Below are 43,765 nucleotides of genomic sequence, written 5' to 3'. Positions count from 1 at the left end.
CGGCTGTGGGTTCTTGCGGTAGATCAGGGCTTTCTTGCCGATGGTCTGCACCAGCTCGGCACGGCCGGCCTTGCACAGTTCTGCAATGGTTTCGGCACGTTCTTCGCGGTCTTCCGAGCGAATTTCGACCTTGATCAGCTCATGGTCGACCAGCGCGCGCTCCAATTCGGCGATGACGCCTTCATTCAAACCGTTGCCAGCAACGATCAGGACCGGCTTCAGGTCATGACCAATGGACTTGTATTGCTTCTTCTGCTCGTTATTGAGCGGCATAATCTGACCCTTTCCGTCTGATTCTGTAAAATTGACCGGCATTTTACCCGAGGGCCACCGGCTCCGCCCAGTCAATCACGACGCATATCATCGAGGTGCCCCGTGGTACAACGTTCCAAAAGCAGCGCCAACTGGCTGCGAGAGCATTTTAACGACCCTTTTGTGAAGCAGGCGCAGAAGGATGGCTACCGCTCGCGTGCGAGCTACAAACTGCTGGAGATCCAGGAGAAGGACCGTCTGATCCGCCCTGGCATGAGTGTGATCGACCTCGGCGCCGCGCCTGGTGGCTGGTCCCAGGTGACCAGTCGTCTGATTGGTGGCCAGGGTCGCCTGATCGCTTCCGACATTCTGGAAATGGACTCGATCGCTGATGTGACCTTCATTCAGGGTGACTTCACCCACGATGAAGTGCTGCAGCGCATTCTCGAGGCGGTCGGCGATTCGCACGTAGACCTTGTGATTTCCGACATGGCCCCCAATATGAGTGGTACGCCCGCGGTGGACATACCGCGTGCCATGTTCCTCTGTGAGCTGGCCCTCGATCTGGCGACCCGCGTACTCAAGCCCGGCGGCGACTTCCTGATCAAGATTTTCCAGGGCGAAGGTTTTGACGTGTACCTGAAGGACGTGCGCAGCAAGTTCGACAAAGTGCAAATGCGCAAGCCATCTTCGTCGCGGGATCGCTCCCGTGAGCAATACCTGTTGGGCAGAGGCTTCAAAGGGGCATGAAAGGTGTGAAGCGGGGTGGCCGATAGTTAATTCCAATCGGCCACTGCGTCAGGATCGTCCGAACTTCGTGTAGTCTAGCTTTCACAAAGGGTTACAGACGGTGCCTGCGGCTGCGTAGGTAATGTAGTAAGTTAGGGCGATGAATATCATGCGAGGCACGGCTGCGTCGTGCGCCGGCCTCAGAGGGTAGCGAATTGAACGACATGGCAAAGAATCTGATCCTGTGGTTGATCATCGCAGCTGTCCTGGTGACAGTGATGAACAACTTCTCCAGCCCTAACGAGCCGCAGACCCTCAACTACTCCGACTTCATCCAGCAGGTCAAGGATGGCAAGGTCGAGCGTGTGACCGTAGACGGCTACATCATTACCGGCAAGCGCGCCGACGGCGACAGCTTCAAGACCGTGCGTCCGGCCATTACCGACAATGGCCTGATCGGCGACCTGGTCGACAACCATGTGGTTGTCGAAGGCAAGCAGCCTGAGCAGCAGAGCATCTGGACGCAGCTGTTGGTGGCGAGCTTCCCGATCCTGGTGATCATTGCCGTGTTCATGTTCTTCATGCGCCAGATGCAAGGCGGCGCAGGCGGAAAGGGCGGGCCGATGAGCTTTGGCAAGAGCAAGGCGCGCCTGCTGTCCGAAGACCAGGTCAAGACCACGCTGGCCGACGTTGCCGGCTGCGACGAAGCCAAGGAAGAGGTTGGCGAGCTGGTCGAGTTCCTGCGCGATCCAGGCAAGTTCCAGCGCCTGGGTGGCCGCATTCCACGTGGTGTGCTGATGGTTGGCCCGCCCGGTACCGGTAAGACCTTGCTGGCCAAGGCCATTGCTGGCGAAGCGAAAGTGCCGTTCTTCACCATTTCCGGTTCGGACTTCGTGGAGATGTTCGTCGGTGTCGGTGCCAGCCGTGTGCGCGACATGTTCGAGCAGGCCAAGAAGCACGCCCCGTGCATCATCTTCATCGACGAGATCGACGCCGTTGGTCGCCACCGTGGCGCCGGCATGGGCGGCGGTCACGACGAACGTGAGCAAACCCTCAACCAGTTGCTGGTGGAGATGGACGGCTTCGAGATGAACGATGGCATCATCGTTATCGCTGCTACCAACCGTCCGGACGTACTCGACCCTGCGCTGCTGCGTCCGGGGCGCTTCGACCGCCAGGTGGTGGTCGGCCTGCCGGATATCCGTGGTCGCGAACAGATCCTCAAGGTGCACATGCGCAAAGTACCGGTTGGCGAGAACGTCAACCCGGCGGTCATTGCCCGTGGTACCCCAGGCTTCTCCGGTGCCGACCTGGCCAACCTGGTCAACGAGGCTTCGCTGTTTGCCGCACGCTCCAACAAGCGCCTGGTCGAAATGAAAGAGTTCGAGCTGGCCAAGGACAAGATCATGATGGGCGCCGAGCGCAAGACCATGGTCATGTCCGAGAAAGAAAAACGTAACACTGCCTACCACGAGGCTGGCCATGCCATCGTTGGTCGCCTGGTGCCAGAGCACGACCCGGTCTACAAGGTTTCGATCATTCCGCGCGGTCGTGCCTTGGGCGTGACCATGTTCCTGCCGGAAGAAGACCGTTACAGCCTGTCCAAGCGCGCGCTCATCAGCCAGATCTGTTCGCTGTACGGTGGTCGTATCGCCGAAGAAATGACCCTGGGCTTCGATGGCGTGACTACCGGTGCGTCCAACGACATCATGCGTGCCAGCCAGATCGCCCGAAACATGGTGACCAAGTGGGGCTTGTCGGAAAAACTCGGCCCGCTGATGTACGCAGAAGAAGAGGGTGAGGTATTCCTCGGTCGTAGCGCCGGCAGCCAGCACGCCAGTGTGTCCGGCGAGACTGCCAAGCTGATCGACTCCGAAGTGCGCAGCATCATCGATCAGTGCTACGCCACTGCCAAGCAGCTGCTGATCGAGAATCGAGACAAGCTTGAAGCGATGACCGAAGCGTTGATGAAGTACGAAACCATCGATGCCGATCAGATCGACGACATCATGGCTGGGCGTACGCCACGCGAGCCGCGTGACTGGGACGATGACAAGGACTCGGGTACGCCTGCGGCCCAGAATGATCGTCCGGAATCGCCAATCGGCGGCCCAGCAGCTCAACACTAAGGGCATCTATGAGCTCAGTGCAGTACCCGATCCGGTTGCCTTGCGGCAACCGGGTTCTTGATTTGTCACGTACCCATGTCATGGGTATTCTCAATATCACCCCCGATTCCTTCTCCGATGGCGGGCGCTTCAGTCAGCGTGACGAGGCCCTGCGCCATGCCGAGGCAATGGTTGCCGCCGGCGCTACGCTGATCGACATCGGCGGCGAGTCCACGCGGCCGGGCGCACGCGCAGTATCGGTGACCGAAGAGCTGGAGCGGGTGGCGCCAATGGTTGAGGCGATCAATAGTCGCCTTGACGTGGTCATCTCGGTCGATACCTCGACGCCTGCCGTCATCCGCGAGTCCGCGCGTCTAGGCGCCGGGCTGATCAATGACGTGCGCGCCCTGGAGCGCGATGGCGCTCTGGACGCCGCGGCCGATACTGGCCTGCCGGTGTGCCTCATGCACATGCGTGGCGAGCCGGGTAACATGCAGGATGACCCGCATTACGAAGATGTGACCGCCGACGTTGCGCGTTATCTTGAGCAGCGGATGGCCGCCTGTTCGGCGGCGGGCATCGATTCAAACAGAATCATTCTTGATCCGGGCTTTGGTTTCGCCAAGACACTGGCGCACAACCTGAGCCTGTTCAAGCACATGGAAGCGCTCTATCGCCTTGGGCGCCCACTGCTGGTGGGTGTTTCACGAAAGAGCATGATCGGCCTGACGCTGGAACGTCCGGTCGGCGAGCGCTTGTACGGCAGCCTTGCGCTGGCGGCGTTGGCCATGACCAAGGGGGCGAGCATACTTCGTGTCCATGATGTGGCCGAAACTGTCGATGTAGTGCGCATGATCGCTGCGGTGCAAAACGCCGAATAAGAACATTGGAGTCCCTATGAGCAGAAAATACTTTGGTACCGACGGCATTCGTGGCCGCGTCGGCGAATACCCGATCACGCCTGACTTCATGCTGAAGCTTGGCTGGGCGGCTGGCATGGCGTTCCGCAAGCAGGGCCATTGCCGGGTGCTGGTGGGCAAGGACACGCGTATCTCCGGTTACATGTTCGAGTCCGCGCTCGAAGCCGGCCTGGCCGCCGCGGGTGCCGATGTCATGCTGCTGGGGCCAATGCCTACACCGGCCATCGCCTACCTGACGCGCACATTCCATGCCCAGGCGGGCATTGTCATCAGTGCCTCGCACAACCCGCACGAAGACAACGGCATCAAGTTCTTCTCCGGTCAGGGCACCAAGCTGCCTGACGAAGTCGAGCTGATGATCGAGGAACTGCTCGACCAGCCGATGACGGTTGTCGATTCGAGCAAGCTGGGCAAGGTGTCGCGCATCAACGACGCGGCGGGCCGCTACATCGAATTCTGCAAGAGCAGCGTGCCGAGCAGCACCAGCTTCGATGGCCTCAAGCTGGTGGTCGATTGCGCCCACGGCGCCACCTACAAGGTCGCGCCAAGCGTGTTCCGCGAGTTGGGTGCCGATGTGACCGTGCTGCATGCGCAACCAGACGGCCTGAACATCAACGAAGGCTGCGGCTCGACCCACATCGAATCGCTGCAGGCTGCCGTGCTGGTGGGCCATGCCGACCTTGGCATTGCCTTCGATGGCGACGGTGATCGGGTGCTGATGGTCGACCACACCGGCGCCATCGTCGACGGTGACGAACTGCTGTTCATCATTGCTCGCGACTTGCACGATCGTGGCAAGCTGCAAGGTGGGGTAGTCGGTACGCTGATGAGCAACCTGGGCCTGGAGCTTGCACTGAAAGACCTGGATATCCCGTTCGTGCGGGCCAAGGTCGGCGACCGTTATGTCATGGCTGAGCTGCTGGAGCGCGAGTGGCTGGTTGGTGGCGAAAACTCCGGCCATGTCGTGTGCTGCAACCACACCACCACCGGTGACGCGATCATTGCCGCTTTGCAGGTGCTGATGGCGCTCAAGCGCCGTGGCGAAACCTTGGCGCAGGCCCGTCAGGCGCTGCGCAAGTGCCCGCAGGTGTTGATCAACGTGCGCTTCGGCGCCAGCAAGGTCGACCCGCTGGAGCACCCGGCCGTCAAGGAAGCCAGTGCCAAGGTCACTGAAGCGTTGGCCGGTCGCGGTCGTGTGCTGTTGCGCAAGTCTGGTACCGAGCCGCTGGTGCGGGTCATGGTCGAAGGCGAAGACGAAACCCAGGTGCGTGGCCATGCTGAAGCACTGGCCAAACTGGTTGGCGAAGTTTGTGTCTGATGGCGCTTGCCAGCGCAGATCTGGTTGGGTAAGATCTGCGCCCACTTTGACCGACGAGGTAAAGCATGCGTCGCCCTATGGTAGCTGGTAACTGGAAGATGCACGGTACCCGCGCTAGCGTCGCTGAGCTGACCGAAGGCTTGAGCAATCTCGCCTTGCCGAGCGGAGTGGAAGTCGCGGTATTTCCACCAGCCCTGTTCATCAATCAAGTGATCGATGGCTTGGCGGGTAAAGAAATTACTGTCGGCGCACAGAATTCTGCTGTACAACCCGAACAGGGTGCGCTGACCGGGGAAGTTGCTCCGGAGCAGCTGGTTGAAGCAGGTTGCAAGTTGGTGTTGATTGGTCACTCGGAGCGTCGCCAAGTCATTGGTGAAACCGACGAAGTGCTCAATCGCAAGTTTGCAGCGGCCCAGGCCAAAGGTTTGAAGCCAGTGCTTTGCATCGGGGAAACCCTTGAAGAGCGCGAGGCTGGCAAAACGCTTGAAGTTGTCGGGCGTCAACTAAGCAGTATCATCGAAGCATTCGGTGTTAAGGCTTTTGCCAATGCAGTAATCGCCTATGAGCCTGTATGGGCCATCGGCACTGGCCTTACGGCCACGCCACAGCAGGCCCAGGATGTGCACGCCGCCATCCGCGGCCAGTTGGCGGCAGAAGATGCTGAAGTAGCTGCGAAGGTGCAGTTGCTCTACGGCGGCAGCGTGAAGGCGGCCAATGCGGCCGAACTGTTCGGCATGCCGGATATCGATGGGGGTCTCATTGGTGGGGCTTCCCTGAACGCAGACGAATTCGGTGCAATTTGTCGCGCCGCAGGAAACTGAACAAATGCTGGAAACAGTCATCGTTGTTTTTCATCTGTTGGCAGCGCTGTCGCTTGTAGTGCTGGTTCTGTTGCAACAGGGTAAAGGTGCTGAAGCAGGTGCATCTTTCGGCGCGGGTGCCTCAAACACCGTGTTCGGGAGCCAAGGCTCTGCAACGTTCCTAAGTAAATTAACTGCTATACTCGCTGCCACTTTCTTTTTGACAGCACTTGGGTTAGGATACTTCGCGAAGCAACAAGCTCACCAGCTTAGCCAAGCAGGTCTTCCAGATCCAGCAGTGCTAGAAGTGAAAGAGCCGCAAAAACCGGCAGTTAATGATGATGTACCGGTGCTCCAACAGCAGAAGAGCGAAACCACCAATAACACGGGTGATGTACCTCCTCCGGCAGAAGAGCAGAAGTAACGGGTTTCAAGTAGTAGTATTGCCGAGGTGGTGGAATTGGTAGACACGCAACCTTGAGGTGGTTGTGCCCATAGGGTGTAGGGGTTCGAGTCCCCTTCTCGGTACCAATTAAAGCTTGAGAGCCCGCTTTAGCGGGCTTTCTTGTAGGTGAATGTTTGGATTTGACCCTCAGTAGGGTTCGGTCTTATACTTTTGCCCCAGCTTTGTCGCGGGGTGGAGCAGCTTGGTAGCTCGTCGGGCTCATAACCCGAAGGTCGTTGGTTCAAATCCAGTCCCCGCAACCAGCTTCAGCGGAGCCCCTTTTCAGGGGCTTTTTGCTAACCGAACAGTTTTCGGCGTCGTTGTCCAACGGCGCTTTCAGGGATGGGCGCTTCGCCCATTTTTTATTTGCACAGCATGCACGAGGGGGTTCAGGTGTCGAGCAAGCTAGAACAGTTGCAGGCCTTGTTGGCCCCGGTTGTCGAGGGTCTGGGCTATCAGTGCTGGGGGATCGAATACGTTTCCCAGGGTAAGCATTCGGTACTGCGCATCTACATCGACAAGGAAGGCGGCATTCTGGTGGAGGACTGCGAAGCGGTCAGTCGTCAGGCCAGCGCAATCCTCGATGTGGAAGATCCAATCAGCAGTGAGTACACCCTCGAGGTGTCTTCTCCAGGCATGGATCGCCCACTGTTCACTCTGGAACAGTTTGCCTCGCATGCCGGCGAACAAGTGAAGATCAAGCTGCGCTCACCCTTCGAGGGTCGTCGTAACTTCCAGGGCCTTCTCCGTGGTGTGGAGGAGCAGGATGTGGTGGTCCAGGTGGACAACCAAGAGTTCCTGTTACCGATCGACTCGATCGACAAGGCCAATATTATTCCCAGTTTTGACTGAGACGTGCCGGGCCCGGCGGACTATCCGGGCCCAATGGCTTGCGCAAGGCGAGGCGTACGATGAGCAAAGAAGTACTGCTGGTTGTTGAATCGGTATCCAACGAAAAAGGTGTACCGCCCGGCGTCATTTTCGAAGCGCTGGAAGTGGCCCTGGCCACTGCAACCAAAAAACGTTTTGAAGACGAAGTCGACCTGCGTGTGGAAATCAATCGCCACACCGGTAGCTACGAGACTTTCCGTCGTTGGACCGTGGTCGACGAAGCCGATCTTGATGATCCGGCAATCGAGACCTGGCTGGACAAGATCAAGGACACCCACCCTGAAGCCAAGGTCGGTGACGTGATCGAGGAGAAGATCGAGTCCATCGAGTTCGGTCGTATCGCCGCCCAGACCGCCAAGCAGGTCATCGTGCAGAAGGTCCGTGAGGCCGAGCGCGCCCAGGTGGTCGATGCCTACCGCGAACGCGTGGGCGAGATCATCTCCGGTACCGTTAAAAAGGTTACCCGCGACAACGTCATCGTTGACCTGGGCAACAATGCCGAGGCCTTGCTGGCTCGCGAAGACATCATTCCGCGCGAAACCTTCCGTGTTGGCGTGCGCCTGCGTGCGCTGCTCAAGGAAATTCGCACTGAAAACCGTGGCCCACAGCTGATTCTGTCGCGCACCGCGCCGCAGATGCTGATCGAGCTTTTCCGCATTGAAGTGCCGGAAATCGCCGAGGGCCTCATCGAAGTCATGGCTGCTTCCCGTGATCCGGGTTCGCGAGCCAAGATCGCCGTCCGCTCCAAGGACAAGCGTATCGACCCGCAAGGTGCCTGCATCGGCATGCGTGGTTCGCGCGTCCAGGCCGTATCCGGGGAGCTGGGTGGTGAGCGTGTGGATATCGTCCTGTGGGACGATAACCCGGCGCAGTTCGTCATCAACGCCATGTCGCCGGCCGAAGTCGCGGCGATCATCGTTGATGAAGATGCCCATGCCATGGACATCGCCGTCGCCGAGGACAACCTGGCCCAGGCCATTGGCCGTGGCGGTCAGAACGTTCGCCTGGCCAGTCAGTTGACCGGCTGGACCCTGAACGTGATGACCGAGAAGGACATCCAGGCCAAGCAACAGGCCGAAACCGGTGACATCCTGCGCAATTTCATCGATGAACTGGAAGTCGACGAGGAGCTGGCCCAAGTGCTGGTCGACGAAGGCTTCACCAGCCTCGAAGAAATTGCCTACGTACCGTTGGAAGAAATGCTCAACATCGATGGCTTTGACGAAGATATCGTCAATGAGCTCCGCGCTCGAGCCAAGGACCGTTTGTTGACCAAGGCCATCGCTACCGAAGAAAAACTGGCAGACGCCCACCCGGCCGAAGACCTGCTCTCCCTCGAGGGCATGGACAAGGACCTGGCGGCTGAACTGGCGGTGCGCGGCGTGGTTAACCGCGAAGACCTGGCCGAGCAGTCGATCGACGATCTGCTCGACATCGACGGCATCGACGAAGAGCGTGCCGGCAAGTTGATCATGGCCGCCCGAGCCCACTGGTTCGAGTAATTAGGCGCGGCCTGAGGAGAGAAGTGCATGACGCAAGTCACGGTGAAAGAACTGGCCCAAGAGGTCGAGGCACCGGTAGAGCGCCTGCTGCAGCAGATGCGTGAGGCAGGTCTGCCGCACACCGACGCCGGTCAGGTAGTGACCGACAATGAGAAGCAGACCCTGCTGACTCATTTGAAAAGCAGCCACAAGAGCAAGGCGGAAGAGCCGCGCAAGATTACCTTGCAGCGCAAAACCACCAGCACCCTGCGTGTCGCCGGTAGCAAGAGCATCAGCGTAGAAGTACGCAAGAAGAAAGTTTTCGTGCAGCGCAGCCCGGAAGAAATCCAGGCTGAGCAGAAGCGTGAGCTGGATGAGCGCCGCGCGGCTGAAAATGCCGCTCGCGACAAGGTCGAGGCCGAAGTTCGCCAGCGCAACGAAGAGCAAGCCCGTCGTCAGGCGGCCGACTCCGCTGTAGCCGCCCCTGCGCCTGCCGCCAAGCCAGAGCCGGCTCCTGCCGCTGCCCCGGCCCCGGTAGTCGCCGACGCTCCGGCCTCCGAAGACGCTGCAGCCCGTGCTGCCGAGCGCAAGAAGGACGAGACCCGTCGCAACGAAAGCCGTACTCGCGATGACGACCGTCGTCGTGGCGAGGCGCCTCGTGTGTCGATCAAGGTCAAGGTCAAGGAGAAGGAAAAGGCGCCGACTCCGCGTGCTGCTCCGCGCACTACCGACGAAGAGAGCGATGGCGCTCGTCGTGGTCGTGGCGGCAAGGGCAAGCTGAAAAAGCGTAATCAGCACGGCTTCCAGAACCCGACTGGCCCCGTCATCCGTGACGTGACCATCGGCGAGACCATCACGGTCTCCGAGCTGGCCAACCAGATGTCCGTCAAGGGCGCTGAAGTGGTCAAGTTCATGTTCAAGATGGGTACTCCGGTCACCATCAACCAGGTGCTCGACCAGGAAACCGCTCAGCTGATCGCAGAAGAGCTGGGCCACAAGGTCACCCTGGTCAGCGACACCGCGCTGGAAGACTCCCTGGCCGAATCGCTGAAATTCGAAGGCCAGACCGAGTCGCGTGCACCGGTGGTTACTGTCATGGGTCACGTTGACCATGGTAAGACCTCGCTGCTCGACTACATCCGTCGTGCCAAGGTTGCCGCTGGCGAAGCCGGTGGTATCACCCAGCACATCGGTGCCTACCACGTGGAAACCGACCGCGGTATGGTCACCTTCCTCGACACCCCGGGCCACGCAGCTTTCACCCAGATGCGTGCACGCGGTGCCAAGGCGACCGACATCGTCATCCTGGTGGTGGCAGCGGACGACGGCGTGATGCCTCAAACCCGCGAAGCCGTTCAGCATGCCAAGGCAGCTGGCGTTCCGCTGGTGGTTGCGGTGAACAAGATCGACAAGCCAGGTGCTGACCTCGATCGCATCCGCAACGAACTGTCCGTCGAAGGCGTAACCTCCGAGGACTGGGGTGGTGACACTCCGTTCGTCAAGGTTTCGGCGAAGATGGGTACCGGCGTCGACGAACTGCTCGAAGCTGTCCTGCTGCAGGCCGAGATTCTCGAACTGACTGCAACCCCGACCGCTCCAGGTCGTGGCGTGGTCGTCGAATCGCGCCTGGACAAGGGCCGTGGCCCAGTGGCGACCATCCTGGTTCAGGACGGTACCCTGCGTCAGGGCGACATGGTTCTGTGCGGTTCCAACTATGGCCGCGTGCGTGCCATGCTCGACGAGAACGGCAAGCCTGTGAAGGAAGCCGGCCCGTCGATCCCGGTCGAAATCCTCGGCCTGGACGGTACCCCGGAAGCCGGTGACGAGCTGTCCGTGGTTGCCGACGAGAAGAAAGCCCGTGAAGTTGCCCTGTTCCGTCAAGGCAAGTACCGCGAGGTCAAGCTGGCCCGTGCTCACGCCGGCAAGCTGGAAAACATCTTCGAGACCATGGGTCAGGAAGAGAAGAAAACCCTCAACATCGTTCTCAAGACCGATGTGCGTGGTTCTCTGGAAGCACTGCAGGGCTCGCTTGGCGGCCTGGGCAACGACGAAGTGCAGGTGCGTGTGATTGGTGGTGGCGTCGGTGGTATCACCGAAAGCGACGCCAACCTGGCACTGGCTTCGAACGCAGTACTGTTCGGCTTCAACGTGCGTGCCGATGCCGGTGCGCGCAAGATCGTCGAGCAAGAAGGTCTGGATATGCGTTACTACAACGTGATCTACGACATCATCGAAGACGTCAAGAAGGCCCTGACCGGCATGCTCGGCAGCGATGTTCGCGAGAACATCCTGGGTGTCGCCGAAGTGCGTGACGTGTTCCGTTCGCCGAAGTTCGGCGCCATCGCTGGCTGTATGGTCATCGAGGGTACCGTTTACCGCAACCGTCCGATCCGCGTACTGCGCGACGACGTTGTGATCTTCGAAGGCGAGCTGGAATCGCTGCGTCGCTTCAAGGACGACGCCTCCGAAGTGCGTTCGGGCATGGAGTGCGGTATTGGCGTCAAGAGCTACAACGACGTCAAGGTCGGCGACAAGATCGAAGTCTTCGAGAAAGTCCAGGTGGCTCGTACCCTTTAAGGGCGAGCGAGCCGCAAGCGCCCGCTACAGGGCGGCTTGCGGTACCTCTTCAGGTAGCGCCCGGTCAGGCATTCGTCTGTCCGGGCGTTTGCCGCTTTAAGTTACAGGTAGCAAGAATGGCCAAAGAATATAGCCGTACCCAACGTATTGGCGATCAGATGCAGCGCGAGCTGGCCGAACTGATCCGTCGCGAAGTCAAGGACCCACGCGTCGGTCTGGTGACCATCACCGCCGTGGACGTCAGCCGTGACCTGGGCCATGCCAAGGTGTTCATCACCGTCATGGGCGAGGAAACCCCGGACGCCGTGCAGCAGTCGCTCAAGGCATTGAACAGCGCTGCCAGCTTCCTGCGTCTGCACCTGGGGCGTTCGATGCAACTGCGCAGCGTGCCGCAGCTGCACTTCCACTTCGATGAAAGTGTCAGCCGTGGTGTGCACCTGTCGGCGCTGATCGAGCGTGCAGTGGCCGAAGACCGCCTGCACAAGGATGCCGACGAGTCGGGCACCAAGGAGTAAGTGGTGGCCCAGGTCAAACGTATCCGCCGCAATGTCAGCGGCATCATCCTGCTCGACAAGCCGCTGGGCTTCACGTCCAACGCCGCCCTGCAAAAGGTGCGCTGGCTGCTCAATGCGGAAAAGGCCGGCCACACCGGTAGCCTCGATCCGTTGGCAACCGGCGTGCTGCCGCTGTGCTTCGGCGAGGCGACCAAGTTTTCGCAGTACTTGCTCGATTCCGACAAGGGCTACGAAACCGTCATGCAGATGGGGCAGACTACCAACACCGGCGATGCCGAGGGCGAGGTACTGCAGACCCGCGACGTGACCGTTGGTCGCGCCGATATCGAGGCGCTGCTGCCACGTTTTCGTGGCCCCATCAGCCAGATACCGCCCATGTACTCGGCGCTCAAGCGTGATGGCCAGCCGCTGTACAAACTGGCGCGTGCAGGAGAGGTAGTGGAGCGCGAGGCGCGTTCTGTTACTATTAACCGCTTGGAGTTGCTCGAGTGCGAAGGCACCCGTGCACGGTTGAGCGTAGGATGCAGCAAAGGCACCTATATCCGCACCCTGGTGGAGGATATCGGTGAAGCCCTAGGCTGCGGCGCTTATGTCGCCGAGCTGCGCAGGACCCAGGCCGGGCCCTTCGCGCTGGCACAGACGGTTACCCTCGAGGAACTCGAACAGGCCCATGCCGACGGTGGCAACGAAGCGCTCGACCGCTTCCTGATGCCATCTGACAGCGGGCTGCAGGACTGGCCGATGGTCAGCCTGTCGGAACACAGTGCGTTCTACTGGCTGCATGGGCAGGCGGTACGCGCGCCGGACGCGCCACAATTTGGCATGGTCCGGGTACAGGATCATAATGCGCGCTTCATCGGTATCGGTGAAGTGAGCGAAGACGGGCGCATTGCGCCGCGTCGGCTGATTCGGTCGGAATGACCGAAACCGCGGGGCCAGGCTGTTGCCGGGTCTCACGGAATCAAGGGTGGCTGTCAGTAGGCACGGTCACACCTTTTTTATTAATACAGGGATTTGTCCCTGGCCTATTGGACCCCGCATGCGGGATCCGTTATCAGGAGAAGCCAAATGGCCCTCAGCGTTGAAGAAAAAGCTCAAATCGTTACCGACTTCCAGCAAGCCGCTGGCGACACTGGTAGCCCAGAAGTTCAGGTTGCTCTGCTGACCGCGAACATCAACAAGCTGCAAGGCCACTTCAAGGCCAACGGTAAAGACCACCACTCGCGTCGTGGCCTGATCCGTATGGTAAACCAGCGTCGTAAGCTGCTGGACTACCTGAAGGGCAAAGACACCACTCGTTACAGCGCCCTGATCGGTCGCCTGGGCCTGCGTCGCTAATAGCGGCCTGGTCAGTGGTGTGCATGGCGTGTCTCATGCATTGGCAACGCTGCCTGGCAGCGTTGTCTATGAGCATGTCATGCGTATCTCCGAGGTTGGCAGCCTGGTGAAGTTGAGCGGTTTTCCGCTCTTCAGCCAGGCTCCCAACCTCGTGTTGTATCTGGACGGTCAATGGGGCCGATTCCCCGTTCTGCCCAAGAATTCGCAAGAAACCAGTTCCCCCAAGAGCCACTGAAAAAGGTAGGAAACCGTGAACCCGGTAATCAAGACTTTCCAGTTCGGTCAATCGACCGTTACTCTCGAAACGGGCCGTATCGCCCGTCAGGCAACCGGCGCCGTGCTGGTTACCGTCGACAACGACGTCACCGTGCTGGTGACTGTGGTAGGCGCCAAACAGGCTGATCCAGGCAAGGGCTTCTTCCCGCTGTCGGTTCACTACCAGGAAAAGACCTACGCCGCCGGCAAGATCCCGGGTGGCTTCTTCAAGCGTGAAGGCCGTCCTTCCGAGAAAGAGACGCTGACCTCGCGCCTGATCGACCGTCCGATCCGTCCGCTGTTCCCGGAAGGCTTCATGAACGAAGTGCAGGTTGTCTGCACCGTGGTTTCCACCAGCAAGAAGACCGACCCGGACATCGCTGCGATGATCGGTACCTCGGCTGCCCTGGCCATTTCCGGCATCCCGTTCGAAGGCCCGATCGGCGCCGCTCGCGTTGCTTTCCACGAAAGCACCGGCTACCTGCTGAACCCGACCTACGAGCAACTGGCTGCCTCGAGCCTGGACATGGTCGTTGCCGGTACCGCCGACGCCGTACTGATGGTTGAATCGGAAGCTCAAGAGCTGACCGAAGACCAGATGCTGGGCGCTGTACTGTTCGCCCACGACGAATTCCAGGCTGTGATCCAGGCTGTCAAAGAGCTGGCCGCCGAAGCTGCCAAGCCGACCTGGGACTGGAAACCTGCAGTTGCCAACACCGAGCTGTTCAACGCTATCCGCGCCGAGTTCGGCGAAGCGGTTTCGCAGGGCTACACCATCACCGTCAAGGCCGACCGCTATGCGCGTCTGGGCGAGCTGCGCGATCAGGCGATCGCCAAGTTCTCCGGTGAAGAAGGCCAGCCTTCGGCTTCCGAAGTGAAAGAAATCTTCGGCGAAATCGAATACCGCACCGTTCGCGAAAACATCGTAAACGGCAAGCCACGTATCGACGGTCGCGACACCAAGACCGTTCGCCCGCTGAACATCGAAGTCGGCGTGCTGCCGAAGACTCACGGTTCGGCGCTGTTCACCCGTGGCGAAACCCAGGCCCTGGTCGTTGCGACCCTGGGTACTGCCCGTGACGCCCAGCTGCTGGACACCCTCGAAGGCGAGAAGAAAGACCCCTTCATGCTGCACTACAACTTCCCGCCGTTCTCGGTAGGTGAGTGTGGCCGTATGGGCGGTGCTGGCCGTCGCGAAATCGGCCACGGCCGTCTGGCTCGTCGTTCGGTTCAGGCCATGCTGCCTGCCGCTGACGTGTTCCCGTACACCATTCGCGTGGTTTCGGAAATCACCGAATCCAACGGCTCCAGCTCCATGGCTTCGGTCTGTGGTGCTTCCCTGGCGCTGATGGACGCTGGTGTGCCGATGAAGGCACCGGTTGCCGGTATCGCCATGGGCCTGGTCAAGGAAGGCGAGAAGTTCGCGGTCCTGACCGACATCCTGGGTGACGAAGACCACCTGGGCGACATGGACTTCAAGGTAGCCGGTACCGCCAAGGGCGTGACCGCGCTGCAGATGGACATCAAGATCAACGGCATCACTGAAGAGATCATGGAAATCGCCCTGGGCCAAGCCCTGGAAGCGCGCCTGAACATCCTCGGTCAGATGAACCAGATCATTGGCCAGTCGCGTACCGAACTGTCGGCCAACGCCCCGACCATGATCGCGATGAAGATCGATACCGACAAGATTCGTGACGTTATCGGCAAAGGCGGCGCCACCATTCGCGCCATCTGCGAAGAGACCAAGGCCTCGATCGACATCGAAGACGACGGCTCGATCAAGATCTTCGGCGAAACCAAGGAAGCGGCAGAGGCTGCCAAGCAGCGCATCCTGGGCATCACCGCAGAGGCCGAGATCGGCAAGATCTACGTCGGCAAGGTTGAGCGCATCGTCGACTTCGGCGCCTTCGTCAACATCCTGCCTGGCAAGGACGGCCTGGTGCACATCTCCATGCTGAGCGATGCTCGCGTCGAGAAAGTCACCGACATCCTCAAAGAAGGCCAGGAAGTCGAAGTGCTGGTACTGGACGTGGACAACCGCGGCCGTATCAAGCTGTCGATCAAGGACGTAGCCGCGGCCAAGGCCTCGGGCGTTTAAGCGACGGTTGCACGCAACACGGAAAGGGCCCTTCGGGGCCCTTTTTTCATGCGCGACGGGAACCTTTAGCGGACTTGCATCTTGCATGCAGGTTTCCCACGCTGATTGCAAAATGCACGAACGCTCAAGTGATGGCGTTTAGCTAAGTCATTGATTTATAAAGGTTCAAGCGAAGCGGTAAAGCTGGCACAGCACATGCAACTACCCTCATACCTGACGCCAGGACATACGGCGCAGACCTTTCGAAAAACAGGAGTGACCCACATGAAGAAGTTCGCCATTGCTGCCGCTACTGCCACCGCTCTGACCCTGACCATGGCTAACGCGGCATTCGCCCAGCAATCTACCCAGGCGCCGATGACTCTGGCGGCTGGTGAGGTGACCAAAGCCAAGGAAGCTACCTCCGACACCTGGATCACCACCAAGGTGAAGGCTGACCTGATGACCGAGAAAGGTGTGCCTGGCAGCGACATCAAAGTCGAAACCAACAAGGGTGTCGTGTCGCTGTCGTCCGATGTGGCGGTGACCGATGCACAGAAAGAGATGGCTGTTGCCATCGCCAAGAAGATCAAAGGTGTGCAGGCCGTTTCGGCTGATGGCCTGAAATCCGAGTAAGGAATGTCCCGTCGGCCAAACGGATTTGGCCACTTATGCACAAAGCCCCGGCCTGAGCCGGGGCTTTTTCATCTCAGCTAGTACATCGGGTTGCGCGTGATCACATCGCTTTCGAAGCATTCCTGTTTGGCGATCAGGGGCTCGACCAATGGGCGGCTATCGCGGAAATGTGCGGTCTGGGTGTGCGCGTCATACGCCGCATCATCGCGATAGATTTCGTAGAGGTAGATCACGTCTGGGTCGAACCGGTCCTGCGACACATCGAACACCAGGCAGCCTGGTTCGCTGGCGACGGAAGCTGCGGCATTGACTTTGATCGCGGTCAGGAAAGCTTCGGCGCAGCCGGGCTTCACTCGGGTCTTGATGAACAAGCTATACACAAAGCGCTCCTTTTGTTTTAAATTCTGTTTTGAATTGTATACAAAAATGGAGCCCCGCCAATGTCCGAATTGCCTGCACGCCCTGGCCGCCTGAATGGCCTGCGCCACATCGCTTTGCTGGTACCCAACCTTGAAGAGTGTGAGCGTTTCTACGTCGATGTGCTGGGCATGGAAGTGCTGAACCGCGCCAACGAGGACCTGGTGTACCTCACCTGCGGTAACGACAACCTGTCGCTGGGGCGGGGGGCCGGGGCGGCCAATGGGTTGCAGACCCTGGATCACTACGGGTTCATCGTGGACAGCGTGGAGGAGTTGGAGGCCTGGTACCAGTACTTCAAGGCCCATGGCGTGACCTTGTTGGACCGGCCTTTCAACCATGGTGATGGGGCGCGCAGCTTCCACCTGCTGGACCCGGCGGGGAACAAGGTGCAGCCGCTGTATCACCCGGCGGTGTCGGGGCAGCGGTTAGTGAGTGCCTGAATTGATATCACCTGATCGGGCCCCTTCGCGGGTAAACCCGCTCCCACAAGGACTGTGCAGTACCTGTGGGAGCGGGTTTACCCCCGAAGAGGCCGGGCCTGCCTTAAGCGATTATTCGGCATCCAGATGCATCGGCGTCACCACCCGGCCATCGCTTTCAGGCTGCCCCAGGCTGGTATCGATGAAGTACACCCGGTCATCTTCCAGCTTGCCCTTGTCCACCAGGTAATCCTTGATACTGCTGGCCCGCTCCTGGCCCAGGGTACGCAGCAGTGCGGTGCTCTCGGCCCAGGACTTGATCACAGCCTCGCGCAGCTTGGCGGTGCGCTCGTCGCGGCCCAGTTGCTCCCATTCGGCAGGCGGCTGCTGTTTAAGGCGAGTGCGATAGATGCCCTCAAGCATTGCCGGCTTGTCGCTGTCGTCGACCACCAGCATCGAGGCATTGGCCGGTACTTTGTCGCCACGGCGCTGCAGGATCTTGTACCAGGTGGCCTGGTACTCACGCTCCAGGCGTTGCTGGGCGATCAGCGGGCCATCGCTGGCCTGGGCGCTGGTGCCTTCGATTTCCAGACGCAGTTCCGGGCGCTCCTTAAGTGCTGATGCCAGTTTGTCCAGGGACGACTGGGCATCGCCGCTGAGTTCGCTGGAACCCGGGGCGAACGCTACGTTGCCGAGGTCTTCCGCGCCCCCGCCGCTAATCAGCCCACCAATGAACTTGAACGGGGCCTGTGCCGCACGCAGCACCAGGTTACGCAGGGTTTGCCAAACAATCGGCATCACGCTGAACTGCGGGTTGTTGAGGTCGCCGGTGACCGGCAGTTCGATCGAGATCTTGCCCTCGGTATCCTTAAGCAGTGCCACTGCCAGGCGGATCGGCAGGTCGACCGCGTCCGGGCTGTCGACTTTTTCACCCAGTTGCAGCTGCTCCACCACGACCTTGTTCTCGGCCTTGAGCTGGCCGTTGGTGATCAGGTAGTGCAGGTCGAGGTTGAGCCGGCCTTTGCGGATGCGGAAGCCGGCAAATTTACCGGAGTAGGGCGTCAACGTGGTCAGCTCGACGCGCTTGAAGCTGGTGGCGATGTCCAGGCTGGCCAACGGGTTGAACGGGTTGAGAGCGCCCTTGATGGTAACCGGTGCGTAGCGGTCGACCTTGCCCTTGACGTCCACCTTGGCCGGCAGCGGCTTGCGGTTGTCGATGGTGCCGATCTGGCCATTGAGCTGCTGGATGGCTGTGGCGAAGTTGGGGGTGAGCGACAGGTCGGCGAAGTTGGCCGAGCCGTCCTTGATGTCGATCTGGCCGATGTGAATGCCCAGTGGCTTGCCGCTGCTGGCCGAGGCCGGCTTTGACGTGTTGCTCGCCGGGGCGCCGGCCGGTTGTGGGATCAGCAGGTCATTGACGTTGGTGGTGCGGTCTTCGTTGATGATGAAACGCGCATAGGGCTGCAGCAGGGTTACCTTGTCGATCGACAGGGCATCGCCGTGCACGTAGGACAAGCCGTCGACGTTCACCTGCTGCCATTTGACGAAGTCACGGCTTTTGATGGTGTCGAGGGTGTGCAACTGGCTGACTTGCGCTTTGCCGGTGACATTGAACGCCAGCGGCGCGGTGTTCTTCAGGTCTACCTTGAGGTCGCTGGAAAGCATGCCGCTGCGCAGCTCCAGCAGGATGAACGGGCTGATGTAGGCTTGGGCCACGCGCAGGTCGATGTCACGGGTGCTCACATCCAGCTTGGCCCAAATCGGCGCCAGGTTGACCTGGCCAGCCGCTTGCAGCTTGCCTTGCTTGCCCACGCCGGTGTCGAGCTTGAGGGTGAAGGGCGACTGGTTGAGGCTGTCGAAACCTTGCAGGTCGGCGTTGAGCGGGCCAATGTCCAAGGCTACCGGTTCTTTCTGGCTGCGGTCCGCCAGGTGCACCAGGTAGTTGCGCAGTTGCACATCCTTGAGCAGCACTTGCCAGGGCTTGCTGGGCGCCTTGGCGGCTTTCTCTTCAGGCGTAGGCTCGGCGGCGGCAGGTTCGGCCTTTTCCTTCGGCGTGGCCTTGGCCGGTTGGCCGGCGAACAGTTTCTGCCAGTCGAGTTGGCCGTCCTTTTCCAGTGCGGCCCAGGTTTCCAGTTTCTCGCTGCGGATCTTGCCCACGGTGACCAGTTGCTTGACCAGATCGACAGAGGTTTCGCTCACCTCCAGGCTGGCCAGGCGTGCCAACGGGCGGCCATCCGGCGCCTTGATGGCGAACGGCGCGATGCGCACGGAGGCGTTGTCCAGTTGCAACTCGGTCTGCTGGGCGAGGTTGAGCTTGTAGTGGGTGTCGAGGCTGATCACGCCGTCTTCCAGCACCAGCGGCACGGCGTCACGGACATAGGGCCAGAACGCCTTCATCTTGCCTTCGGTGACCTTCAGCGTGCCTTCGGAGGCGATCGGCGCCAGGCTGAGGGTGCCTTTCCAGTCGATACGCCCGCCGTTGGGGCCGAGGGCCACAAGGGACATGTCGGCATTGTCGTTGGGCAGGGTGCTGAGGTTTTTCAGCTCCAGGTTCATGTTGTCGTAGAGGAATTCGATCGGCTCGCTAGGGCGCTGGTCCTCGAAGTGCAGGTAGCCGTCGACCAGCTTGATGCTGCCAATACGCAACGGGAACGGGTCGCTGGGCGGCTCGTCAGGTTTGGCCTCACTGGCGGGCAGCTTGAACAACCCGGTCAGGTTGAGGGCCCCGTCCTTGGCGAACAGGACTTCGTTGCGTGGTTTGTCGAGTTCGATCGCTTCCAGGTGCAGGGCTTTGGTCCACAGGCTGTCGAGCGAGAGGTTGGCGTACAACCGCTCGAACGCGACTTGCTCTTTGCCCGGCTCGCCGATCTGCAGGCCCCACAGCGTCAGCTCGAGGCTGAAGGGGTTGAGTTCGATCCGCTCGAGGTGGGCCGGCACGGTCGCGTACTGGGCCAACTGCTGGTTGGCGATGCGCAGCGCGACACCGGGGAGAATAAGGAAGCCGAGCAGACTATAGAGGGCTACCAGGGCCACGATTGCGCCAGCGGCGCGAGTCAATCCTTTGTACATGTGTCGCTTCGTCTGTCTAAGCAGGAGTGCTTGGAGTATGGCACGTTAAATCAGTTCCGCAGGGGCGACCATTTGACCTCACTCAATGCCCATGCGCCGTTTGGCCCGGTGCGCCGAGCCGTCGCGCATTGCCCAGCGCAGTACTGGCGCTGTGCGCCTGAGGCCCAGGCGAATCAGGCGCTGCTGCAAAGGCCCATGTTGCAGGCCGAGCATGGCCTGTGCCCAGCCCGGTAGCAGGTCGATACCGGCGTGCAGCATCAGCTTGCCCACCGGCTGTGCCAGGCGGCTGGGGGCAGGGGCATCGAGCAGGATTCGTATCACTTCATGGCTGCGCGCATCGCAGTGCAGCTGGGGGTGCATGCGTTGCAGATAGTCTTCCACCTGTTGGCACGAACGCGGCACGTCACGGGCGCCAAGGCGCTCGGCGATCAGGGCGATTTCGTTGTAATAGGCATCCTGCTCGGTGCGCGGCAGCTGCGGGTTGCGGTAACGCAGATGAGCGGCGAGGAAACTGCTGACCTCCGCCACATGCACCCAGGTCAGCAGGTCCGGGTCGCTGGCCGCATAGGGGCGGCCGTCCGGCGCGGTGCCGGTAACTTGCAGGTGAATGGTGCGCACTTTGTCGATCAGCCATTCGGCGTCGCCCGTGGCGCCGAACGTGGTGCCGGAAATGAACTGGCTGGTGCGGCGCAGGCGGCCGAGCAGGTCTTCGCGGAAATTGGAGTGGTCCCACACGCCGGCCAGGGCCAACGGATGCAACAGCTGCAGCATCAGGGCGCTGATGCCGCCGACCAGCATGCTCGGGAAGTCGCCATGCACCCGCCAGCTGATGCTGTGCGGGCCGAACAGGCCAGGGTCGCCCTTGGGCGATTCCAGGTCGAGCTGGCCGAGGGCCAGCCCGGTGAGGCTCATGACCTGGGTTTCGATACGGCGACGAAGGGCTTCCATGGCGACCTGCGGTGCGGGGCGGCCATGAACAGCGGCCGCCGGTTACGGGTTAAGGCGTTTGTCGATCAGGCCCTGTACCACGCTGGGGTCGGCAAGGGTCGAGGTATCGCCCAGGTTGTCCAGCTCGTTGCAGGCGATTTTGCGCAGTATACGCCGCATGATCTTGCCTGAGCGCGTCTTGGGTAGCGCCGGCGCCCACTGAATCAGCTCGGGTTTGGCGAAACTGCCGATTTCCTTGCTTACCAGTGCCAGCAGCTCGGCCTTTAGCGTGTCGTCTGGCGTCACGCCATTCATGGTCGTGACGAAGGCGTAGACGCCCTGGCCCTTGAGGTCGTGGGGGTAACCGACCACGGCTGCCTCGGCGACGCTGTCATGCAGCACCAGTGCGCTTTCTACTTCGGCGGTGCCTATGCGGTGCCCGGACACGTTGATCACATCGTCGATGCGCCCGGTGATCCAGTAGTCGCCATCGGCGTCGCGGCGGGCACCGTCGCCGGTGAAGTAGTAGCCGGGCATGGGTTTGAAGTAGGTGTCGACCATGCGCTGATGGTCGCCATAGACGCTACGGATCTGCCCGGGCCAGCTGGCCTTGATGACCAGAAGGCCAGCGCCGGGGCCTTCGATCAGTTTGCCTTTTTCGTCCAGTAGCGCCGGTTGCACGCCAAACATGGGCTGTGTGGCGCAACCGGGTTTGAGTGCCTGCGAGCCGGGCAGCGGGGTGAGCATGATGCCGCCGGTTTCGGTCTGCCACCAGGTATCGACAATGGGGCAGCGCTTCTGCCCGACCGCCTCGAAATACCACTCCCAGGCTTCAGGGTTGATTGGCTCGCCGACGCTGCCCAACAAGCGCAGGCTCTTGCGCGAGGTGCCCTGCAGCGGCGCGGAGCCCTCGCGCATCAATGCGCGCAGGGCGGTCGGGGCGGTGTAGAAAATGTTTACCTGGTGCTTGTCCACCACCTGCCAGAAGCGTGAAGTGTCCGGGTAGTTGGGTACGCCTTCGAACATCAGCGAGATGGCGCCATTGGCCAGCGGGCCATAGACGATGTAGCTGTGGCCGGTAACCCAGCCGACATCGGCGGTGCACCAGAAAACCTCGCCGTCACGGTAGTCGAACACTACCTTGAAGGTCATTGTCGCTTGCAGCAGGTAGCCGCCGGTGGTGTGCAGCACGCCTTTTGGTTTGCCGGTGCTGCCGGAGGTATAGAGGATGAACAGCGGGTCTTCGGCCGCCATCGGCTCGGGGGGGCAGTCGTCGCCGGCCTTTTCCGTTACTTCGTGGTACCAGAGGTCGCGGCCTTCGGCCCAGGCGACATCGCCGCCGGTGCGGCGCACCACCAACACGCTGCTGACCGCTGGGCAGCTGGCCAGGGCCTTGTCGACGTTCTGTTTCAGCGGGACACGCTTGCCGCCACGCACGCCCTCATCGGCGGTGATCACGGTGCGGCAGTCGGCGTCGAGGATGCGGTCGCGCAGGGCGTCGGGGGAAAAACCGCCGAACACTACCGAATGTATGGCCCCGATGCGGGTGCAGGCGAGCATGGCGAAGGCGGCTTCGGGGATCATCGGCATGTAGATGCACACCCGGTCGCCTTTCTTGACCCCGCGCGCCTTCATTGCATTGGCCAGGCGGCAGACCTGGCGGTGCAGCTCGCGGTAAGTGATGGCCTTGGAGTCTTTTGGGTCGTCACCTTCCCACAGCAAGGCCGTCTGCTCGCCGCGCTGGGCTAGATGGCGGTCGATGCAGTTATAGCTGACGTTGAGCTGTGCACCGTCGAACCAGCGGGCCTTGCCGGTATTCAGGTCGCATTGCTGCACGCTCGACCAGGGCTTGATCCAGTCCAGGCGTTTGGCCTGCTCGCCCCAGAAGGTGTCAGGATCGTCGACCGACTGGCGGTACAGGCGATGGTATTCGTCGGGGGTGAGGGTGGCGGATTGGCTGACGGCCAGGGCCTGGGGATAGTTGCGGATATCGAACATGGCGGGTGGTCCTGCTCTTGTAAGGGGCGATGGACTGCAACGGCTATTCGATAGGACAGTGTAGCTGGGAGAGGTGTTCAACCTTGCAGGCCTCTTCGCGGGATTGCCCGCGAAGAGGTGCGTAGAGGCTTTAGATCACCCGCGGTGGCGGCCGCGGAAGTAGTTGATCAGCCCTTGGGTGGAGCCATCTTCGGCGCTTTCTTCCAGGCTGCCGACCAAGCGCTGGTAAACGCCCTTGCCCAGCTCCTTGCCCAGCTCAACGCCCCACTGGTCGAAGGCATTGATACCCCAGATCACGCTCTGCACGAACACCTTGTGCTCGTACATCGCCACCAGAGCGCCCAGGCGGCGAGGGCTGATACGTTCGACCACCAGGGTGTTGCTCGGGCGATTACCCGGGATCACCTTGTGCGGTGCGAGCTTCTCGATATCCGCTTCGTTCAGGCCTTTGCCGCGCAGCTCGGCTTCAGCCTCCTCACGGGTTTTACCCAGCATCAGCGCCTGGCTTTGCGACAGGCAGTTGGCATACAGCCACTGGTGATGGTCGGCCACCGGGTTGAAGCTCACGACCGGCACGATGAAGTCGGCCGGAATCAGCTGGGTTCCCTGGTGCAGCAACTGGTGGTAGGCGTGCTGGCCGTTACAGCCCACGCCACCCCAGATAACCGGGCCGGTGTCGGTCTTCACCGGGGTGCCGTCCTGCAGCACGCTCTTGCCGTTGGACTCCATGTCCAACTGCTGCAAGTGCTTGGTGATGTTGCGCAGGTAGTGGTCGTACGGCAGGATCGCGTGGCTGTTCGCGCCCCAGAAGTTGCCGTACCACACACCTAGCAAGGCCAGTAGCACCGGCATGTTCTTGTCGAAGGGGGCGGTCTGGAAGTGCTGGTCCATGGTGTAGGCACCGGACAGCAGTTCCTTGAAGTTGGCCGTGCCGATGGCCAGGGCGATCGGCAGGCCGATGGCCGACCACAGCGAGTAGCGCCCGCCTACCCAGTCCCACATCGGGAAGATGTTCTCTTCGCGGATACCGAACGCCACCGCAGCGGCCTTGTTGCTGGAAACCGCGATGAAGTGGCGGTACAGCTCGGCTTCCGAGCCGCCCTGGGCCAGGTACCAGGTACGCGCGGCCATGGCGTTTTTCAGGGTCTCGAGGGTGTTGAACGACTTTGACGAGACGATGAACAGGGTGGTTTCGGCGCGCAGGTTGGCCGAGAGCTCGTGGAATTCACTGCCGTCGATATTGGCCAGGTAATGGCAGCGCACGCCGCGCTGGGCGTAGGGCAGCAGCGCTTCGGAGACCAGCTCGGGGCCGAGGAACGAGCCGCCGATACCGATATTGACCACGTCGGTGATCGGTTTTTCGCTGTAGCCGCGCCACAGGCCGTCGTGGATGCGCCCGACCAGTTCGGTGATCTGGTTGAGTACCTTGTGCACTTCCGGCATGACGTTCACGCCGTTGACACTGAGCTTGTCGCCTACGGGCCGTCGCAGGGCGGTGTGCAGCACCGGACGGCCTTCGGAGGCATTGATGATTTCGCCGGCGAACATCGATTTGATGGCGTCCTGCAGGCCCACTTCGTTGGCCAGGTTCACCAGCAGGTCGCGGCTTTGTTCGGTGATCAGGTTTTTCGAGTAGTCGAGGAACAGGCCGCAGCAGCTCAGGGAGAACTGGTCGAAGCGTTGGGCATCGGCGGCGAAGGCTTCGCGCATGCTGAAGCCTTGCATGGCGTCGCGGTGTTGCTGAAGCGCCTGCCAGGCGGGCAGGGCCGTCACATCGTGGGGTGTACGGTAATACGCCATTGCGCGGGGTTCCCTTGGTGCGTGGTGAGGCCTTGGACACGGCAGTTATTGCCGGGTTCAGGCTGGCATCATTATAGGCAAAGGCCACTTGCAGGGAATGGGTATGGCGGGGGAATTTGGCGGGCGCCCGTGGGAGCGGGCTTGCCCGCGAATGGGCTGCAAAGCAGCCCAATGCCGTTACGCAGTCTTTTCTTCCAGATGCAGGTACAGGTTGTCGATCAACCGCGTGTTACCCAGGTACGCCGCCGCGATCACCACCAGGTCTCGATCGTCGATCAGTGCCGGGCGCAGGCTCACGGCATGGCGCACTTCCAGGTAATCCGGCCGGAAACCCGCAGCGTTCAGTTGCGCCTGGCCTTCTGCGACCAGCGCGGCAAAGTCGCGCTGGCCACGGCCGATGCCCGCTGCAATGTGCTGCAACGTGCGGTAAAGCGCTGGCGCGGCAGTACGCTGCTCAGGCGTGAGGTAGCCATTGCGCGACGACAGCGCCAGGCCATCGTCGGCACGCACGGTGGGTTCGCCGATGATCTGGATCGGCATGTTCAGGTCGCGCACCATGGCGCGGATCACCGCCAGCTGCTGGAAGTCCTTCTCGCCGAACACGGCAAGGTCTGGCTGAACCATGTTGAACAGTTTGCTGACTACCGTGGCCACGCCTTCGAAATGCCCTGGTCGGCTGGCGCCGCACAGGCCTTCGGAAAGTTGGGGCACGCTGACGCGGGTTTGCACGCTCATGCCGTCGGGGTACATCTCTTCCACGGCGGGCGCGAACAGCAGGTTGCAGCCGGCCTGCAGCAGGCGCTCCTGGTCGGCGGCCAAAGTGCGCGGGTACTTGTCGAGGTCTTCGTTGGCGCCGAACTGCAGCGGGTTGACGAAGATGCTGGCGACCACAAAATCGGCGCGCTGCGCGGCCTTGGTCACCAGCGCCGCGTGGCCGCTGTGCAGGTTGCCCATGGTCGGCACGAAGCCGATACGTTTGCCTTCACCGCGGGCGCGGGCTACTGCCGCGCGCAATTCGCGGACGGTCTTGACTGTATTCATGCACTGAACCCGTGTTCGCTGCCTGGGAAGCTGACTTGCTTGACGGCCTCGACATAAGCGACGAGGGCGCTGTGGATATCTGGCTGGCCTTGCATGAAGTTTTTCACGAACTTCGGTACCCGGCCACTCAGCGACAAGCCGAGCATGTCGTGCAGCACCAGTACCTGGCCATCGGTGGCGCTGCCCGCGCCAATACCGATTACGGGAATACCCACGGCGTTGGTGATTTCCGCCGCCAGTTCGCTGGGTACGCATTCGAGCAGCAGCATGGCCGCACCGGCCTGCTCCAGGGCAATCGCGTCGGCGCGCATCTGCCGGGCCTGGGCTTCCTGGCGGCCTTGCACTTTGTAGCCGCCCAGCACATTGACGGTTTGCGGGGTCAGGCCCATGTGTGCGCACACCGGCACGCCACGCTCGGCCAGCAGGCGGATGGTTTCGGCAAGCCAGGCTGCGCCTTCGATCTTGATCATGTGGGCGCCGGCTTGCATCAGCGTGGCGCTGTTGGCAAAAGCCTGCTCCGGGGTAGCGTGCGCCATGAAAGGCAGGTCGGCGAGGATCAGCGCACCGTCGTTGCCGCGTTTGACGCAGGCGGTGTGGTAGGCCATGTCTGCCGTGGTTACCGGCAAGGTGCTGTCGTGGCCCTGCAGGACCATCCCCAGTGAGTCGCCCACCAGCAACACTTCAACGCCGGCCTGGCTGGCGGCCTTGGCGAAGGTCGCGTCGTAGCAAGTCAGCATGGTGATTTTTTCACCCTTGGCCTTGAGGCCATTGAGGGTGGTAAGGGTTACTTCAGGCATGTAGGAAATTCCTCGTTCAGGCGCTGTAAAAAACGACTGCATTCAACGCGTGTAGTCATCTTCCGGAGCGGCACATCATCGCGTGTGATGTTCGGGTACAGGTCCGTCCGGGCCTAAATACGGGTATGCGGCACTTTGGTGCCACACGGGACGCCTATAGTCGTGAGCGAGGTAAGGGAAGTCAATCACCCTGTTACCGCATTGTTACGATCAGGGTGTTACTGGCGTTACCGCTGCTGGGCGGCAGGCTGGAACGCCCGGTTTACAGGCGTTCCAGGCCGACGAACGGGCAGCCGTCGAGCAGTTGTGCGAGCGCGCGGCCATCGGCCAGGCGGAAATCGCCCGGTACCAGTTCGGCCAGCGGGTACAGCACGAAGGGGCGGGCATGCATGTGGTAATGCGGCACTTTCAGGCGTGGCTCGTCGAGTACCTGGTCGCCGAACAGCAGAATGTCCAGGTCCAGCGTGCGCGGGCCCCAGCGTTCCTTGCGCACGCGACCCTGGTCGTTCTCGATGGCCTGCAGGGCATCGAGCAGGGCCAATGGCGCCAAGGTTGTGTCCAGCGCGGCCACGGCGTTGGTATAGCGCGGCTGGCCAGGCAGCAGCGAGTCGCTGGTGTAGAGTGCCGAGGCCGCTACCAGGCGTGTGGCCTCGACCTGGTCGAGCGCCTGCAAGGCGCTACGCAACTGCTCGGCAGGTGCGTCCAGGTTGCTGCCCAGGCCTACATAGGCGCGAATGGTCACTCGAACGCCTCGTCGCCACCGCGTTTGCGTTTGCTGCCGCTGCGCTTGCGTTTGCGTGGGCCGGCGCCGGTGCCTTCGTCACGGTTGCCCAGCTCGCGGATCATTTCGCGGCGCTCGCTGTCGTTGGCATCCTGGTAATCGGTCCACCACTGGCCGAGGTCGTCGGTTTCTTCCCCAGCGCTTTCGCGCAACAGCAGGAAGTCGTAACCGGCGCGGAAGCGCGGGTTGTCCAGCAGCATGTCGGCGCGCTTGCCGCTGCGGCGTGGCAGGCGCTCCTGCATGTCCCAGATCTCGCGGATCGGCAGGGTAAAACGCTTGGGAATGGCGATGCGCGCGCATTGCTCGGCGATCAGGTCGTGAGCCGCACCGTTCATGGCCGGGATCGGCGGCACACCCTGGTTCTGCAGGTGCAGCACGCGGGCTGGCAGGGCTGGCCACAGCAGTGCAGCGAACAGGAAGGCCGGCGTCACCGGTTTGCCCTGCTTCACGCGCAGGTCGGTGTTGTTCAGCGCCTGGCTGATCAACGTGTGGGTGTAGGTTGGGCGCTCGTCCAGGGCATGGGCGCTGGCAGGGAACAGCGGCTCGAACAACTCCAGGTCGACCAGCATTTCGAAGGCGATAGCACCTTGGCCGCTGAGGAACAGCTTGAGGCACTCTTCGAACAGGCGCGCGGGCGGAATCTCGCGCAGCATCGGGGCCAGGCCGCGGATCGGCTGGAAGGTGTGCTTTTCGATGCCAAAGTCGAGCTTGGCGGCAAAGCGCACCGCACGCAGCATGCGCACCGGGTCTTCCTGGTAACGGTGGGTCGGGTCGCCAATCAGCCGCAGCAGGCGATTGCGCACATCGTGCACACCGTTGGCGTAATCGAGAATGCGCTCGCTGACCGGGTCGTAGTACAGGGCGTTGATGGTGAAGTCGCGGCGTTGCGCGTCTTCTTCCAGGGTGCCGTACACGTTGTCTCGCAAGATGCGACCACTGGCGTTATGCGACGAACGGTGGGCGTCGCCCTGGTCGTCTTCCGAGTGGTGGGCGCGGAAGGTGGCGACTTCAATGATCTCACGGCCGAAATGCACGTGGACCAGCTTGAAGCGGCGACCAATGATGCGCGCGTTGCGGAACTCGGCACGAACCTGTTCGGGGGTGGCGCTGGTGGCGACGTCGAAGTCCTTCGGCGTGATGCCCAGCATCAGGTCGCGGACACAGCCACCGACCAGGTAAGCCTGGTAGCCGGCGCTTTGCAGGCGCTCCACGATGTTCACCGCATGGCGGCTGAACTGGTGGCGCTGCAGCGAGTGCTGGCTCTTGTTGATCACCTCAGGCGTGGTGCGCCTGTGGTGCGGGCCCGGTACGGGCGGGCGGAAAGACTGGAACAGCTTCTTCAGCATGGGATGCACTGTGTGAAGGAATGTTCGGCCAAGAATAGGAGAATGGCCGCATGATGGGCGGGGATTCTAGCATTTACTCGAGGAATGGTGTAGGCGGGTGGCAGGATGCCTGCCAGAAGGGTAGAAACGACAAGGGGAGCCTAAGCTCCCCAAGAAGTCGTTGCGTGCTCTTATTGTTTTTTTTGCTGGGCTTCTTGTTTTTGTTGAGCGCCCTGTCCACAAATCTCGAAGCTTGTGGACGACCCCTAAACCAGGGGTTAAGAGCAAACGGATTGCTTTGGCCGCTGATGTCACGTTGATCTGTCGATCCAACCAGTTCAGGCGCTGCTTTTTAGTGCAGTTTTTGTTGTTCTCTGCCTGGTCGTGGGGCAAGCCCCAAACACGCATCCTCTCCAAAAGAATCAGTTAGCTGCGCCTCCGCCGTCTTGTTTTTATTGTGCGTGAGCCGTTTCGTCTTGTTCTTATTGTAGGTTGCAGTGCTTGTTATTGTTTTTGTACTAAGCATATAGCAGGTGCCGTGCCAACTTTTTGAAACCTAGCAAAATCAAGGGGTTGAGGTGTTCTGGTGATTTTTGTGACGCCGAAAATGTCGAAATTTCGTTACCGTACGCCTCGGGAACTGTTACGGCGGAAAGGTTGGGTAACAGATTTTTGCGGGAACTGATGTGTTACCGGGGGGCTTTGAAGCCAGGTGTGCTCGCCATGGCCCGTTCAGGGCCTATGCGATCGAGCGCCGCCCGCGCGGCGCTCGATCGCATAGGCGCCGCAATTGCTGCGGCGTACCGTGCGCAGGCTGGTTATTCGCTGGTAGCGTTGCTTTTGCGCCGCGGGATGCCCAGGCGCTGACGGCGTTCCCACAGGCACTTGCGGCTGACGCCCAGCTTGCGTGCCAGTTCGGTCTCGGTCATGTGGTCCTGGTGTTCGAGCACGAAGTGCTGGAAGTAGTCTTCCAGCGACAGGTCCTCGGTCGGCTCGTGGCTGGCACTGGCCGCACTGGCCACCACCAGGGCGTTGTCGAGGATGTCGTCTTCTTCCAGGTCGCTCAGCTCGATGTCGATACCCAGCAGGTCGGCGGAAATCTCTGCGCTCTCGCTGAGAATCACCGCGCGCTCCACGGCGTTTTCCAGCTCGCGCACGTTACCCGGCCAGCTGTAGTGTCGAATGGCCTGCTCGGCTTCGGCCGAGAAGTGCAGGTCGTCGCGGCCGATGCGCGCACTCTGGCGAGCGAGGAAGGCGCTGGCGATCTCGTTGACGTCGCTGCCGCGCTCGCGCAGGGCCGGCAGCTTCAGGGCGATCACGTGCAGGCGGTAATAGAGGTCTTCACGGAACTGGCCGGCCTTGGCCAGGTTCTTCAGGTCGCGGTGGGTCGCGGCGATCAGGCGCACATCCACCTTTTGCGACTGTACCGAACCCACCCGGCGAATCTCTCCTTCCTGCAGCACGCGCAACAGGCGAGCCTGGGCTTCCAGCGGCAGCTCGCCGATTTCATCGAGGAACAGCGTACCGCCATCGGCGGCTTCCACCAGGCCGGCGCGCCCGGCGCTGGCACCGGTGAACGCGCCTTTTTCGTGGCCGAACAGTTCGGACTCGATCAGTGTCTCGGGGATGGCCGCGCAGTTCACTGAAATCATCGGCGCCTTGGCCCGGCGCGACAGGTTGTGCAGGGCGCGGGCCACCAGCTCTTTACCCGTGCCCGACTCACCCTGGATAAGCACATTGGAGTCGGTGGGTGCGACCTTGCGGATCTTGCTGTACATGTCCTGCATGGGCGGGCACGAGCCGATGATGCCGATTTCGCCATTGGCCGCTGCCGCGCTGCTTTTATCGGCTGGGGCAGCCTTGCCATTGCTGGCGCGTGGCTCGGCAGCGGGTGCGGCGGCCGGGGCGTTTTGCCGGTCACGCAGGATGCGCGCCACCGCTTGCAGCATCTCGTCATGGTCGAAGGGCTTGGCGATGTAGTCCACCGCGCCCATTTTCATCGAGTCCACCGCCGAGCGCAGGCTGGCGTAACTGGTCATGATCAGCACCGGGGTGCCCTGGCCGAGCTTGATCAGCTCGGTGCCGGGAGCGCCTGGCAAGCGCAGGTCACTGACGATGAGGTCGAAGGTGGCAATGCTGAAGCGTTCCTGGGCTTCCTGCACCGAGCCGGCTTCGCTGACCTGGTACTGGTTCCGCTCAAGCAGGCGACGCAGGGCCGAGCGGATGATGGTTTCGTCTTCGACGATCAGAATGTGCGGCATTGATTCAATTCTCTCGACGGTCTCGAATTTCAGGGGACGTCGCTACGACATGCCGGGGCAGGGTCACGCGGATCCGGGTGCCACGTTGCCGTTCGATATCGGCCGGGCTGTCGATGGTGATTTGCCCATAATGCTCTTCCACGATGGAATAGACCAGAGCGAGCCCCAGTCCGGTTCCTTCGCCCGGGTCCTTGGTGGTGAAGAAGGGTTCGAACAGGCGGTCCTGGATGTTCTTCGGAATCCCGCTGCCCTCGTCTTCGACGATCAGGTCGACGGTGTGCTCACTGGTCTCGCTACGCACGCGCACGGCACTGCCGGCGGGCGAGGCGTCGCGGGCGTTGGAGAGCAGGTTGATCAGCACCTGGGCCAGGCGCTGCGGGTCCCCTTCGGCCCAGTGGTCTGGGTCGCAGAGGTTGAAGAACTGTACTTCGAAATTGCGCCGGTTCAACGCCAGCAGACCGATGGCATCCTGTGCCACTTCGGCCAGGCACACGGGTTCCTCGCTGTTCTGGTGGCTGCCACCGGCATGGGCGAAGCTCATCAACGACTGGACGATGCGCGACACGCGCTTGGTCTGGTCGAGGATCTGGCTGGACAGCTCGATGATTTCGCCATCGCCTTCGCGTTCTTCACGCAGGTTCTGCGCCAGGCAAGCGATGCCAGTGATCGGGTTGCCGATTTCGTGGGCCACGCCGGCGGCCAGGCGGCCGATACTGGCCAGGCGCTCGGAGTGCACCAGCTTGTCCTCCAGTGCCTGGGTCTCGGTCAGGTCTTCCACCAGCAGCACCAGGCCACTGTTACCGGGGGCCAACGGCTCGTCGATGGCCGCCTTGTGCAGGTTCAGCCAGCGCGGCTGGCCGTCCAGCGCCAGGCGCTGCTTGTGCAGGTGCTCGTCGGGCACGTCGATGAACCCTTGCAGCAGGCCGCGCCAAGGCTCGTCTATGGTGAGCAGGCGCGAACCGACCACATGCTTGGCGGCAATGCCGGTAAGCTCTTCCATGGCCTTGTTCCACATCAGGATTTCCTGGTCCTTGGCCAGCGAGCAGACGCCCATGGGCAGCTCCTGCAGGGTTTGGCGGTGGTAGCGGCGCAGGGCATCGAGCTCGGCGGCCAGGCCGGTCAGACGCGAGTGGTAGTCTTCCAGGCGGCTTTCGATGAAGTGGATGTCTTCGGTCACGTAGTTTTCGTTACCGGACTTGTACGGCAGGAACGTCTCGACCATGTCCTGGGCCACGCTCGGCCCCATCAGGCCGGACAGGTTGGCCTCGATGCGGTCGCGCAGGCGGCGCAGGGCATAGGGGCGGCGCTCGTCGAACGGCAGGTAGAGGTCGCGCAGGGCTTGCTCCACTTCCTTTTGTGCGGCCTTGGCCCCCAGCGGTTTGGCCAGCTGAGTGGCGAACTCCTGGGGCGAGGCGGCGTGCAGCTCGCGGCGTTGCGGGCGGCGCACGTTGTCCACCGCGCAGGCTTCGGCCGCACTGACCTCTTCGTTGCTGGCGTTGGTGAACAGCGAGATCAGGGTGAACAACAGCACGTTTGCCGCCAGCGAGGCGATTGCCGCCATGTGCCAGCTGGTGTCGTCCAGCACATAGATCATGTCCAGCAACGGAATGTAGAAGCCCTGCAGGTTGCCCAGCAGCGGCAGCAGCATGGTCACCATCCACACCAAGGTGCCGGCCAGCAGCCCGGCGATGAAGCCGCGGCGGTTGGCGGTCGGCCAGTACAGTACCGACAGCACGCCAGGCAAAAACTGCAAGGTGGCGACGAAGGCGACGATGCCCAGGTTGGCCAGGCTCTGGTGGTTGTTCTGGGTCAGGTAGAACATGAAGCCGGCGGTGATGATGGCGACGATCAGTGCCCGTCGGGTCCACTTCAGCCAGCGGTAGATGTTGCCCTCGGCCGGGGGTTGGTACAGCGGCAGCACCAGGTGGTTCAGGGCCATGCCCGACAGCGCCAGGGTGGTGACGATGATCAGGCCGCTGGCCGCCGACAGGCCGCCAATGTAGGCCAGCAGTGCCAATGCCTGGTTGTTGGCGGCAATCCCCAGGCCCAGGGTGAAGTACTCGGGGTTGGTGCTTGCGCCCAGGCGCAGGCCGGCCCACAGCACCAGCGGTACGGCCAGGCTCATCAGCAGCAGGAACAGCGGCAGTCCCCAGCTGGCGCTGACCAGCGAGCGCGGGTTGAGGTTTTCGGTGAAGGCCATGTGGTACATGTGCGGCATGACGATGGCCGAGGCGAAGAACACCAGCAGCAGGGTGCGCCATGGGCCTTCCTGCAGCGGGGTGTGCAGGGCGGCAAGGGCGGTCTGGTTCTGTAGCAGCCAGACTTCCAGCTCATGCGGGCCGCCGAATACGCCATACAAGGCGTACAGGCCGATACCGCCCAGGGCCAGCAGCTTGATCACCGACTCGAAGGCGATGGCGAAAACCAGCCCTTCATGTTTCTCACGCGTGGCAATGTGCCGCGAGCCGAAGAAAATGGTGAACAGGATGATCAGCGTACAGAAGGCAAACGCTACCCGGGCCTTGACCGGCTCACCGGTAAGGATGCTGATCGAATCGGCCACCGCCTGGATCTGCAGAGCCAGCAACGGCAGCACACCGATGAGCATGATGATGGTGGTCAATGCCCCGGCCCAGGTGCTGCGGAAGCGGAACGCCAGCAGGTCGGCCAGCGATGACAGCTGGTAGGTGCGGGTGATCTTGAGGATCGGGTAGAGCAGCACCGGTGCCAGCAGGAAGGCGCCGGACACCCCCAGGTAACAGGCGAGGAAGCCGTAGCCATACTGGTAGGCCAGGCCCACCGAGCCATAAAAGGCCCAGGCACTGGCGTACACGCCCAGCGACAGGGTGTAGGTAAGCGGGTGGCGAATGATCGAGCGCGGGATCAACCCGCGCTCGCTGATCCAGGCCACGCCGAACAGCACCATGAGGTACCCGGCGCTGATCAGGATCATCTGGGTCAGGCTAAAGCTCATCGGCATCTCGTTGGCTCTGCAGGATGAAGGTGACGACGATCAGGATCAGCCAGAGCAGGTAGGGGCGGTACCAGGCTCCGGTCGGCTCGATCCACCAGTCCATGATGGCCGGGGAGAACAGGTAGATCCCCACGACCAGAAGCAGGACCAAACGATAGATGTACATGCTGGCCTCGATGGTTGGGCGCTGCGGGCTTGGACTTATTATTGGCGCAAATGGCGGGGGGGATGCTAGCGGGAATCCACAGTGTTCGCCAAGATTTTGAATTCATTGGGCTTTTGTTTTCGAGAGATGGTTTGCCCGTGCCCGCGAAGGGGCTGGTAGAACCTCAGCGCAAATCAGCCTCTGGCACCGTAGTCTTCTGCGCAATCGCCTCTGGCCGCCACTGTTTACGGGCTACCGCCAGTACCTCAGCCGGCGTTGCCACCAGCAGCTCCGGGTCGGTGTCCTGCCCCAGTGCCCGCAAGGCTCGCAGCAACAACGGCGTTGCATGCTCCACCTGCAGCGGAGGCGAACGGTAGGACTTGCCCAGCTTGTGCCCGTCAGGCTGCACGATCAGCGGAATGTGCAGGTAACGCGGCTGCGAGAAGCCCAGCAGCTCTTGCAGGTACAGCTGGCGCGGGGTGTTGTCGAGCAGGTCGGCGCCGCGCACGATGTCGGTAACACCCTGCCAGGCATCGTCCAGCACCACCGCCAGTTGGTACGCATACAGCCCGTCACGGCGCTGGATGACGAAATCGCCCACCTCACGGCCCAGGTGCTGCTGGTACTCACCCTGCACCCGATCGGTGAAGCGGTAGATCAGTTCCGGCACCCGTAAGCGGATTGCCGCGCCTTCACGGGCATGCCCGGCATTGCGGCACAAGCCGGGGTAGATGCCGTTGTAGCCTTCAAGCTGCTTGCGCGAGCAGGTGCAGGCATAGGCCAGGCCCATGTTGAACAGGCGGTCTACCACGGCGGCATAGGCATCGTGTCGCTGGCTCTGGAACACCACTTCGCCATCCCACTCCAGGCCATAACGCTCCAGGGTCTGCAGGATGGCATCACGGGCGCCAGGCATTTCCCGGGGTGGGTCGGTGTCTTCCATGCGCAGCAGCCAGCGGCCATTGACGGCGCGGGCATCGAGCCAGGAGGCGAGGGCGGCGACCAGCGAGCCAAAATGCAGGAAGCCGCTGGGGGTGGGGGCGAAGCGCCCGATGTAGCTGGAGTTGGTCATGGTCAGGCTGGGCACATAAATGAAACGGGGCGCATCAAGCGCCCCGTTCAGGTGGAAGAAAGATCAGCCTTTGCCGACCGTTTTTTCCTTTTTCTCGGCGATTTCCTTGCAGTCGAAGCACAGGTCTGCGGTAGGACGGGCTTCCAGACGGCGCAGGCCGATTTCGATACCGCACGATTCGCACCAGCCGTATTCATCGGCCTTGATCTTGTCGAGGGTCTTGTCGATTTTCTTGATCAGCTTGCGTTCGCGATCGCGATTACGCAGCTCCAGGGCGAATTCTTCTTCCTGGCTGGCGCGGTCGGCCGGGTCGGGGAAGTTGGCTGCTTCGTCCTTCATGTGGTCCACAGTGCGGTCCACACTGGTCATCAGCTCTTGCTTCCACGCGCCAAGAAGCTTGGTGAAGTGCTTTTTCATGGGCTCGCCCATGTACTCTTCACCCTTGGTTTCTACGTAGGGCTCGACACCGTACATGGTCTGGGCTTTTTGCTTTTCTACGGTGGACATGAATAGACCGCCTCTCACTCATCTGATCCAATGCGCAGGCTGCTCCATCTCCGGCACCCGCCGGCCCTGCGACTGCGAGCCGCCGAACTTACCAGATAGATCGGGGGTGCGCTACCCCGCCTGTTACTGGCAATTGACAGCGGCGCAAGCCACACGTTCGGTGGTGTGCAGAGGTAGAATCTCCAGTTTAGACCCAATTGAGAGAAGGTCATGGCCCACCCCTACAGTGCGCGCAGCCGCGCCATCGAACCCTTCCACGTCATGGCGCTGCTGGCCCGGGCCAACGAGCTGCAGGCGGCCGGGCACGACGTGATCCACCTGGAAATTGGCGAGCCGGACTTCACCACCGCCGCGCCCATCGTCGCCGCCGGCCAGGCCGCACTGGCCGCCGGGCACACCCGTTACACCGCCGCACGCGGCCTGCCGGCACTGCGCGAAGCGATTGCCGGCTTTTATGGCCAGCGCTATGGCCTGAGTATCGATCCGGAGCGCATTCTCATTACCCCAGGTGGCTCTGGCGCGCTGCTTCTGGCCAGCAGCCTGTTGGTCGACCCGGGCAAGCACTGGCTGCTGGCCGACCCGGGTTACCCGTGCAATCGCCACTTCCTGCGCCTGGTAGAGGGTGGGGCGCAGCTGGTGCCGGTGGGCCCGGAGGTGAATTACCAGCTGACCGCTGACCTGGTCGAGCGTTACTGGGACAAGGACTCGGTCGGTGCGCTGGTCGCTTCACCGGCTAACCCGACCGGTACGGTGCTGGGGCGCGAGGCGCTGGCCAGCCTTGCCAAAACCACCCACGAGCGGCATGGTCACCTGGTGGTGGACGAGATCTACCATGGCCTCACCTATGGCATGGACGCACCTAGCGTGTTGGAAGTGGACGACTCGGCGTTCGTCCTGAATAGTTTTTCCAAGTATTTCGGCATGACCGGTTGGCGCCTTGGCTGGCTGGTGGCCCCACCCGGCGCGGTGGCTGACCTGGAGAAGCTGGCACAAAACCTGTACATCAGTGCACCGAGCATGGCCCAGCATGCCGCGTTGGCGTGCTTCCAGCCCGAAACCCTGGCCATTTTCGAAGAGCGCCGCGCCGAGTTCGCCCGCCGTCGCGACTATTTGCTGCCCGCCCTGCGCGAACTGGGCTTCCGCATTGCCGTCGAGCCGCAGGGCGCGTTCTACCTGTATGCCGACATCAGCGCATTTGGCGGTGACGCGTTCGCCTTTTGCCGACACTTCCTGGAGACCGAGCACCTGGCCTTCACGCCGGGCCTGGACTTCGGCCGCCACCTGGCCGGGCACCATGTGCGCTTTGCCTACACCCAGAGCCTGCCGCGCCTGGAAGAGGCGGTGCAGCGTATTGCCCGTGGCCTGCGGAGCTGGCAAGGCTGATGCGTTTCTTTCCCCCTCTTGAACAGGGCCGCCTGCTGCGCCGCTACAAGCGCTTTCTGGCCGATATCGAACTGACCAGCGGCGAGCAGATGACCATCCACTGCCCGAACACCGGTTCCATGCTCAACTGCATGCGTGAAGGCGGGCTGGTGTGGTTCAGCCGCTCCAACGACCCCAAGCGCAAGCTGCCGGGCACCTGGGAGATCAGCGAAACCCCACAAGGGCGGCTGGCCTGTGTGAATACTGGGCGGGCCAATGCGCTGGTCGAAGAGGCGCTGCGGGCCGGCACCATCGCCGAGTTGGCCGGCTTTACCGCGCTCAAGCGTGAAGTGGCCTATGGCGAGGAAGGCAGCCGCATCGACTTTCGTTTGGAGTTCGACGGGGCCCCGGTTTATGTCGAGGTCAAGAGCGTGACCCTGGGCTACCCCGACACTGCAGTCGCAGCCTTTCCCGATGCGGTGACGCAGCGCGGTGCCAAGCATTTGCGCGAGCTGGCGAAGTTGGCGCGGCAGGGGGTGCGGGCGGTGCAGCTGTATTGCGTGAACCTGACCGATGTAGAAGCCGTGCGCCCGGCCGAGGAAATCGATGCGGCGTATGCCCAGGCGCTGCGTGCCGCTGTGGCGGATGGGGTGGAGGTGCTGGCCTACGGCACCCGGTTGGATGCCGAAGGCATCGTCATCGACCGCCGCTTGCCAGTGCTGCTTAACCCTTGAACCAGATGCCCTGGCTGTCTTCGAGGCAGCCCAGGGCCTGCAGTTGATCACCCTCACAGGGGCCGGCCACGCATTCGCCGCTTTCTATCAGGAACAGCGCGCCATGATGGGCGCAGTGGATGAGGCTGGCGCCGTCGTCCAGAAACGCGTCTTCTGCCCAGTTCAGCGGGATGCCCCGGTGTGGACAGCGGTTGCGGTACAGGTAAACCTGGCCCTGGCGGCGCACGCCGAACAGTTCGAGCCCGTCTACGCTGAAGGCGCGGCTTTGGCCTTCGGCCAGGCCGTGGGAGTTACAAAGGAAATGCATGGCAAGGACGACTCGTGAAACACGTGATGGCTTGACGCTTCAATGCGAATAATTATCAAATTGCCCGCATTCGCTGCGCCTGACTGTCTATGGTGCGCAGTTCCGTCGCTCGCCACAAGGCGCGCGGCCCGCCTTCAGAAGGAACCCGATGATGCGCCGTCCCGCCGCTTTGCTCGCCTTATGCGCAAGCCTTGTGCTTTCTACCCAGGCCTTGGCGGCCGAACTGCCGCAACGCTGGGTCAGCGCGGGTGGCGCCCTGAGCGAGTGGATAGCCGCGCTGGGCGGTGAAGCCCGCCTGGTCGGAGTGGACACGACCAGCCAGCACCCGGCTTCGTTGAAATCGCTGCCTAGCGTGGGTTACCAGCGTCAGTTGTCGGCCGAAGGCATTCTCAGCCTGCGCCCGGATGTGCTGGTGGGCACCGAGGAAATGGGGCCTCCACCGGTACTGGCGCAAATCCGCAAGGCGGGCGTGCGGGTCGAGTTGTTCTCCAGCAAGGCCGAGCTGGCGGCGGTGGACGAAAACCTCAAGCATCTGGGGCAGTTGCTCGGCGCAGAGCAGCAGGCTGCGACGCTGGCGACGGACTACCGCCAGCAGCTTGATGCGTTGCACGCCAAGGTCAAGCAGGCCCAGGCCGGGCAACAGGCGCCTGGGGTGGTGTTGCTGGTCGGCCATGCCGGCGCCAAGCCGCTGATTGCCGGGCAGGGCACGGCGGGTGACTGGCTGTTGGGCCAGGCTGGCGGGCGCAACCTTGCAGAGCACCAGGGCTACAAGAACTTCTCCAACGAAGCACTGGCGGCGCTGGACCCGGATGTGATCGTGTTTTCCGACCGGGCGCTGGCCGATGAGCAGGCCTTGCAGGCGCTGTTGAAAGAAAACCCCGCGCTGGCCGCTTCGCGGGCGGTGCGGGAGAAACGCCTGGTGTCACTGGACCCGACGCTGCTGGTCGGCGGGCTCGGGCCTCGCCTGCCAGCGACCTTGCAGTCGCTGGCAGCCACTTTCTACCCGGCAGCCCAGGCTAGCTTTGCGCAATGAAACAGCGGGTCCAGCCACGTACATTGTTCATTAGCCTGAGCCTGCTGTGCCTGTTGGCCGTCTGGCTGTCACTTGCGCTGGGCCCTGTCAGCCTGCCGCTGCTCGACACCCTGCGCGCCGGCCTGCGCCTGTTGGGGCTGCCGATTGCTGCTGATGGCCTGCAGCAGGCCGAGATGATTCTTGGCCAGATCCGCCTGCCGCGTACCCTGCTGGGGTTGGCGGTGGGTGCGGTGCTGGCGCTGTCCGGGGTGGCCATGCAGGGGCTGTTCCGCAACCCGTTGGCCGACCCTGGGCTGGTAGGGGTTGCAGCCGGGGCAGCGATGGGGGCAGCGGTCGCCATTGTCGGCGGCGCCTGGTTTGGTGGCATGCCGGATGCTTTCGCGCCTTATCTGCTGTCGTTCTGCGCTTTTGTCGGGGGGCTTGGAGTAACTGCGCTGGTCTACCGTCTGGGCCGCCGCGATGGCCAGACCAACGTCGCCACGATGTTATTGGCCGGTGTGGCCATGACCGCGCTGGGGGGCGCGGCCGTGGGGCTGTTTTCTTACCTGGCCGACGACGCCACCCTGCGCACACTGACCTTCTGGAACCTGGGCAGCCTCAATGGCGCCAGTTACGAACGCTTGTGGCCATTGTTGCTGGTGGCGGCCGGTGTGGCGATGTGGTTGCCACGGCGGGCCAAGGCGCTTAATGCCCTGCTGTTGGGTGAGTCAGAGGCGCGTCACCTGGGCGTTGACGTGGAGCGGCTCAAGCGTGAGCTGGTGTTCTGCACCGCGCTGGGCGTGGGCGCGGCAGTGGCTGCTGCGGGGCTGATCGGTTTTATCGGCCTGGTCGTGCCACACCTGGTACGCCTGCTGGCCGGGCCCGATCACCGCGTGGTGTTGCCGGCCTCGCTGCTGGCCGGCGGTGTGTTGATGTTGTTCGCCGACCTGGCAGCGCGCCTGCTGCTGGCGCCTGCCGAGCTGCCGATTGGCATCGTCACGGCATTTATCGGTGCGCCTTTCTTTCTGTTCCTGCTGATACGAGGGCGCAGCTGATGTTGCAAGTAGAGGGCCTGTATCTGCGCAGGGGCAGCAATGAGGTACTGCACGACATTCACCTGCAACTGCAGCCAGGGCAAGTAGTGGGCGTGCTTGGCCCCAACGGTGCCGGCAAGAGCAGCCTGCTGGGTGTGCTGTGCGGTGAGCTGGCGCCCGACCATGGGCGGGTGACGCTGCAAGGGCGACCTTTGGCCGATTGGGCTGGGCAGGAACGAGCCAGGCGCCTGGCGGTATTGCCGCAAGTGTCCAGCTTGGGTTTCTCGTTCCGGGTCGAGGAAGTGGTGGCCATGGGGCGTATGCCCCATGGCACCGGGCAGCGGCGTGATGCAGAAATTGTCCAGGCAGCCTTGCAGGCGGCAGATGCCTGGCACCTGGTGGCGCGCAGTTACCTGGCGTTGTCTGGCGGCGAGCGGCAGCGGGTGCACCTGGCCCGCGTACTGGCGCAGCTGTGGCCAGGGGAAGAGGGCAGCATATTGCTGCTCGACGAGCCGACCTCGATGCTCGACCCGCTGCATCAGCACACAACCCTGGAAGCCGTGCGCCGCTTCGCCGACAGTGGTGCTGCTGTGCTGGTGATCCTGCATGACCTGAACCTGGCGGCGCGTTACTGTGACCGTATCCTGTTGCTGGAGCAGGGGCGCTGCCATGCGTTTGCCTCCCCTGAAGAAGTGCTGACGCCAACGGCGTTGAGAGCAGTCTACGGTCTCGATGTGCTGGTGCAGGCGCACCCGGAGCGTGGGCATCCGCTGATCATTGCCCGCTAGGAGGCATTGCCGATGCGTCACCTGCTGCTGTCCGGTTTTTCGTTTTGCCTGATGTTGTCATTGGGCGGCTGCCAGGCCAGCTTGCCGCCAATGCCCGCTTGGCAGAGCAGTGAAGGGCGCACGCATGCCGAGTTGGGGCGCATCATCGACCTTGCCGATGGCCAGATGATCAGCGCACGGCAGCTGGTGCAGCGCCTTGCTGTCGCACCCCGTGTGCTGGTGGGCGAAAAACATGACAACCCTGACCATCACGCGCTTCAGCTTTGGCTGCTGCGTGCATTGCAGGGCCAGCGTGCGCAAGGCAGCCTGTTGCTGGAAATGCTGCAGCCCGAGCAGCAACCGCTGGTCGACAAGGTGCTGGGGCAGCCTTTGCCGGCAGACCTGCCCAAGGCGCTGGCCTGGCAGGAGGGCTGGGATTGGCAGATGTACGGGCCGATTGTCAGCGAAGCCTTGCAGCAGCGGGTGCCTTTGCTGGCAGCCAACATTTCACCCGGCGAAATGCGCCAGGCCTATCGACAGCCGGCTCCGCTGCAGGGCGAAAAGTCCAATGCACCGGCGGTAAGGGCCGCCCTGTTGGAGCAGGTGCGCGCCGGGCATTGCGGCATGCTGCCGGAAAGCCAGCTGCCGGCGATGCTGGCCGTGCAGCAGCAGCGCGACCGCCGGATGGCCGAGCGCCTGCTGGCGGCGCCGCAGCCGTCGCTGCTGTTCGCCGGGGCCTATCACGTGCGCAAGGACCTGGGCATACCTTTGCACCTGGCAGACCTGGGGGCGTCGGGGGAGAGCAAGGTTTTGCTGCTGGCCGAGGTGGGCGAGCAGGTCGCACCAGGCGAGGCCGATTATGTGTGGTACACGGCAGCGATGCCGGAGCAGGATTACTGCGCGCAGCTGCGGCGGTAGCCCCGTAGAAATCACAGGCAAAAAAAAGACCCGGCAAATTGCCGGGTCAATAACCGTGATTAGCCTGATGAGGAGATAATCTGAGAGTCCGAACCAGGGGCTCTTAGCTTATCCAACCAGTCTCGCGACCAGTTGTGATAATCATAACGATTCTCATTTAACAGTCAATCCCCTTACCAGGATTATTTTGGATTTTTTTGCGTAGGGCTTTTCGCGTCCAGTTGTTGGTTTAGCGCTTCCTTACGTTCGAGCGGCAAATCGTTCCAGTGCATGTCCAGCAGGGCGCCTTCGATGGCGTACAACAGCACCTTGGAGGCGCGGAACCCTCGTGTCTTCACGGCCTGGTATGCACCCACCGCACCCAGGCGGCGCAGATCCGATGCGCTGTGGATGCCGGCGGCATGCAGCCACTGCGCAGAGGTCTTGCCAAGGTTCTTCAGGTGCTGCAATTCATCGTTCATCGAGCCTCCTTGCGATGGCTGAACGGGGAATGGGGATAAATCGCGAGCAGGTCAGAAAGGAGTGTAGCGGGGGTTAAGAATTACGCGGCCTTTTGCCATCGGGGGCGATAAGAGGACCTGTACCGGCCGCTACACGGGCTTGCCCGCGAAGTGGCCGGTAAAGGAAAACGGCGAACTTACAGGCCAGGCAAGCGCTGACGAACCTGTTCGATCACCTGGTCCATGCTGCCAGCGTCCTGGGTGTCGACCCGGGTGCTCTGCACCAGCTCCTGCGCATCCAGTGCTTCACGGCTGGCCTGTTGGGCCTTGACCACGTCCAGGGTGGCATCCGACGGGTCGCTGTTTTCGGCCTGACGCTGCTCCAGCCAGCTGGCGATGACCGCCTCTGGTGCATGGCAGTCGAGGATCAGGAACGGTACGCCGGTCTGGCTGGCGACGTCTGCCGCAGCCTGGCGCTGTTCATGCTTGAGGTAGGTGGCATCCAACACCACCGGGAAGCCGGCTCGCAGAATGGTTGCTGCGACTTGATGCAGGCGTTGGTAAGTGGCGGCACTGGCACCCTGGTCATAAATGCCGGAGGCCAGCTGACCGGCGTTCTCTTGTGGCTGTTCGCCGAACAGGCGCTTGCGCTCGACATCGGAGCGCACGCGAATGGCGCCCAAGGCTTCGACCAGGCGCATTGCCACGTGGCTCTTGCCCACTGCCGAGACGCCATGGGTGATAGCCAGCAGCCGCGAAGGGATGGCGCTGTAGCTTTCCGCTAGGTTGGCGTAGTTGCGGTAGGTGCGCAAAGTCGTGGCCCGTTGCACGCCATCGGCATTGGCCGGCATGCTGAACAGTGCGACCTTGGCCCGCACCAGGGCGCGATAGGCTTTATAGAAGTTCAGCACTTCCAGGCCTTCATAATCGCCGGTCAACTCCAGGTATTGGCTGATGAAGCGTCGTGCCAGGCACTTGAGGCCGCGATCTTCCAAGTCCATGGCGAGGAAGCCGGTGTCGGCCCACACATCGGTCATGCGGAACGGTTCGTTGAACTCGATGCAGTCGAAGATCACCACCTGGCCGTTGATCAGGGTGGCGTTGCCCAGGTGGATGTCGCCATGGCACTCGCGGGTGAAGCCATTGGCCTTGCGCGAGGCGAACAGGCCTTGCAGCCGCTCGAAACTGCTCCGCGCCCAAGCTTGCAGGTTGTCCAGTTGCAGCAGGTCGGCCTTGTCGCTCAGGAATGGGCGGATCTGCTCGAAGTTCTGCTCGACCGGGGCCATGACGCTTTCAGGCGAGCCGTAGGG

General features: G+C 62.0%; 39 protein-coding genes and 2 tRNA genes. 23 read left to right on the top strand and 18 right to left on the bottom strand.

The genetic code is table 11. The annotated features are described in order from the left end of the window. Positions 1–273, bottom strand: a 273-nt coding sequence (gene yhbY / locus APH42_RS17310) for a ribosome assembly RNA-binding protein YhbY (protein ID WP_060493852.1), incomplete at its 3' end; no start/stop codon positions are given. A 102-nt stretch (positions 274–375) separates the two neighbouring features. Between yhbY and rlmE the strand changes: the two genes are divergently transcribed. The 16 genes from rlmE to APH42_RS17230 all read left to right on the top strand — a co-directional run bounded on the left by rlmE (position 376) and on the right by APH42_RS17230 (position 16,345). Continuing rightward, positions 376–1,002 carry a 23S rRNA (uridine(2552)-2'-O)-methyltransferase RlmE gene (gene rlmE / locus APH42_RS17305; protein ID WP_012274251.1) on the top strand — a complete coding sequence of 209 codons (627 nt, stop codon included), beginning with the start codon at positions 376–378 and terminating at the stop codon, positions 1,000–1,002. Positions 1,003–1,205: 203 nt separating this feature from the next. Next, positions 1,206–3,110 (top strand): ATP-dependent zinc metalloprotease FtsH, encoded by a 1,905-nt coding sequence (gene ftsH / locus APH42_RS17300; protein ID WP_012274250.1) that lies wholly within the window; start codon positions 1,206–1,208, stop codon positions 3,108–3,110. 8 nt (positions 3,111–3,118) lie between these two features. Beyond that, positions 3,119–3,970, top strand: a complete 852-nt coding sequence (gene folP / locus APH42_RS17295; protein WP_060493851.1) for a dihydropteroate synthase — start codon at positions 3,119–3,121, stop codon at positions 3,968–3,970. Between the two features lie 16 nt (positions 3,971–3,986). Next, positions 3,987–5,327: a phosphoglucosamine mutase gene (gene glmM / locus APH42_RS17290; RefSeq protein WP_060493850.1), complete on the top strand. Its 1,341-nt coding sequence runs from the start codon at positions 3,987–3,989 to the stop codon at positions 5,325–5,327. A 65-nt stretch (positions 5,328–5,392) separates the two neighbouring features. Next, complete coding sequence (gene tpiA / locus APH42_RS17285) at positions 5,393–6,148, top strand: triose-phosphate isomerase (RefSeq protein ID WP_012274247.1); 756 nt, start codon at positions 5,393–5,395, stop codon at positions 6,146–6,148. Between the two features lie 4 nt (positions 6,149–6,152). Further along, the gene (gene secG, locus APH42_RS17280) at positions 6,153–6,551 is read left to right on the top strand and encodes a preprotein translocase subunit SecG (protein ID WP_012274246.1); all 399 of its coding nucleotides are present in this window, start codon (positions 6,153–6,155) and stop codon (positions 6,549–6,551) included. Positions 6,552–6,572: 21 nt separating this feature from the next. Beyond that, positions 6,573–6,658 (top strand) — tRNA-Leu (locus APH42_RS17275). 100 nt (positions 6,659–6,758) lie between these two features. Beyond that, positions 6,759–6,835, top strand: a tRNA-Met gene (locus APH42_RS17270). Positions 6,836–6,965: 130 nt separating this feature from the next. Then, complete coding sequence (rimP, locus tag APH42_RS17265; RefSeq protein WP_012274245.1) at positions 6,966–7,424, top strand: ribosome maturation factor RimP; 459 nt, start codon at positions 6,966–6,968, stop codon at positions 7,422–7,424. 59 nt (positions 7,425–7,483) lie between these two features. Further along, the gene (gene nusA / locus APH42_RS17260) at positions 7,484–8,965 is read left to right on the top strand and encodes a transcription termination factor NusA (RefSeq protein ID WP_009685349.1); all 1,482 of its coding nucleotides are present in this window, start codon (positions 7,484–7,486) and stop codon (positions 8,963–8,965) included. A 27-nt stretch (positions 8,966–8,992) separates the two neighbouring features. Beyond that, positions 8,993–11,521: a translation initiation factor IF-2 gene (gene infB / locus APH42_RS17255; protein ID WP_012274244.1), complete on the top strand. Its 2,529-nt coding sequence runs from the start codon at positions 8,993–8,995 to the stop codon at positions 11,519–11,521. A 116-nt stretch (positions 11,522–11,637) separates the two neighbouring features. After that, a complete protein-coding gene (gene rbfA / locus APH42_RS17250) occupies positions 11,638–12,036 on the top strand; it encodes a 30S ribosome-binding factor RbfA (protein ID WP_012274243.1) in 399 nt (132 codons plus the stop codon). 3 nt (positions 12,037–12,039) lie between these two features. Beyond that, positions 12,040–12,957, top strand: a complete 918-nt coding sequence (gene truB, locus APH42_RS17245) for a tRNA pseudouridine(55) synthase TruB (RefSeq protein ID WP_012274242.1) — start codon at positions 12,040–12,042, stop codon at positions 12,955–12,957. A gap of 147 nt (positions 12,958–13,104) precedes the next feature. After that, positions 13,105–13,374, top strand: coding sequence for a 30S ribosomal protein S15 (gene rpsO / locus APH42_RS17240; RefSeq protein WP_012274241.1), 270 nt, complete (start codon positions 13,105–13,107; stop codon positions 13,372–13,374). Positions 13,375–13,624: 250 nt separating this feature from the next. Then, positions 13,625–15,730 carry a polyribonucleotide nucleotidyltransferase gene (gene pnp, locus APH42_RS17235; protein ID WP_012274239.1) on the top strand — a complete coding sequence of 702 codons (2,106 nt, stop codon included), beginning with the start codon at positions 13,625–13,627 and terminating at the stop codon, positions 15,728–15,730. Between the two features lie 264 nt (positions 15,731–15,994). Next, positions 15,995–16,345 carry a BON domain-containing protein gene (locus APH42_RS17230; protein ID WP_012274238.1) on the top strand — a complete coding sequence of 117 codons (351 nt, stop codon included), beginning with the start codon at positions 15,995–15,997 and terminating at the stop codon, positions 16,343–16,345. A gap of 77 nt (positions 16,346–16,422) precedes the next feature. Here the strand turns inward: APH42_RS17230 and APH42_RS17225 are convergent, their stop codons facing one another. Continuing rightward, positions 16,423–16,725: a putative quinol monooxygenase gene (locus APH42_RS17225; protein WP_060493849.1), complete on the bottom strand. Its 303-nt coding sequence runs from the start codon at positions 16,723–16,725 to the stop codon at positions 16,423–16,425. 60 nt (positions 16,726–16,785) lie between these two features. Between APH42_RS17225 and APH42_RS17220 the strand changes: the two genes are divergently transcribed. After that, the gene (locus tag APH42_RS17220; protein WP_012274236.1) at positions 16,786–17,205 is read left to right on the top strand and encodes a VOC family protein; all 420 of its coding nucleotides are present in this window, start codon (positions 16,786–16,788) and stop codon (positions 17,203–17,205) included. Between the two features lie 111 nt (positions 17,206–17,316). Here the strand turns inward: APH42_RS17220 and APH42_RS17215 are convergent, their stop codons facing one another. The 13 genes from APH42_RS17215 to dksA all read right to left on the bottom strand — a co-directional run bounded on the left by APH42_RS17215 (position 17,317) and on the right by dksA (position 35,881). Then, complete coding sequence (locus APH42_RS17215) at positions 17,317–20,253, bottom strand: DUF748 domain-containing protein (protein WP_060493848.1); 2,937 nt, start codon at positions 20,251–20,253, stop codon at positions 17,317–17,319. A gap of 78 nt (positions 20,254–20,331) precedes the next feature. Continuing rightward, a complete protein-coding gene (locus APH42_RS17210) occupies positions 20,332–21,201 on the bottom strand; it encodes an oxygenase MpaB family protein (protein ID WP_012274234.1) in 870 nt (289 codons plus the stop codon). Between the two features lie 42 nt (positions 21,202–21,243). Continuing rightward, positions 21,244–23,178, bottom strand: coding sequence for an acetate--CoA ligase (gene acs / locus APH42_RS17205; protein ID WP_060493847.1), 1,935 nt, complete (start codon positions 23,176–23,178; stop codon positions 21,244–21,246). A 135-nt stretch (positions 23,179–23,313) separates the two neighbouring features. Continuing rightward, positions 23,314–24,978: a glucose-6-phosphate isomerase gene (pgi, locus tag APH42_RS17200; RefSeq protein WP_012274232.1), complete on the bottom strand. Its 1,665-nt coding sequence runs from the start codon at positions 24,976–24,978 to the stop codon at positions 23,314–23,316. A 177-nt stretch (positions 24,979–25,155) separates the two neighbouring features. Continuing rightward, a complete protein-coding gene (gene panC / locus APH42_RS17195; protein WP_060493846.1) occupies positions 25,156–26,019 on the bottom strand; it encodes a pantoate--beta-alanine ligase in 864 nt (287 codons plus the stop codon). Beyond that, positions 26,016–26,816, bottom strand: a complete 801-nt coding sequence (panB, locus tag APH42_RS17190; RefSeq protein ID WP_012274230.1) for a 3-methyl-2-oxobutanoate hydroxymethyltransferase — start codon at positions 26,814–26,816, stop codon at positions 26,016–26,018. Before panB ends, panC begins: the two co-directional genes overlap by 4 nt. Before the next feature lie 262 nt (positions 26,817–27,078). Continuing rightward, entirely contained in the window at positions 27,079–27,558 is a 480-nt protein-coding gene (folK, locus tag APH42_RS17185; protein ID WP_012274229.1) for a 2-amino-4-hydroxy-6-hydroxymethyldihydropteridine diphosphokinase, read from the bottom strand. After that, positions 27,555–28,943 (bottom strand): polynucleotide adenylyltransferase PcnB, encoded by a 1,389-nt coding sequence (locus tag APH42_RS17180; protein WP_012274228.1) that lies wholly within the window; start codon positions 28,941–28,943, stop codon positions 27,555–27,557. Before APH42_RS17180 ends, folK begins: the two co-directional genes overlap by 4 nt. Before the next feature lie 797 nt (positions 28,944–29,740). Further along, on the bottom strand, positions 29,741–31,183 hold the full coding sequence (locus APH42_RS17175; protein WP_012274227.1) for a sigma-54 dependent transcriptional regulator: 1,443 nt from the start codon (positions 31,181–31,183) through the stop codon (positions 29,741–29,743). A gap of 4 nt (positions 31,184–31,187) precedes the next feature. Then, the gene (locus tag APH42_RS17170) at positions 31,188–34,163 is read right to left on the bottom strand and encodes a sensor histidine kinase (RefSeq protein WP_012274226.1); all 2,976 of its coding nucleotides are present in this window, start codon (positions 34,161–34,163) and stop codon (positions 31,188–31,190) included. Then, positions 34,147–34,323 carry a hypothetical protein gene (locus APH42_RS29905; RefSeq protein WP_003250005.1) on the bottom strand — a complete coding sequence of 59 codons (177 nt, stop codon included), beginning with the start codon at positions 34,321–34,323 and terminating at the stop codon, positions 34,147–34,149. The genes APH42_RS17170 and APH42_RS29905 overlap by 17 nt, the downstream gene beginning before the upstream one ends. Positions 34,324–34,486: 163 nt before the next feature. Then, complete coding sequence (gene gluQRS / locus APH42_RS17160; protein WP_060493845.1) at positions 34,487–35,374, bottom strand: tRNA glutamyl-Q(34) synthetase GluQRS; 888 nt, start codon at positions 35,372–35,374, stop codon at positions 34,487–34,489. A 63-nt stretch (positions 35,375–35,437) separates the two neighbouring features. Next, positions 35,438–35,881 (bottom strand): RNA polymerase-binding protein DksA, encoded by a 444-nt coding sequence (gene dksA / locus APH42_RS17155; protein ID WP_012274224.1) that lies wholly within the window; start codon positions 35,879–35,881, stop codon positions 35,438–35,440. A gap of 210 nt (positions 35,882–36,091) precedes the next feature. Here dksA and APH42_RS17150 point away from each other — a divergent pair, with 210 nt between their 5' ends. Together APH42_RS17150 and sfsA are read left to right on the top strand one after the other, a co-directional pair. Further along, the gene (locus APH42_RS17150; RefSeq protein ID WP_060493844.1) at positions 36,092–37,264 is read left to right on the top strand and encodes a pyridoxal phosphate-dependent aminotransferase; all 1,173 of its coding nucleotides are present in this window, start codon (positions 36,092–36,094) and stop codon (positions 37,262–37,264) included. Further along, a complete protein-coding gene (gene sfsA / locus APH42_RS17145; RefSeq protein ID WP_012274222.1) occupies positions 37,264–37,977 on the top strand; it encodes a DNA/RNA nuclease SfsA in 714 nt (237 codons plus the stop codon). Before APH42_RS17150 ends, sfsA begins: the two co-directional genes overlap by 1 nt. Here the strand turns inward: sfsA and APH42_RS17140 are convergent. Continuing rightward, on the bottom strand, positions 37,967–38,284 hold the full coding sequence (locus tag APH42_RS17140; RefSeq protein WP_012274221.1) for a Rieske (2Fe-2S) protein: 318 nt from the start codon (positions 38,282–38,284) through the stop codon (positions 37,967–37,969). The genes sfsA and APH42_RS17140 overlap by 11 nt on opposite strands. Positions 38,285–38,432: 148 nt before the next feature. Between APH42_RS17140 and APH42_RS17135 the strand changes: the two genes are divergently transcribed. Genes APH42_RS17135 through APH42_RS17120 form a run of 4 tightly spaced genes read left to right on the top strand, consistent with a single transcriptional unit; the run spans position 38,433 to position 42,015 of the window. Next, positions 38,433–39,317, top strand: coding sequence for a hemin ABC transporter substrate-binding protein (locus tag APH42_RS17135; RefSeq protein WP_060493843.1), 885 nt, complete (start codon positions 38,433–38,435; stop codon positions 39,315–39,317). Between the two features lie 50 nt (positions 39,318–39,367). Beyond that, complete coding sequence (locus tag APH42_RS17130) at positions 39,368–40,351, top strand: iron ABC transporter permease (protein ID WP_171577278.1); 984 nt, start codon at positions 39,368–39,370, stop codon at positions 40,349–40,351. Beyond that, positions 40,351–41,118, top strand: coding sequence for a heme ABC transporter ATP-binding protein (locus APH42_RS17125; protein ID WP_012274218.1), 768 nt, complete (start codon positions 40,351–40,353; stop codon positions 41,116–41,118). The genes APH42_RS17130 and APH42_RS17125 overlap by 1 nt, the downstream gene beginning before the upstream one ends. Positions 41,119–41,130: 12 nt before the next feature. Then, on the top strand, positions 41,131–42,015 hold the full coding sequence (locus tag APH42_RS17120; RefSeq protein ID WP_060493842.1) for a ChaN family lipoprotein: 885 nt from the start codon (positions 41,131–41,133) through the stop codon (positions 42,013–42,015). Positions 42,016–42,197: 182 nt separating this feature from the next. Here the strand turns inward: APH42_RS17120 and APH42_RS17115 are convergent, their stop codons facing one another. Together APH42_RS17115 and APH42_RS17110 are read right to left on the bottom strand one after the other, a co-directional pair. Beyond that, positions 42,198–42,476 (bottom strand): TfoX/Sxy family protein, encoded by a 279-nt coding sequence (locus APH42_RS17115; protein WP_012274216.1) that lies wholly within the window; start codon positions 42,474–42,476, stop codon positions 42,198–42,200. A 176-nt stretch (positions 42,477–42,652) separates the two neighbouring features. Further along, the coding region (locus APH42_RS17110; RefSeq protein WP_060493841.1) for a bifunctional aminoglycoside phosphotransferase/ATP-binding protein at positions 42,653–43,765 on the bottom strand (1,113 nt) is incomplete at its 5' end.

The sequence above is a fragment of the Pseudomonas sp. NBRC 111140 genome (assembly GCF_001320885.1).
Classification (GTDB): Bacteria; Pseudomonadota; Gammaproteobacteria; order Pseudomonadales; family Pseudomonadaceae; genus Aquipseudomonas; species Aquipseudomonas putida_P.
The sequence above is the reverse complement of the archived record's forward strand: the minus strand, read 5'-3'. Positions and strand labels throughout refer to the sequence as shown.

Coding starts and splice junctions, on each gene's coding strand:
- APH42_RS17170 (WP_012274226.1), bottom strand. CDS start 34,163: ATGCCGATGAGCTTTAGCCTGACCCAGATGATCCTGATCAGCGCCGGG.
- APH42_RS29905 (WP_003250005.1), bottom strand. CDS start 34,323: ATGTACATCTATCGTTTGGTCCTGCTTCTGGTCGTGGGGATCTACCTG.
- pgi (WP_012274232.1), bottom strand. CDS start 24,978: ATGGCGTATTACCGTACACCCCACGATGTGACGGCCCTGCCCGCCTGG.
- APH42_RS17180 (WP_012274228.1), bottom strand. CDS start 28,943: ATGCTGAAGAAGCTGTTCCAGTCTTTCCGCCCGCCCGTACCGGGCCCG.
- APH42_RS17175 (WP_012274227.1), bottom strand. CDS start 31,183: ATGCCGCACATTCTGATCGTCGAAGACGAAACCATCATCCGCTCGGCC.
- acs (WP_060493847.1), bottom strand. CDS start 23,178: ATGTTCGATATCCGCAACTATCCCCAGGCCCTGGCCGTCAGCCAATCC.
- rbfA (WP_012274243.1), top strand. CDS start 11,638: ATGGCCAAAGAATATAGCCGTACCCAACGTATTGGCGATCAGATGCAG.
- glmM (WP_060493850.1), top strand. CDS start 3,987: ATGAGCAGAAAATACTTTGGTACCGACGGCATTCGTGGCCGCGTCGGC.
- secG (WP_012274246.1), top strand. CDS start 6,153: ATGCTGGAAACAGTCATCGTTGTTTTTCATCTGTTGGCAGCGCTGTCG.
- panB (WP_012274230.1), bottom strand. CDS start 26,816: ATGCCTGAAGTAACCCTTACCACCCTCAATGGCCTCAAGGCCAAGGGT.
- gluQRS (WP_060493845.1), bottom strand. CDS start 35,374: ATGACCAACTCCAGCTACATCGGGCGCTTCGCCCCCACCCCCAGCGGC.
- APH42_RS17120 (WP_060493842.1), top strand. CDS start 41,131: ATGCGTCACCTGCTGCTGTCCGGTTTTTCGTTTTGCCTGATGTTGTCA.
- APH42_RS17115 (WP_012274216.1), bottom strand. CDS start 42,476: ATGAACGATGAATTGCAGCACCTGAAGAACCTTGGCAAGACCTCTGCG.
- nusA (WP_009685349.1), top strand. CDS start 7,484: ATGAGCAAAGAAGTACTGCTGGTTGTTGAATCGGTATCCAACGAAAAA.
- folP (WP_060493851.1), top strand. CDS start 3,119: ATGAGCTCAGTGCAGTACCCGATCCGGTTGCCTTGCGGCAACCGGGTT.
- panC (WP_060493846.1), bottom strand. CDS start 26,019: ATGAATACAGTCAAGACCGTCCGCGAATTGCGCGCGGCAGTAGCCCGC.
- APH42_RS17135 (WP_060493843.1), top strand. CDS start 38,433: ATGATGCGCCGTCCCGCCGCTTTGCTCGCCTTATGCGCAAGCCTTGTG.
- rpsO (WP_012274241.1), top strand. CDS start 13,105: ATGGCCCTCAGCGTTGAAGAAAAAGCTCAAATCGTTACCGACTTCCAG.
- ftsH (WP_012274250.1), top strand. CDS start 1,206: ATGGCAAAGAATCTGATCCTGTGGTTGATCATCGCAGCTGTCCTGGTG.
- APH42_RS17140 (WP_012274221.1), bottom strand. CDS start 38,284: ATGCATTTCCTTTGTAACTCCCACGGCCTGGCCGAAGGCCAAAGCCGC.
- APH42_RS17125 (WP_012274218.1), top strand. CDS start 40,351: ATGTTGCAAGTAGAGGGCCTGTATCTGCGCAGGGGCAGCAATGAGGTA.
- sfsA (WP_012274222.1), top strand. CDS start 37,264: ATGCGTTTCTTTCCCCCTCTTGAACAGGGCCGCCTGCTGCGCCGCTAC.
- infB (WP_012274244.1), top strand. CDS start 8,993: ATGACGCAAGTCACGGTGAAAGAACTGGCCCAAGAGGTCGAGGCACCG.
- APH42_RS17150 (WP_060493844.1), top strand. CDS start 36,092: ATGGCCCACCCCTACAGTGCGCGCAGCCGCGCCATCGAACCCTTCCAC.
- tpiA (WP_012274247.1), top strand. CDS start 5,393: ATGCGTCGCCCTATGGTAGCTGGTAACTGGAAGATGCACGGTACCCGC.
- APH42_RS17210 (WP_012274234.1), bottom strand. CDS start 21,201: ATGGAAGCCCTTCGTCGCCGTATCGAAACCCAGGTCATGAGCCTCACC.
- APH42_RS17230 (WP_012274238.1), top strand. CDS start 15,995: ATGAAGAAGTTCGCCATTGCTGCCGCTACTGCCACCGCTCTGACCCTG.
- APH42_RS17215 (WP_060493848.1), bottom strand. CDS start 20,253: ATGTACAAAGGATTGACTCGCGCCGCTGGCGCAATCGTGGCCCTGGTA.
- dksA (WP_012274224.1), bottom strand. CDS start 35,881: ATGTCCACCGTAGAAAAGCAAAAAGCCCAGACCATGTACGGTGTCGAG.
- APH42_RS17220 (WP_012274236.1), top strand. CDS start 16,786: ATGTCCGAATTGCCTGCACGCCCTGGCCGCCTGAATGGCCTGCGCCAC.